Source organism: Lysobacter sp. A289, assembly GCF_054072675.1.
Genome location: NZ_JBSVRN010000001.1, coordinates 2449097 through 2506767, shown reverse-complemented (window position 1 = coordinate 2506767; position 57671 = coordinate 2449097). Strand labels below are relative to the sequence as shown.

Genomic DNA, 57671 nt, shown 5'->3' with positions numbered 1-57671 from the left:
TGGGTTGCATCTTCATGCCTCCGGCCGGTCGCTATCGTGCGATCGCGGAAGCGGGCAACACCGGTTTACCGGGTCGTCGCAGGCTCCACGCATCGCCGCGCGAGCGTGCGGGCCATGGTGTCGGGGAATGTTCTAGATCGACTCGGTGTGTCCACGGTGTGGTCATGGCCGGGGGAGTTGGGCCCTGGCAAGCTGCCGCAGTTTAGGCAGCCGCCCGCAAACCGGTCAACCGGGAGTTGACGCCGACACCAAGTCTCTCAGGCGACCTGGTGGCGTCGCGCGCCCACCAGGTGCACCAGCAGCAACGAGATCGCTGCCGGCGTCATGCCGGGGATGCGTTGGGCCTGACCGATGGTCTGCGGCCGCACCCGCTCGAGCTTGCCGCTGAGCTCCGCCGACAGTCCGCGAACCCGGGCAAAGTCGAAATCCGACGGAATCGCGGTGGTCTCATGGCGTTGCTGCCGGGCAATTTCCTCGTTCTGGCGGTTGAGGTAGCCCGAGTACTTCACCCCGATCTCGACCTGCTCGGCCACCGCCGGATCGGCCACCGCCGGCCCCAGCGAAGCCACTGTCACCAGCCGCGCATAGGTCACTTCCGGCCGCTTGAGCAGGTCGCGCGCGCTGCTCTCGCGGCTCAGCTCGATCCCCAGCGTGGCGTTGATCTCGCGGCCCAGCGGATTGTTGGGCGAGGCCCAGATCGCAGCCAGGCGCGCGTTCTCGGTCTCGATCGCCTCGCGCTTGGCGGCAAACGCGGCCCAGCGCGCTTCGCCGACCAGACCCAGGTTGCGGCCAGTTTCGGTCAGCCGCAGGTCGGCATTGTCCTCGCGCAGTTGCAGGCGGTACTCGGCGCGACTGGTGAACATCCGGTACGGCTCGACGGTGCCGTGGGTGATCAGGTCATCGACCAGCACGCCGATGTACGCCTCGTCGCGGCGCGGACACCAACCAGCCTCCCCACGCACCTGACGCGCCGCATTGACCCCGGCCAGCAGCCCCTGCGCGGCGGCCTCCTCGTAACCGGTGGTGCCGTTGATCTGGCCGGCGAAGAACAAGCCGTCCACCGCCTTGGTTTCCAGCGTGGCCTTGAGCCCGCGAGGATCGAAGTAGTCGTACTCGATCGCGTAACCGGCGCGGGTGATGTGGGCATTCTCGAAACCGCGGATCGAGCGCACCAACTCCAATTGCACATCGAACGGCAACGAGGTGGAGATGCCGTTGGGGTAGATCTCGGCCACGCCCAGACCCTCGGGCTCGACGAAGATCTGGTGGCTGGTCTTCTCGGCGAAACGCACCACCTTGTCCTCGATCGACGGGCAGTAGCGCGGGCCGATCCCCTCGATCTGGCCGGTGTACAGCGGCGAGCGGTCGAGCGCGCCGCGGATGATCTCGTGGGTGCGCTCGCAGGTCTCGGCGATCCAGCACGACAGCTGGCGCGGGTGGTCGTCGCGCGAGCCCATGAACGACATCACCGGGCGCGGATCGTCACCGGGCTGCTCGACCATCACCGAGTAGTCCAGGCTGCGTCCGTCGATACGCGGCGGGGTGCCGGTCTTCAGCCGGTCGACCACGAACGGGCCTTCCCGCAACCGCTGCGCCAGGGTGACTGATGGCGGATCGCCCGCGCGCCCGGCCGCGTAGGTGGTCAGGCCGACGTGCACCTTGCCGGCGAGGAAGGTGCCAGCGGTCAGGATCACCGCCGGCGCATGGAAGCGCAGGCCGGTCTGGGTGGTGACGCCGTTGACCTTGGCGTTGTCGAAATCGATGTCATCGACGCCGGCCTGGAACAGGGTCAGGTTGGGCTGGTTCTCCACCGCACGGCGGATAAAGGCGCGGTAGAGGCTGCGATCGGCCTGGCAACGCGTCGCCCGCACCGCCGGCCCCTTGCTGGCATTGAGCCGACGCCACTGGATCCCCGCCGCATCGGCGGCGTGCGCCATGATGCCGCCGAGCGCGTCGATTTCCCGCACCAGATGGCCCTTGCCGATCCCGCCGATCGCCGGGTTGCAGCTCATCGCGCCGACCGTCTCGACATTGTGGGTCAGCAGCAGGGTGCGCGCACCGGCGCGCGCCGACGCCAGCGCGGCCTCGGTGCCGGCGTGGCCGCCACCGACCACGATCACGTCGTATTGAAAGAAATCATTGCTCATCGCAAGACCCTGGCCAATGGGCCGTCGTTGGGCGACCCGTCGTGGCATCCCGAGCCGCCGCAGGGCGTGGATTCTACGCCGTTCGCCGGTGTGTCGCGTTCGCGCATTCCGGCCAGGCATACCGGACACGCCGGGAACTTGGCACGCTTCATGCTTTATCAATCATGCACCCAACAGGGCAGGCGCCTGGCGCCGGTCGGAATTGGAACAGGGCCGACCAAGTGCCTGTTGGGGAAGCACGGGGGCCGAATGTCGGGGGACATTCGGCCCTTTTTCTATGCACGGAATGAGACCGGTGTCGCACTTTGCGCGAATAAACGCCGATCCCCTGCCCCGGCGACACACCTCGATCCACGGATTCCTGCCGACCCCCGGAACATCCCAGACAAGCGAAAGCCCCGCCAGAGCGGGGCTTTCAGTGTAGGCGTCGACGTCAAACGAGGGCGGAACAGGGGGGATCCGAGATTCCTCGTGAGACGTCGACATTGAGACGATACCTGATTACGTCGCATTGCGACGCTCTCTGTCAATACCGGCGCATGGTAGTCATCCGGTGTTGAATTACCGGATCCGGCGTGAATGCGCTATTTCTGCCTGATGGGTTGGGAATTTTCCCGTCCGGCCTTGGACTTGCGGATCATCGTCTCCATCCGTGAACCACGATTGTTGCTGCTTCCCGATGATGGGCGCGTGGAGGTCGGGCGAACCGGCGCAGCGATGACACTACGCTGCACCGCCGCGGGCGAACCGGTTGGACGCTCGGAGCGCTGGATCCGTTCGCGCTGCAAGCGCTCGTAATCCCGCCACGGCGCACGATCGCGGTCGGTATCGGGTCGCGGCGTGTGGTTGCCGTTGTTGCCGTGATTGTTGTTGTGACCGGGCCGCACCACGATCACCGGTGGCCGGTAGTAGCCGTAGGGATAGCGGCGGTTATAGCTGTTGCCGTAATAGGCGTTGCCGTAGTAGCCCGGGTAACGATTACTGTAGTAGCCGTCGTTCCCGTACTGGTTGTAGTACCGGTAGTCGGTGCTCGGCTGACCGTAGTAGTAGTCACCGCGAGCCTGTTGATAGCCGTATCCGCCGGTCATGCAACCGCCCAGCAGCGCCATCGCGGAAAGTGGCAAGATCAGTTTTCTAAGCATTGCGGGATCCCCCGTTATGATGTAGCCATCCTCGGCTTCCGGCATTGAACTAGCGCTTAACTCGGCAATTCGATCATTCAGCTCCATGCTGGCATGGCCGCTGGCCTGGCGCCGTCCGGCCTGCTGCGCCCCCCATCCTGTCGCGCCGGACTCATCCAATGCAAATCACCCTCCCCGAGATTCCGTCCGGCCAGCCGACCTCCGCTGCGCTGGATTTTGATGCCATCCTCCACGCCGCCGCGCGCATTGCGCCGCACGTCCACGCGACCCCCGTGTTGCGGTCGCGCACCCTGGACACCTTGGCCGGCTGCGAGCTCCATTTCAAATGCGAGAACCTGCAGCGCACCGGAGCGTTCAAGTTCCGCGGTGCGTGCAATACGATTTTCTCGCTGACCGAGGCCGAACTCGCCCGCGGCATCGTCACCCAGAGCTCAGGCAACCACGGCGCGGCGGTAGCACTGGCGTGCCGGTTGCGCCACGCCGGGGCGACCGTGGTGGCGCCTCGCAACGCCTCCGCGGTCAAGCTCGCGGCCATGCGCAATTACGGCGCGCGGGTGATCCTCTGCGATCCGACGCAGGCATCGCGCGACCAGGTCACCGCCGAGGTGCTGCGCGACACCGGCGCGATATTGGTGCATCCATTCAACGACACCCGGGTGATCGCCGGCCAGGGCACCGCGACGCTGGAACTGCTGCACAGCGTCGCCAGCCTGGACACGGTGATCACACCCGTCAGTGGTGGTGGCCTGTTGTCCGGTGCGGCGTTGGCCGCGCACGGTATCGATCCGGCGATCGAGGTGTTGGGCGCCGAGCCCGAAGGCGCGCGCGACGCGCATGATTCGCTGCAGGCCGGGACGCGCATCTCCGGCCGCGCCGTCGACACCATCTGCGACGGCTTGCGCGCCGAACTGGGGACACTGACCTTCCCGATAGTGCAAGCCCACGTGCGCGCCATCCTGCTGGCCAGCGACCCACAGGTAGTGGCGGCGATGCGGCTGTTGTGGGAGCGCATGAAGCTGGTGGTGGAGCCGTCTGCCGCCGTGCCGCTGGCGGTGGTGCTGGCCCATCCCGGGCGTTTCGCCGGACGTCGCGTCGGCATCATCCTCTCCGGCGGCAACGTCGATCTGGACACGCTGCCGGCGTTGCTGGCCCTGGGAACCGCCTGAGGCTCCGTGCTATCGCAATGGCACAACGTCCGCGCCCGGCGCAGCGACACTGGTACCGATTGCCAACTGCTCCAGGCCTTCACCCAGCAACAGGCGTGCGACCGACGCACGCTCCGGCAGCGGCCGGTCGTGCAGCGCGTCCAGCAGCCAGCCAATCGACCGGCAGCGGGCGTCGGCGTCAGTGCCATTCAAACCAGCGACAAACCCGTCATTGACCAGCGCCGCGCGTACCCCGGCAGCTTTCAGTGACTGCCGTGCCACCGTCTCGTCGTAAGGCTGTACCGGCGCCTGCATGGCCGCGACAAACACATTGGCCACTGCGGTGGCGAAGCGATCCTGGTTGGCCGGCCCCAGCCGGTTAGCGATCGCGTTCAGCCCGGCCAGGCTGCGGTCCGTGCCGGGATCGAACAACTGGCACAACGCGGCGGCTTCCTCCGGGCTACGGGTGCTTGCGTGAGCCGCCTGCAACAGTCCGTCAATGGCCGGGTCCGGCGCGCGACGCAGCAACTCGCGGCCGTCGGCCACCAGCACACCCGGATCAAACCCCCACTGTTCAATGACGCTGGTGGGCGCGTCCTGCGCGCGCACCGGCAGCAGACTGCTGACCAGCAGGGTCAGGACGGAAGTCGCCAAGGCTATGGAGGTTGGGCTGAACATGCTCGACTCGTTGCGTGGCGTGACGTGTGAACGAATCTAGCGGCCCGCGGCTGAACGCAACGTGCGTTCCAAGCGCCGCGCGACGCGTTCTAGCCGCCGCGCTGCGCGCTTTAAGCGCCGCGCTCGCTTCGCAAGTCCTGGATGGCACGCCGGTCACCCGCGGCGTTGCGGGCCGCTACCCAACTGGAGCCGATAATGCCGACGATCACGATCCCCGCGCCCCACAACGCCAGCCCTTGCGGCCAAGCCTCGCCCAGCCAGAGCACCCCCATGATGGTGGCGAACAGGATCTCCGCCCCCTGCATCGCCTCGACCGCCGCCAGGCCCGTCGCGGTGTCGCGAACCATGCCGGTGGCCTGGAAAAACAGCACGGTGGCGATGATCCCGGCGCCCACTGCTACCCCGGCCGCCAACCACACCTGGTCGACGGGTGGCAGTCCGGCCTGGCTACCGGCATACAACGCCACCAGCAGCCACGCCGGCTGGCTGGCCAAGGTCAGTCCAAATACGCGCTGGGTGGCATTGAGCTCCGGGACACCGGGTTGGGCCACCCGCTCCAGGTGCAGCAACAAACCACGGTTGCCCAGCGGAAAGGCCACCGCGGCGATCACGACGCAGAACAAGGCGATCCAACCGTCGCGATCCAGACCCCCTCCGCTGACGCCAAACTGCATCAGCAATACGCCCGACACCACCACCAGTCCGGTGCCCAGTGCAGGCAGCGGAATGCGCGCACGTTCGTCGGAGTACAACAGCGGAGCGCACAACATCCCGGCAATCACGGTCAGCATGAAGGTGCCGGCCACCAGCCATGACGGTCCGCTGGCGGCGGCGTAGCTCAGGCCCATGTAGAACAACACGAACCCCACCGTGCTCCAGCCCAACCACGGCCACGGATGCGCCCGGATCGCCTGCCACACCGGCTTGATCCCGCCCTGCCAGTGCATCAACGGCAGCATCAGCGGCAAGGCGATCAGGTAACGCAGCGCGGCCGTCCACGCCCAGTGCCCACCGCTGGTTGCCGCCGCCCGGTTGAGCACATAGGTGGAGGTGAAAAACAGCCCCGACAGCAACGCTATCGCGACCGCAAGCAACGTCAATTTGCGCTGATTCAACGGCCAGGCCCGGAGCGCTTGCGAACCTGGATGGTCGACAGTGGCACCTGTACTTCGTCGACCCCATCGACCCGGATCGGCGCACCCGGCGGCGGGCCCCAGGCGTGGGCGTAGATCACCTCCCAGGTGGCCGGCAGCTGGCCATCGGCCCCGCGCAATGCCTCGTAGGCCCGGCAGGCCCGAGCAAACCTGGCACGGCCGGTAAGGCTGCGGCGACGCGTGGCCAGCGCGTTCGTGGCACCGAGCGCCTGCAGCTCGCGCATCAGACTGGCCAGGTCGGGGTGGCCGAGGCGGAACTCGTCCCGGTCCAGCACCGGGTCCTTGAAACCGGCCGCGATCAGCGCATCACCGAAGGGGCCGATCGCGGTGAACGGGCTCACGTGCGGCGCCTCATCCGCGTCGGCAAACGCCTGCCGCAACTCGATCAGGGTATCCATGCCGAACGTCGACACCAGCATCAGGCCACCGGGCTTGAGTACCCGCCGGATGCCGGCGAACACCGCCGGCAGGTCCTCGACCCATTGCAGGCACAGATTGGAAAACAGCACGTCGACGCTGCGGTCGGCCAGCGGCAGCGCGCGCGCGTCGGCGCAGACCGGAACCGGCTTGTTCGCAAACGGATTGAGGCGTGGCAGCCCGGCCGTGCGCCCGGCGGCACTTACCTGCGCCAGCATCCCCGGGGCCGCGTCGATCGCCAGCACCCGCGCCTTCGGCCAGCGCTTCTGCAACGTCGCCGACATATGCCCCGGCCCGCAGCCCAGGTCGACCACGACCTTTGGCGGCGCCAGTGCGAGCGCGGGGTCATCGAGATAGTCCAGCGACTCGGCCAGCCGTGACGCCACTTCGCGTTGCAACGCGGCGGCGGAATCGTAGTCACCTGCGGCGCGCGAGAACGCGCGGCGCACCTGGCGATGGTCAAACAAGCCGTTCATGCCGGCTGCTCCGTATGGATCGATTGCATGAACGCGTCGATCTCGGTTGCGACTTCATCGGCGGCGCCCAGGAACGGCGCGTGACCGGCATTGCCAATCACCACGCTGCGCGCATTGGGCGCCAACGCGGCGGCGGCCGGCATCGCGGTGGCGGGAACCAGGCGGTCCCGGCGGCCGGACAACCACAGGCTGGGCACCTGCAGGTCCGCCAGTTCGGCACGCATATCCACCGAGTCCAGCAGGCGCAAGCCCTCCAATAGCGCGCGCGGCGCCGGCTCTCCGCGCTCGAACGCCTGGGTCTTCAGCTCACGCAGTTCCTCTTGCGCGCTGCTGGAGCCCAGCGCCTCCAGCGCCAGGAAGCCCTCCAGGGTGCCGCGAAAATCACGCTTCAATGCTTGCCCGAAGTCCGCAAACAGCTCGCGCCCGACTCCGTGCGGCCAGCTGTCATCGTCACTACGCACGAAGCGCGGCGAGGAGGCGACCATCACCAGGCCGCGGACGTTGTCGGGGTGGTCCAGTGCGGCACGCATCGCCACCTGGCCACCCAGTGACCAGCCCAGCCAGACCGCATCCGGCACTCGCGCCACCAGCGCTTGCGCCAATGCCGCCGGCTCCAGGCTGCTGGCGTCGTCGCGGGAATGACCGTGACCGGGCAAGTCGACGCTATGGAGCGTATAGCGTCCGGCCAGCCGGTCGACCAAGGGGGCGAACAGGCCGCCGTGCATCGCCCAGCCGTGGATCAGGCCGAGTGCCGGGCCGTGCCCGCGGGTTTGAATGTGCATGGTGTTCTTGCGGCTACCGCGGCTGGAGTGAGGAGAGGGTCGAGTGCATTGCCGCTCGCGCTACGCCATCGCCCCGGCCTGGATCGCGGCAACCCGCGCTTCCGCCTCGGCGCGGTCCCGGGCCCGAAGCAACGCCTCGACCAGCCCGTCGATATCGCTGCTGGCATGCAGCGCCGACAAGGTTACCCGCAGCCGCGCGCGACCGTCGGGAACCGTGGGCGGCCGGATCGCGGCGACCCAGTAACCCTCGCGCTCCAGGGCGGCGGCCATCGACAGCGCACGCGCATCGTCACCGACCAGTACCGGCTGGATCGGCGTGTCCGACGGCAGCAGTGTCAGCCCGGCGCTGCGCGCACGAAAGCGGAAATGGGCCGCCAGCTCGACCAGCTTCTCGCGCCGCCAGTGCTCCTTGCGGGCCAGCCGCACCGCCGTCAGGCTGGCAGCGGCCTGGGCCGGCGGCAACGCGGTGGTATAGAGATAGGGCCGCGCGGTTTCCGCCAGGTGCTCGATCAAGGCATGGTCACCCACTACCGCTGCGCCGTAACTGCCCAGCGCCTTGCCCAGGGTCGCCAGTTGCAGCGGGACCTGTTTCACCGACAAACCCGCTTCGGCCACGCTGCCTTGCCCATCGGGCCCCAGCACGCCAATGCCGTGGGCATCGTCGACATACAGCAGCGCGTTCTGGACGCGCGCGACCAACGCCAGCTGGCGCAGCGGCGCGACATCGCCATCCATGCTGAACACGCCATCGGTGGCCAGCATCGCAACGCCGTTGGGCAGGTTGCGCAACTGGCGGATCGCGCCCTCCGCGTCGGCGTGTGGATAACGCCTCAGGTGGCAACCGGCCAGGCGCGCCGCATCGATCAGGCTGGCGTGGTTGAGGCGATCCTGGACGCAGATATCCTCGTCGCCGAGCAACGCCTGAACCACCGCCAGGTTGGCCAGAAACCCGCTGCCGAACAGCAGGGCCTGCGGCGCGCCGAGCCAATCGGCCAGCTCTTTCTCCAGCCGGTCGTGCAAGTCGTGGTGGCCGCAGACCAGGTGCGACCCCAGACCACCGGCGCCCTCGCGCGCCGCCGCATCCTGCAGCGCACCGACTACGGCGTAATGCTGGGACAGCCCAAGGTAATCGTTGCTGCAGAAATTCAGCAGTTGGCGGCCATCGACGATGCAACGTGCGCCATCGCGATGGCTGACCACGCGCCGGATCCGGCTACGCGACGCGGCGACCCGCGCCAGACGCGCAGCCTCGATGCGTTCACGCCAGGACGCACGCGCCATGTTCAGACTACGCCGGCGGTGCGGACGGTATCCATGCCGGGAAGTGTATCCCGGGTTTCAATCTCGATGTGGCCTGTCTCGACGCGGCTTGTCTCGACGCGGCCTGTTTCGACGATGTCCGCGTGCACGGTCACGCCCGGCGGCGGCGGCGGCTCGACGACCGGCATCGGCCGCAGACCCAGCCGCTCGAACAAGGCCAGGTCGCGGTTGGTCTCGGGGTTGTCGGTGGTCAGCAACTTCTCGCCGTAGAAGATCGAGTTGGCGCCGGCCACGAAGCACAGCGCCTGCAACTCGTCGGACATCTGCTGGCGCCCGGCGGACAGGCGCACCATCGACAACGGCATCAGCAAGCGCGCCACCGCAATCGTGCGGGCAAACTCGAATGGATCCAGCTCGGCCAGGTTCTTGTCGTCGGCCAGCGGCGTGCCCTCGACCTTGACCAACCGGTTGATCGGCACCGACTCGGGATGCGACGGCAGGTTGGCCAGCGTCTGCAGAAGGCCGGCGCGCTGGTCGCGCGATTCGCCCATGCCGACGATGCCGCCGCAGCAGGTCTTCAGGCCGACGTCACGGACGTGGGCCAGCGTATCCAGCCGGTCCTGGTAGTCACGGGTGTGGATGATTTCGTTGTAGAACTCCGGCGCGGTGTCCAGGTTGTGGTTGTAGTAGTCCAGCCCGGCCGCTTTCAACGATTGTGCCTGGCCGCCGCTGAGCATCCCCAGCGTCGCGCAGGTTTCCAGCCCGAGCGCCTTCACCTCGCGGATCATCGCGGCGACCTTCGGGATGTCGCGGTCGGCCGGCGAGCGCCACGCCGCGCCCATGCAGAACCGCGACGCGCCGGCCGCCTTGGCCGCGCGCGCCTTGTCCAGCACCGCGTCGGTCGACATCAGCTTCTGCGCGTCCACCCCGGTGTGATAACGCTGCGCCTGCGGGCAGTAGGAGCAATCCTCGGGGCAGCCGCCGGTCTTTACCGACAACAAGGTGCTGACCTGGACCTCGTTGGGGTCGAAGTTGGCGCGATGCACGCTGGCCGCACGGAACAGCAACTCGGGAAACGGCAAGTCGAACAGGGCGCGTACTTCCTTGCGGCTCCAGTCATGACGGATCTGAGGCGGCGCGACAGCTGGATCGCGGGCGGTGGCTTCACTGACAGCAGGCATGGCGGCTTTCCGGCAGATGACGACAAGGCTAACGTGGCAGTCTGGAAAGCATGGCCGGCGCTGTCAACCAACTATCTTCAAAAAAAGTTGACAACCACCCACAACGCAAGACCAGCCGGCAAGCACGCTGCAGGTGGTGCCAACGCGCCACCATGCATCGCCCAGCCGCCCGCGCGCTGGCGTGCGCTGTATCGATGACTGGCACCAGCGACCGTCGCACTCTGGCCCTATGATCGCCAGCGTGGCCCTCGCAATCTGGCCCCATAGCCCGAGGAGCCTGGACCGTGACCGACCACACCCAACTGCAACAGCGCCGCATCGCCGCAATTCCCCGCGGGGTGGCGACCGCGATGTCGAACTTCGCCGACCGCGCCGAGAACGCCGAGCTGTGGGATACCGACGGCAAGCGTTTCGTTGATTTCGCCGGCGGCATCGCCGTGCTCAACGTCGGCCATCGCCATCCAAAAGTGATGGCGGCGGTGCGCGACCAGTTGGACCGCTATACCCACACAGCCTTCCAGGTCATGGCGTACGAGCCGTACGTGGCGCTGGCCGAACGCCTGAACGCGCTGGCGCCGATCGACGGCCCGGCCAAGACCATCCTGTTCTCCACCGGCGCCGAGGCGGTGGAGAACGCGGTCAAGATCGCCCGCGCCGCGACCGGTCGCCGGGCGGTGATCGCCTTCTCCGGAGGCTTCCACGGCCGCAGCTTCATGGCGATGGCGATGACCGGCAAGACCGTGCCGTACAAGCGCGGTTTCGGCCCCCTGCCGGGCGACGTCCACCACCTGCCGTTCCCGGCCGCGCACACGGGCGGCACCGTGGAAGAGAGTCTGGCTGCGCTGCATGCCCTGTTCCGCACCGAGGTGTCGCCCGAGGACGTCGCGGCGATCGTGATCGAGCCGGTTCAGGGCGAAGGCGGCTTCCTGCCCGCGCCGGCCGAGCTGATGCTCGCGTTGCGACGGATCGCCGACGAGCACGGCATCGTGCTGGTCGCCGACGAGGTCCAGACCGGCTTCGGCCGCACCGGGCGCATGTTCGGCATCGAACACACCGGCGTCCGCCCCGACCTCATGGTCGTGGCCAAGTCGCTTGCCGGCGGCTTCCCGCTGTCCGGCGTGATCGGCCGCGCGGCGCTGATGGACGCGGCCGAACCCGGCGGCTTGGGCGGCACCTATGCCGGCTCGCCGATCGCCTGCGCGGCCGCGCTGGCGGTGCTGGACGTCATCGAGGAAGAGGCGCTGCTCGAGCGCGCGCAAGTCCTGGGCAAGCGGGTCGAGGAGCACCTGGCGGCATTCGCCCAACGCGACGACCTGCGGCCGACGGGCAACGTCCGCGGCCTGGGCTCGATGCTCGCCTTCGACCTGCTGGCCAAGCGCGGCGACGCCGAGCCCGATCCGGCCGCGACCCGCGCGGTACTGCAGCGTGCGCATGCGCTGGGCCTGGTGCTGCTGGGCTGCGGTGGCCAGGGTGAATCGATCCGGCTGCTGTACCCGCTGACGATCACCGACGCCGTCTTCGACGAGGGCATGGCGCTGCTGGAGAATTCCCTGAAGGCCGACTGACGATGCGATGAAGAACGAGCCCTGCACCGCCGACCTGCTGTCCATCACCCTGGATCCTGGCAGCCCGCTGAGCCTGCAGCAGCAGCTGCGGCAGCAGGTCACCGATGCGATCCTTCGCGGTGCCCTGAGACCCGGGCGGCGACTGCCGTCCTCGCGCCTGCTGGCCGAGCGGATCGGCGTGTCGCGCAACACCGTCAGCCTCGCTTATGACGCGCTGCTCGCCGAGGGCCACCTGAGCAGCCGCCCGCGCAGCGGCCTGTACGTGTCGGCGCGCGCACCCGGACCGGTGGTGGGCCGGGCGGCGCGCGGCATCGAACCGCCATCGCCACTGACCTCGCGCCTGCCTCCGGCACCGGAGGAGGATGGCTTCCGGTGTCCGCAACACTGGCACCGCTACCCGTTCCCGTTCATCGACGGACGCGTGGACCGGGAGTTGGCGCCGGTGGCCGAGTGGAGCGAGGCGATCCGCCTCGCGGGCTCGCGCCACGAGGTCGTGGAATGGCCGCTCGAAGCCGGCAGTCGCGACGATTCGATGCTGGTGGAGGAAATGCGCGGCAAGGTGCTACCCATGCGCGGCATCGAAGCCGGCGCCGACGAACTGCTGATGACGATCTCGGCCGCTCAGGCGCTGTATCTCGCCGCGGAGATCCTGATCCGCCGCGGTACCCGGGTGGCACTGGAGCGGCCGATCGATGCCGAGTTCGAACGCCGACTGCGCCGGCGCGACGTGGAAGTCACGATCCTCGACCCGGCCTCGCGCGAGCCGCTGCCGGCCGGCGTGGTGGTGGTCACCAGCGCGCGCCACGGCATCGCGGCCGAGTCGAGTTATCCGCGTGAGCTGCTCGAACGCGTCGCCGCAGCGGACGGGCTGCTGATCGAGCAGGATGTCCCGGCCGGCGTGCAGGACGGCGGCCGCGTCGCACCGGCACTGCGCGCGCTGGATCAGCAAGGCCGAGTGGTCTACGTCGGCAGCCTGGCGCCGTCGGCCTCCTGCGGCGAACCTCCAGGCGTGCTGGTGGCACCGGCAGCCTTAATCGAGCGCGCGCGCCGGCTCCGTCGCCACCAGGGCGCAGTGCCACCGCGCGTGTTGCAGCGCGCATGGGCCTACTTCATCGGCCTGGGGCACTACTCGGCGTCGCTGGTGCGCGCCGGCCGCATCCTGGCCGAACGTCGCACCGCGCTGCGCGACGCACTCAACCATTACCTGCACGAGATGGTCAGCATCGAGACCTCGCCCGGTGCCAGCGCGTACCGGGTGAGTTTCGGCACCGACATGGACGCGCGCGAACTGGCGCGCCAGGCGGCCCTGATCGGCGTGCTGGTCGAGCCGATGCGCTACGCCGACGGCCGCGAGGCACTGTGCATGGGCGTAACCGGCATCACCGCCTCCCGCATCCGCGAAGGCGTGCGCCACCTGGCGCACCTGGTCCGCGGCGACCTGGCACCAGCCTCGCGCCGCATCGGGGACGAGACCGCGGCGCCGGTGGCCGGCAGGGCGCTGCGCCGGGCCATGGCCGGCAGCACCCTGCTCTACAGCACCGTCTACGGCGAGCCCTGCACGCTGGAGATCCACACCACCGGCGGTCTGTCGGGTACCGCCGGCTACACCGACGAGGACTGCGACCAGGGCCACTGGTGGGTTGAGGGTGGCCGCTGGTACCGGCAGTGGCGGTCCTGGGCCTACGGCGAGGCGTCCGGCTTCACCGTGGTGCTGGACGGCGACCAGGTGCGCTTCTATGGCGACGACGGCCTGCTGGTCGACACCGCGGTGCTGACCCGGAAGACCCCGGCGCACCGGCGCAGGTGAGCCCACTGGCTCCACCGCTTGTCCCCAACTGGATCTAAGCGCAGCCGCAATGCCGGGCCTACCGTCGGGCATATCGACATCGAACAGGATCACGCCTTGGGGAACCGAAACTCTTCACCCTCCTTCGGAATTGCCGGACTCCAGCTCGACCTCGCGTCGGGCGACAACCTGGAGCGGATCGCGAAGGAGGTCTCCCAGGTCGCCAGGCGCTTCCCCTGGGTGAGGATGGTGCTGCTGGGCGAGCTGGGCTGCTTTGGTGCCAACACCAGCCACGCGCAGTGCCTGCCCGGTGACGCCGAAGAGATCCTGCGCGGCATCGCCCGCGACAACGGCCTGTGGCTGATCCCCGGCTCGCTGTACGAGCGCGACGGCGACAAGGTCTACAACACCACCCCGGTGATCGACCCCGAAGGGAACGTCATCGCGCGCTACCGCAAGATGTTCCCGTTCGCGCCCTACGAGCGCGATGTCGCGCCCGGCAGCGAGTTCGTGGTGTTCGACGTGCCCGGCGCCGGCCGCTTCGGCGTGTCGATCTGCTACGACATGTGGTTCCCGGAGACCACGCGATCGCTGGTCGCCATGGGCGCGGAGGTGATCCTGCACCCGACGCTGACCAACTCCATCGACCGCGAGGCGGAGCTTGCGATCGCCCGCGCCAGCGCGACCACCAACCAGTGCTATTTCGTCGACATCAACGTCACCGGCCAGCTCGGTGTCGGCCGCTCGGTGGTCTGCGGGCCCGGCGGCGAGGTCATCCACCAGGCCGGCAGCGGGCGCGAGGTGATCGCGTTCGAGGTCGATTTCGCCCATGTGCGCCGCTGCCGCGAACGCGGCTGGAACGGGCTCGGGCAGCCACTGAAGAGCTTCCGCGACAGCACTGCCGTGTTTCCCGCCTACGGCGCCGCGTCGGCGCCCTCGACCGCACTGGACGCGCTCGGGCCGCTGCAACTGCCCGGGGCCGAATGAGCCCGCAACCCATCCGCCACGTTTCCAAATTCTTGCCTGGGGAGGCCGAGAACATGAACGCAACGCACACACGCAAGACCCTGCCGCACCACTATCGCCCTCGCTGTTCTCCGCTCGCCGTCGCGATCATGGTCGGACTGCTGGCGCAGGCGCCCGCGTTCGCACAGCAGGCGCCACCGGCCGACGAACCGGCCAGCACGCCTACCGAGCTCGACACCATCGTGGTGACCGCACAGGGACGCGAGCAGGACATCCTGACGGTGCCCTACAACATCAGCGTGGTGTCCGGCGAGGCGATCGAGAACCGGCACATCCTCGACACCGCCGAGCTGATGCGCAGCGTCCCCGGCGTGGCCGTGGTCGACCGCGGCGCGCGCAACTCCAGCGTGGTCAGCGGCATCCGCATCCGCGGCCTCAACGTCGACAGCTCGGCGCTGGGCGACTACGCGGTCTCGGCGATGTCGCCGGTGGCCACGTACATCGACAAGACCCCGCTGTTTGCCAACTTCCTGCTCTCCGACATCGACCGCGTCGAGGTGCTGCGCGGACCGCAGGGCACGCTGTACGGCTCGGGCGCGCTGGGCGGCGCGGTGCGCTTCCTGCTGCGCCAGCCCGAGCTGGATACCTGGGAGGCGCGGGCGAGCGTCAGCGCGTCGAGCGTCGACAACTCCGGCGGCATCGGCTGGTCGGGATCGGGGACACTCAACGTCCCCGTGTCGGACACCGTGGCCATGCGCTTCAACGTCACCGGCAACGACTTCGCGGGCGCCACCGACTACCGCAACGTCTACCGCCTGGACGGCGACGGCGTTCCGACCGCCCCGGACGGCATCCTCGCCCCGACGGCCGAGTACGAGAACGCCCGCGACGCCGACACCGTGCGCCAGAACTATGGCCGCGCCTCGCTGCTGTGGAAACCCAACGACGCCTTCGACCTGACCCTGAGCTACATGGCCCAGGCCGACCGCTTCGGCGGCCGCCGCGCCACCAGCCTGGGCAGCGACGGCTGGGGCGAGCCCTACGGCGACCTCGAGGTCGGCTCGGTGCAGCGCGAACCGGCCGCGCGCCACGTCAACCTCACCAGCCTGGAGGCCAACGTCGACCTCGGCTTCGCCACGCTCACCTCCAGTACTTCGTCCTACAACCACGAGGGCGACATCACCAGCGAGAACACCGGTTTCTACGCCCAGAACGGCTGGCTCGGCTTCTACTACAACTACCCGCGGCCGCTGGCCACCGCGGACCGCAGCTACGGCGAAAAGGCGTTCACCCAAGAGCTGCGCCTGATCTCGAAGACCGATGGTGCGTTCGACTACGTCGTCGGCGCCTATTACCAGGATCAGGACCGCTTCGCGACCCAGATCAGCTACCTGCGCGGCTTCAAGAACTGGTGGGACGCCGCCTTCCCGGGCGCGGAGGGCGCGGTGATCAGCGACGTCGACTACGACTACCGCCAGGACGAGAACTTCAAGGAGACCGCGGTCTACGGCGAGCTGACCTGGCACGCCACCGACAGCCTGCAGTTCACCGGTGGCTTCCGCCACTTCCGCCACGAGGCGGAGACCGACGTCGCGCAGACCACAAGCAACTGGGCGTCGCTGGTCGACAGCTCGCAATCGCACGGCGAAGAGAGCGACACCCGCACCCTGTTCAAGGGCAACGCGTCGTGGTTCTTCAGCGCCGACAGCCAGCTTTACGCCACCATCTCGGAAGGCTACCGCCGCGGCGGCACCAACGGCACGCCGACCACCGGCAACTTCGCCGAGGACCCGGCCTGGACCACCTACAAGTCCGACACCGTGCGCAACCACGAGCTGGGCGTGAAGGGCCGCATCGGCCGCAACACCTACAACGCCAACGTGTTCTACGTCGACTGGGAGGACCCGCAGATCAACAGTTCGACCACGTGGTGGGGCTTCTTCGCGGTGCAGAACGCGGAGAAGGCCAGCACCCGTGGCGTCGAGCTGGAACTGTCCGGCGGCCTCGGCGAAGGCTTCAACTACAGCCTGGGCTATACGTATACCAAGGCGCAGCTGGAGGCCGATGCCATCGCCGCCGACGGTGCCTACCTCTACGGCTACAAGGGCGACTCGCTGCCCGGGGTGCCCGAGCACCGCTTCAACGCCGCCGGCAGCTATGGCATCCCGCTCGGCCGCGGCCTGCTGACGCTGCGCGGCGACGCCTACTACCAGTCGGAATCCGAGAATGCGCTCAGCCTCAACCCGAAGTTCCAGCGCACGCTCGACGGCTTCCCGATCTTCAACGCGTCCGCCACGTACAGCGTCGACAACTGGGACGTGACACTGTGGATGAAGAACCTCGCCAACGAGGAAGGCATCAGCGGCCTCTACACCGAGGAATACATGGGCACGGCACCCGCGGAGGGCTACTTCGGCAACGGCTCCAAGGCGCTGATTGCACTGCCGCGCACCGTGGGCGTGACGATCGGCTACCGTTTCTGACATGAGTGCAGGCCGGCCAGACCAAGCGGCGGACACCGCCGCGGCCGAAGCGCTGCAGCGGATCGACGACTTCCATCGCGCGGGCTATGCCGCCACGTGCATCGCGGCGATGGATGCGCTGGCGGCCGAGGCCGATGGCCAGCCGGATGTGCTGCAAGAGCTCGGCCTGCGCTACACCCTGCTCGGCCTGTTCCATGAGGCCGAACGCTGCTACGCACTCGCGGTCGCGCAGCGCCCCGACGATCCGTCCTGCCTCTACAACCACGCCACCACGCTGATCGCGCTGGGCCGGCTGGACGAGGCGGAGGCGGCGCTGGATCGGGTGATCAAACTGGCGCCCGGCGACGGCGACGCCTGGTACAACCGTTCGACGCTGCGCCGGCAGACGCCGCAGCGCAACCACGTGGCCGACATCGAGGCCCAGCTCGCGCAGATCCCCGACGCCGATCCTGCCGTCGTGCCGTTGTGCCACGCGCTGGCCAGGGAGCGCGAGGATCTGGGCGAGCACGCCGCTTCGTTCGCGGCGCTGAAGCGCGGTGCCGGCGCACGCAGGCGCCGGCTGCAGTACCGGGTCGAGGACGACCTCGACACCATGCGGCTGATCGCCGACACCTTCGACGCCGATTTCTTCGCGCGCCAGCACGCCGGGCACGACGACGCCAGGCCACTGTTCGTGGTCGGCCTGCCGCGCAGCGGCACCACCCTGGTCGACCGCACCCTCAGTTCGCACGGCGCGGTGACCAGCCGCGGCGAAAGCGCCGACCTGGCGCAGACGGTGGTGCGCCTGGCCGGCCCGGCCAGCGGCAAAGCCGAGCTGGTGCGACGCTCGGCGCAGATGGACTTCGCCGCACTTGGCCGCGCCTACTGCGGCACCCTGCTGGCCGGCGAACACGCCCGCGTGATCGACAAGACGCCGGGCAACGTCCTCTACCTCGGGTTGATCGCCGCGGCGCTGCCGCAAGCGCGCATCGTCCACCTGCGGCGCAACCCGATGGACGCCTGCTACGCCATGTACAAGACGCTGTTCCGCATGGCCTATCCGTTCTCCTACGACCTCGACGACCTCGGCCGCTACTGGCTCGGCCACAGCGCGCTGATGGCGCACTGGCGGCGGGTGCTGCCCGCGGAGCGCTTCCTGGAGGTCGACTATGAGGACCTGGTGGCCGACCACGAGGCCGTGAGCCGTTGCCTGGTCGCCCACGCCGGCCTGGGCTGGGACGATGCCTGCCTGGCCTTCGACCGCAACCCGCAGCCGACCCTGACCGCCAGCGCGGCGCAGGTGCGGCAGCCGGTCTACCGCTCCTCGGTCGGGCTGTGGCGGAACCACGAACGCGAACTCGCGCCGCTGCGGCGGCGTTTTGAAGATGCCGGCGTGCCGATCGGCGAACGCATGATCGACAACCGCAAGGATCCCGCCGCATGACCGCCACCGCGAACACGCCCAGCATCACCATCGACGCCCCCGTCGCACAGGCCCCGGATCGGCTCTGGCTGTACGCCCTGCTGGCGCTGGTGGCCACCGCCGGCTTCTTCTACGTCAACATCATGTCCGCGATCGTCGATGGCCTGATCACCGGACTGGGGTTCAGCAACGCACAGGCCGGCACCGTCGGCGCGGCCAACATCTACGGCGCCAGCGTCGGCAGCTTCATCGCGGTGCTGCTGGTACGGCGCGTGCGCTGGCGGCCGACGCTGTTCGCGCTGCTGTCGCTGCTGCTGCTGCTCGACCTGGGTTCGTTGGCAATCCACGGCGCCGGCCCGCTCACCGCGATGCGCGCGCTGCACGGGCTGGTCGGCGGCATGGCGGTCGGCGTCGCCTATTCGGTGATGGCCAGGACGCATTCGCCGGACCGCGCGTTCGGCATGCTGCTGCTGGTGCAGTTCGGCCTCGGCGGACTGGGGGTGATGTTCCTGCCCACGCTGGTGCCCGAGTTCGGCACGCGGATCCTGTTCCTGTCGCTGGCGGCACTGACCGCCTGCGCGCTGGTCGCGATCTTCGCGATTCCGCATCTGGCTGACTCGCGTCCGGCCGCCGACGGCGCCGTCGCGCAGCGCATGTCCAGCACCGCGCGCACCACCGCGCTGCTGGCATTGCTGGCGCTGTTTCTGTTCCAGGCCGGCAACATGGCGCTGTCGGCCTTCATCATCCGCCTGGGCGAGCATTTCGAGCTCGGCCGCGGCTTCATCGGCCAGGCCCTCGGCTGGGCTACGTGGGTCGGCGCCGCGGGCGCGGGTCTGGTGATCTTCATGGGCACCCGTTTCGGCCGCCTGCGCCCGATGCTGGTGGCGATGCTGCTCACCCTGGCCGGCACCGCCGGCTTCTTCTGGAGCGGCAGTCAGCCGGTGTTCTTCATCGCCAACGTCGGCACCGCGATCACCTGGTCGTTCGTGGTGCCGTACCTGTTCGGCATGCTGTCGCGGCTGGATCTGTCCGGCCGCTTGGCGACGCTGGGCGGCTTCATGTCCAAGCTCGGTCTGGCCTCCGGCCCGATGGTGGCCGGCCTGCTGCTGCACGACGACGACTTCCCCTTGCTGATCGCGTCGGCGATCGTGGCTCTGGCGCTGTCCGGCGTGGCGATGCTGGCCGCCGCACGACGCATTGACCGACTGGAACCCCAGACATGAGCACGCACATGAACGACACGACCTCCTCCTTCGCGCAGTCCCTGTCCGATCCCGACCTGTTGCGCGCGCGCGGCCTGATCGGCGGCGAATGGCGCGACGCCGACGGCGGCGGCACCTGCGAGGTGCGCAATCCCGCAACGGGCGCCGTGCTGGGCACGATCCCGGACATGGGCGCCGGCGAGACCCGCCGCGCGATCGACGCCGCGCACGCCGCGTTCTCGGCCTGGTCGCGCACCACCGCGAAGGAACGCGCCGACGTCCTCAAGCGCATGCACAAGCTGATGCTCGAGCACCAGGATGACCTGGCACGGCTGATGACCGCCGAGCAGGGCAAGCCGCTGGCCGAATCGAAGGGCGAGATCGCGTACGCGGCGGGCTACCTGGAGTGGTTCGCCGAAGAAGCCCGGCGCATGTACGGCGACACCATCCCCGGCCACGCCGCCGACAAACGCATCATGACCCTGCGCCAGCCGGTGGGCGTGGTCGCCGCGATCACGCCGTGGAACTTTCCCTCGGCGATGCTCGGCCGCAAGATCGCGCCGGCGCTGGCCGCCGGCTGCACCGTGGTCTGCAAGCCGGCAACGCAGACCCCGTACTCGGCGCTGGCGTTGGGGGTGCTGGCCGAGCGCGCGGGCCTGCCGCCCGGCGTGCTCAACATCGTCACCGGCCGTGACGCCGCGGCGATCGGCAGCGAGCTGACCGGCAACGCCAAGGTTCGCAAGCTCAGCTTCACCGGCTCCACCGGCGTCGGCAAGAAGCTGATGGCGCAATGTGCCGAAACCATGAAGCGCATCTCGATGGAGCTCGGCGGCAACGCGCCCTTCATCGTGTTCGAGGACGCCGACCTCGACGCCGCGGTGGACGGCGCGATGGCCAGTAAATTCCGCAACACCGGGCAGACCTGCGTCTGCGCCAACCGCCTGTTCGTACACGAGGCGGTGTACGAAGCCTTCGCCGGGAAGCTGGCCGAGGCGATCGCAAAGCTTCGCGTCGGCGACGGCCTGGCCGGCGCTACCGACCAGGGGCCGCTGATCGACGCCAAGGCGCTGGAGAAGGTCGAAGAGCACGTCGCCGACGCACTGGCCAAGGGCGCGCGCGTGGCCATGGGCGGCAAGCGCCACGACCTGGGCGGCACCTTCTACGAGCCGACGCTGCTGCTGGATGCGAAGCCCGACATGCTGCTCGCCCGCGAGGAGACCTTCGGCCCGGTGGCGCCGCTGTTCCGCTTCTCCAGCGAGGACGAAGTGCTCGCGCTGGCAAACGACACCGAGGTCGGCCTGGCCGGCTACTTCTACACCCGCGACCTGGCGCGCGCCTTCCGCGTGGCCGAAGCGCTGGAGTGCGGCATCGTCGGCGTCAACACCGGGCTGGTCTCCACCGAGGTTGCACCCTTCGGCGGCATCAAGGAATCCGGGGTCGGCCGTGAAGGTTCGAAGCACGGCCTCGCCGACTACACCGAGCTCAAGTACGTTTGCATCGGCGGGATCTGATGGCAGCGGCGCGCGCGCTCGCAGGCCTAGTCGCCGGGCTGTCGATGCTCGTCGCCACCAGCGCCGGCGCGCGCGAACTGCTGGACCGCGACACCCTGCTCTCGGGTACCTACCGCCACAGCGTCGACCTGTCCGCGTACGCGCCTGCCGCCGACGCGCTACCGCCGAGCCATCGCTTCGAAGGCCGCCTGCGCCTGTCCGGCCAACCGTCCACGCGCACCCTCGTGGCGCTGGACGGTTTCCTCGGCCACAACGACGTCGAAGCCGCACGCACGCTGCCGCAGGACATCGACATCACCTTCGTGCAGGACGGCAACGCCCTGCTTCCGACGCAACGCGGGCCGATCCCCGGCAGCCATCCCTGGTGGGAGGTGGTGTTCGAAGCCGGACGCGTCTGGGACGAGCCAGGCGACGGCAATTGGACCCGCGCCGCGATCCCCTTCGCGCTGGTGCAGAGGAACGCCAACTGCACCCACAACGGCGTGCTGATGCTGCTGTTCAAGGCCGACGGCGCCGTATCGCACGCCGCCATGCAGGTCAGCAGCGAAACCTGCCACTACCTGCAGCTGGACATGTGGGGCGCGCTGCAGGCGGAGTACACGCCCGAGCCGGTCGCCGGCCGCGATGCGCTGGTCGTGGCCTACCGCGCAGAAGTCGCCGCCCGCCTGCCGGTGCGGTCGCTGTCGGCACTGGCCATCGACCATCCGGGCGTGGATCCGGACGGGTTCGCCATCGGCGCGGCGCGCGGACGCACCACGTACGGCGTCGTGGTCGACGGCGTCCACTACCGCTCCGGATGCGACACCCGCCATGGCGCGTATCCCTACTGCGACGCGCTGGACATCCCATCGTATTCAGTCGCGAAGTCGGCGGTCGCGGGACTCGCACTGATGCGGATGGAACGGCTGCACCCGGGCGTAAAGGACATGCCGGTCGGCCCGTTCACGCACGCCAGCGGCTGTCTCGCCGACAAGTGGGCCGGCGTCAGCTTCCAGCACCTGCTCGACATGGCCACCGGGCAATACGACTCGCCCGCCTACATGGACGACGAGGACGACGCGCGCATGCGCGACTTCTTGGCACCCGACACGCACGCCCACCGGCTCGCCTTCGCCTGCGAGGCCTATCCGCGCCACGCCGCACCCGGCACGCGCTGGGTCTACCACACCTCCGACACCTACCTGCTGGGGACAGTGCTGCAGCAGGCGCTGCGCCGCCTCCCGGGCCGCGAAGGCAACGACATCTTCGACGACGTGCTCTGGGCCGACGTGTTCGCGCCGCTGGGCCTGAGCCCGACCGCGCGCGTCACCCGCCGCAGCTACGATGATGTGCGCCAGCCGCTGTTCGGCTTCGGCCTGACACTGCTCAGCGACGACATCGCCAAGCTCGCGCGCTTCCTCGGCGAACAGCGCGGCCGCATCGACGGCCGCCAGGTTCTCGACGAGGCCATGTTCGAGGCCGCCATGCAGCGCGACCCCGAGCGGCGCGGGCTGCAGGTGGCGACGCTCGAGCGCTACCGCTACCAGCACGGCTTCTGGGCGCGCGACCTGCAGGAAGAACTCGGCTGCGCGCAGCCGACATGGATACCCTTCATGTCCGGCTTCGGCGGCATCACCGTGGCGATGTTCCCCAACGGCGTCGCCTGGTACAACGTGGCCGACGACGGCCTGCTGGCCTCGATCGACTTCGCGGTCCCGGCAGCGGAGGCGTCGAAGCTGGGCCCGATCTGCAGCCAGGAGGGCTGACGGGGCGACCCACTGGCGGGCGAGCGCGACCCAGGCGGCCACCGACAGCCGGCATGGCGGTTTTCCGACAGTCACGACCCAGCCAGCATGGCAGTCTGGAAGTCATGGCCGGAACCATCAATCCAACCCGACCTCGGAAAGACAGCACCCGCAGACGGCTGGCGAACTGGTTGCGCGAAGATGCCCCGCAACTGCTGTGGCCGGGTCGCTGCCTGGTCTGTACCGCACGCGGCACGCGCGGTCTGGATCTGTGCGCCGCGTGCCAGGCCGAACTGCCGTGGCACCGCCATGCCTGTCTATGTTGCGCCTTACCGCTGCCGGCGACGGCGCCCGAGCCCGGCCCACCCGGCGTACTGCCCGCCCCGTCGATCTGCGGCCCCTGTCTAACTCAGCCATCACCGGTGACCCAAACCCATGGCGCCTGCACGTACCACGCGCCACTGGACCGGCTGCTGCCCCGCTTCAAGTTTCATCGCGACCTCGCCGCCGGTCGCCTGCTCGTACACCTGATGGCGCAGGCGTTTGCCCACCTGCCGCGCCCGGTCGCGCTGGTGCCGATACCGCTTCACCACGCCCGGCTGCGCCAACGCGGCTATGACCAGGCGCTGGAGCTGGCCCGGCCGCTGGGGCGGATGCTGGATATCCCGGTATGGGACGACGGTTTGATGCGGCAGCGCGCCACCGCACCGCAGTCCCGCCTGGACGCCGCCGGTCGCCAGCGCAACCTGCGCGATGCATTCACCGTGCGACCCGGCACCCGGCTGCCCGCCCATGTAGCACTGGTTGACGATGTGATGACCACCGGCGCGACGCTGCATGCGGCGGCAACCGCGCTGCGCCGCGCCGGCGTGACACGGGTCGATGCCTGGGTGGCGGCACGCGTGCCTTGATCCCACCTTGGCCATGCATGGCTGGCGTTGCCGGCAGCCGTTATCCGCGCAGTGCGAGGTCCGTCGCGATGCCGGCAAAAATCGCCAGGCCAACCCAATGGTTATGCAGGAAAGCCCGGAACAGGGGCCCGCGCTCGCGGTTGCGCGAAATCCGGAACTCCCATGCCACCAGCACCGCCGCGACCGCCAGCCCGGCCCAATAGGCACCCGCCAGCGACGCGCGCTGACCCACCAGCACCAGCGCCGCGAAGAACATGACGTACAGCACCGCCTGGGCGACCAGGTCGAGATCGCCAAACAGCACCGCGGTGGACTTCGCACCAACCTTGATGTCGTCGTCGCGGTCGACCATCGCGTACCAGGTGTCGTAGGCGGTCGACCACAGGATGTTGGCGATATACAGCAGCCACGCCAGTGCCGGCACCTCGCCGGTCACTGCGGCGAACGCCATCGGGATGCCCCAGCCAAAAGCCATGCCCAGGTAGACCTGTGGCAGGTAGGTGTAGCGCTTGAGGTAGGGGTAGGTTGCCGCCAGCAACAGGCCGATCAGGCTCATCCATACCGTGAGCCGGTTCATCGTCAGCACCAGCGCGAAGGCGGCCAGCATCAGTACCGCGAACAACGCCAGCGCCTCGCGTCCGCGTACTGCGCCGGTCGCCAAGGGCCGTTGCCGCGTGCGCTCCACATGCGGGTCGAGCCAGCGATCGGCATAGTCGTTGACCACGCAGCCGGCCGACCGGGTCAGCCAGACCCCGGCGGTGAACACGAACAACGTCCACAACGGCGGCACGCCCTCGGCGGCCAGCCACAGGCCCCACCAGGTCGGCCACAGCAGCAGCAACCAGCCGATGGGGCGGTCGTTGCGGGTCAGCTTCCAGTACAGCCGCACGCGGGCCTTCCAGGGCGCAACGTGCTCGGGTTCAAAACGCTCGTAGCTCATGGGGCAATTATGGACGATGCCGTCGCGTCGGCACCGCACGACCCGATTTACCGCTAGAATGCCTTCCCCGTACCGTCGGGTTGACCGTAACGCGGTCACAACATGCGCCTGTAGCTCAGCCGGATAGAGTAGTGGCTTCCGAAGCCATTGGTCGGGGGTTCGAATCCCTCCAGGCGCACCAATCTTTTCTGCGACGATTCCGCGCCGGATCTGCAACGAGCCGGCGGGCGTTCCGCTATCCGCTGATCCTTGGCCCACGCGCTGCGCTCCACGTGTGCCTGCACGTTTCACGTCCGGGCGGGATAATGGCCCCCAATGTCTCCCAGCAACACGGAACCGCCATGACCCCGGAACAACTGCTCGCCACCTACGGCCCCCGCGAATCGATGGAGTTCGACATCGTCGTGGTCGGCGCCGGCCCGGCCGGACTGGCCACCGCGATCCGCCTGCGGCAACTGGCCGCCAGCAAGGGCCACGAGGTATCGGTATGCGTGCTGGAGAAGGGCTCCGAGCCCGGCGCGCACATCCTGTCGGGCGCGATCATGGACACCCGCGCGCTGGATGAGTTGTTGCCGGACTGGAAGGAGCGCGGCGCACCCCTGCGGCAGCCGGTGACCCGCGACGAGTTCCTGTTCCTGAGCGAGACCGGATCACTCGCGACGCCGGGCTTCCTGCTGCCGGGCTGTTTCGACAACCACGGCCATTACATCGCCAGCCTGGGCGAGTTCACCCGCTGGCTGGCGACCCAGGCCGAGGGGCTCGGGGTGGAGATCTTCCCCGGCTTCGCCGCCGCCGAAGTGCTCTACGACGAGGCCGGCGCAGTGATGGGCGTGGCCACCGGCGACATGGGCGTGGGCAAGGATGGCGAGCCGACCGCGCAGTTCCAGCGCGGGATGGAGCTGCATGCCAAGTACACGGTGTTCGCCGAGGGCTCGCGCGGCAGCCTGGGCCGGGAGCTGATCGCCAAGTTCGAGCTGGACAAGGGCTGCGACCCGCAGAGTTTCGCGCTCGGCGTAAAGGAGCTGTGGCAGGTCGACCCGGCCAGGCACGAACCCGGTCTGGTGGTGCACACCTCCGGCTGGCCGCTGGACTCGGACACCTACGGCGGCTCGTTCGTCTACCACGCCGAGGACAACAAGGTCGCGATCGGCTTCGTGGTCGGACTGGACTACAGCAATCCGTGGCTGAGCCCGTTCGAGGAGTTTCAGCGCTTCAAGACCCACCCGGCCATCCGGAAATATCTGGAAGGCGGCAAGCGCATTTCCTATGGCGCGCGCACGATCACCGCCGGCGGTTTGCTGTCGCTGCCCAAGACCGTGTTTCCTGGTGGCGCACTGGTCGGCTGCGAGGCCGGCTACCTCAACGCCAGCCGGATCAAGGGCAGCCACGCCGCGCTCAAGACCGGCATGCTGGCGGCGGAAGCGGCGTTTGACGCGTTGTCCGAAGGCCGCTCGCGCGACGAGTTGCTGGCCTATCCGGCCGCGTTCGAGAGCAGCTGGCTGCACGAGGAGCTGAAGCTGTCGAAGAACTTCAAGCAGTGGTTCAAGAAGGGCCGTCTGCTGGCAACGCTGATGACCGGCATCGAGCAATGGCTGCTGCCGAAGCTGGGCATCCGCAACCCGCCGTGGACGATCCACCACGCCAAGGCCGACCACGAGTGCCTGACGCCGGCCGCGCAATCCGAAAAAATCGTCTACCCCAAACCCGACGGCGTGCTGACCTTCGACCGGCTCAGCTCGGTGTTCCTGAGCAGTACCCACCACGACGAGAACCAGCCCAGCCACCTGACCCTCAAGGACGCCAGTATTCCGGTGGAGGTGAACCTGGCCGAGTACGCCGGCCCCGAGGCACGCTACTGCCCGGCCGGTGTGTACGAGTTCGTCGGCGAGGAGGGCCACGAGCGGCTGCAGATCAACGCGGCCAACTGCGTGCACTGCAAGACCTGCGACATCAAGGACCCGACCCAGAACATTGTCTGGGTCACCCCGCAAGGCGGCGACGGTCCGAACTACGCCGCGTTGTGACGACCGGCCGGCACACGGCCCGCGCGCACCGCCTCCCCCTCCTCCGCATTTCGAGAGACCCATGACCGCAATGACCAGCCCCGGCGCCCGTTTCCGCCACGCCCTGACCGAAGAGAAGCCGCTGCAGATCGTCGGCACCATCAATGCCAACCACGCCCTGCTGGCCCAACGCGCCGGCTACCGCGCGATCTACCTGTCCGGTGGTGGTGTCGCGGCCGGCTCGTTGGGCCTGCCGGACCTGGGCATCAACACGCTGGAGGACGTACTGGTCGACGTGCGCCGCATCACCGATGTCTGCGAGCTTCCGTTGCTGGTCGACATCGACACCGGCTTTGGCGCCAGCGCGTTCAACATCGCCCGCACCATCAAGTCGCTGATCAAGGCAGGCGGCGCCGCCTGCCATATCGAAGACCAGGTCGGCGCCAAGCGCTGCGGTCACCGCCCGGGCAAGGAGATCGTGTCGCAGGGCGAGATGGTCGACCGGATCAAGGCCGCGGTGGATGCCAAGACCGACCCGGACTTCTTCCTGATCGCCCGCACCGATGCGATCCAGGTGGACGGCGTGGACGCGGCGATCGAGCGCGCGATCGCGTGTGTCGAAGCCGGCGCGGACGGCATCTTCGCCGAGGCTGCCTACGACCTGCCGACCTACCAGCGTTTCGTGGATGCGGTGAAGGCGCCGGTGTTGGCGAACATCACCGAGTTCGGCCAGACCCCGCTGTTCACCCGCGACGAACTGGCCTCGGTCGGCGTGGCAATGCAGCTGTACCCGCTGTCCGCATTCCGCGCGATGAACAAGACCGCCGAAGCGGTGTACACCGCGATCCGCCGCGACGGCCACCAGAAGAACGTGGTCGAGCTCATGCAGACCCGCGAGGAGTTGTACGAGCGCATCGGTTACCACGAGTTCGAGCGTCGCCTGGACAAGGTGTTCAGCGACGCGAAGTAAATCGCCGTCGGCCGGCTCTACTTTGGATCTAGGGCGCGACAGTATCCGCAGCAAGGCCTGACAAGACTTTGCGAAGATTCTTGACGGCCGGACACTGCGCGACGCCGTGGCGCTGGGCAAGAAACGCAGGATCGTTGTAGCCCAGCCATGTGTGAGCCGACGCGTCCTCCCAGACCAGGGCCTTCAGTGGAAGGTCTATGCCGATGGACTGGGCACATTCCATGAGTGGTGTGCCGCCTTTCGGGTTGCCAAAGATAAGCACTTCCGTGGGGCGTAGTGTCTTGCCTACCGTGGCCGCTCCGGCGGCATGATCAATGCGCGCGAACACTTTGAGGCCATGCTGTTTTGCCAGTTCTTCGAAGCGGTTCATTGTGTCGGCGGCGCTGTGTGGACTCTCGACCACCACGAGGCCGTCTGCAGCTGACGCAAGCGAGGCGAACGAAACAAGGAGAGCGGCGAGCAATGGGCGCAGCAGTTTCATGAGTAGCTCCTATGACATGGGCCAGCAAGCGATACGGCGCGCCCGGCTAAGCCGAGACGCGTCCGATGTGGCGCACGCGGAAGGCCTTACCGTGGCGCGGGCAGCGCAGCGGGAATGATGTAATCGGTGACAAGGTTTTGCAGTGGATACCAAGTGGAGAACTCGCCGTAGCTGCCAGCGGTGATGGCCACGGTCAGATCCAGCTCCGGCACCACGATCACAAACTGGCCGCCGTTGCCCTCTGCGGCGTAGGCGCGGTAATCGTGGCCCTGTACCCGAAAGTGATGCAGATGCCATGCATAGCCGTAGTCGTGATTGGGGCCTAACGTGGTGCGCCGGGTGACGGACGCGTCGATCCAGGCCGCATCGACCAAACGTTGTCCATGCCAGACCCCGCCATCCAGATACAACTGCCCCAGCTTGAGCATGTCGCGCGGACGCAAGCGAATACCGCCGGCCAGGTAGGCATCGTCGTCCGGCATCAGGTTGATGTGATAGCCGTGCATCTGCATCGGTCGCGCGATCCAGTCGCGGAACAAGTCGGTGAGTGGACGACCCGTCGCGTGGCGGACCGCGCCGCCGAGCAGGTTGATGCCAGCCGAGCAGTACACGGCCTTGTCGGCGCCGGGCTTTTGCGCCATCGGCAGGTTCAAGGTGTAGTGGTACCAATCCCGGTCGTCTTGCTGACCCTGCATCGTGTCTTCGCCGCCCGGCGATTCGCTATTGCCGTCGTCACAGGCGAGGCCGGAGTTCATGCTCATCAGGTTGCCTACGGTGATGGCGCGTTTGGCCCCATCCACGTTCGCCAGTTTGTCGTACTGGGGGAACAGCGAAAGCACGGGGGTCTTCGCCGACAGCTCGGCGCCGTGATCAATCGCCATGCCGACCAGCAGGGAAGCGAACGACTTTCCGGCGGAACGCGTGTCGTGCGCCTGTTCGCGCGAGTAGCCGTGGAAATAGGCCTCGAACGCCAGCTTGCCGTGGCGCGCCACCAACAGCCCGTGTACCTGCGGATTGCCCGGTTCGGGCGCGGCGAGCGTATCAACATGCTGCAGCAGCGCGGTCATCGGCGCCAACTGCATGCCCACATCGCCCAGTGTCGCCGTCGTCCAGCCGTCATCGACGGGGACCGGCACCTGGTACGCATTGTGCGCGCCAGCCGGAGTCGTCACGTAGTAGCCGAGCGCATGATCGCGGTCGCGCCGCGTGAACGGAAACACCGCAATGCCTTGCCAGTCCATGCGTAGTTGATCCGTTTCTTCGTCGAATCGGCCGTTCAAGGCCCAGCCCTCGCGTTTCGGGTCAGTCAACACGACCGAATCGCCGTCCACATCCACGTCATAAGCCCGACCGCGACCGAGGTTGTACTCGGGGTTGCTCAGGAAGGCCACAAACGAGTCGTCTGGCGTGCGCTGGATATTGAGGTACTGCGTCAGCCGGTCAACCAGGGGCCGCACCCGGCCAACCCAGACGTGGTCGTGGCCATGCGCCAGGACCACCGGGGTCGCGTAAGCGCTGGCCAGAGTCAGGCCGGGTGGCTGAGTCCAGAAGCCATCGATGTTGCCGTCGACAAGCTGTCCACGAAAGTGGCCCTGTCCGCCGGGCATGGCGAAGCTGACATGATCGCCGTCGCGCACGACCGGGACCGACATTCCACCCACGCTCGCCTGCCACGGTGTCTGTCGCCCATCCACGGTGAGGGTGCCCGCCAACAGCGGGCCGGAAACCGTCTCGTTACCCCACAGTCCGACGACGTCGGGTGGATCAGCCGCACGCGTGGTCGCGGAAATCACCAGCAACAGGCAAAGCAGGGCAACGCGCATCGGCAGCACCTCGGGATGGATGGCAAACCTTGACCGCCACGGCGATCCGGACGGCCATCATTGTGCGCACGAAAGCGGCAACGGTCTTGTACGGGTTGAACCTGGCGGCCGCTGCGCCGACCAGGCACGTTGACGGTAGCTACCCGGCGGCAGGCCGAAAGCTTCGCGGAAGGCGCGGGAAAAGTGCGCCTGGTCGAAGTAGCCGCAACGGATCGCAATTTCGCTCATGTCATGCGCATCGCTGGCCAACATCGCTGCGGCAAGATTCAGGCGCAGGCGACGCCGGTAGGTGCCGGGCGAGCAGCCAAAATGCTGGCGGAAGGCGCGCGCCAGATGCACTGGGTGCACATCGCAGCCAGCGGCGACGCCGGCCAGCCCAAGAGGACTGTCGAGATCCTCGTGCAGGCAGTCGCGCGCGCGCAGCAGCCAGCGGGGCGCCTGCTCAAGGACTTCCTGGTAGCGCGTCGCCGTGGCCGTCAGCAACTCCACGCAAAGCGACTCCAGCGCCAACGCGCCGTCATCCTGGGGGAGGGTCAATCGCAGCGCCGCCTGCAGCGCGCCCGGACCAGGTGTCACCGCATAGTCGGGCAGGACCAGCACCTCTTCCAGGCCACGCTGCGCCGCCAACGACATCGAGACAGTGACGAACCGGCCGGACTCGCTGCGAAAGCGATCGCGGTGCAGGGTTCCTGGCGGGTTGTACACAAGGATCGGCCCTGCCTTGCTGCTGGACACCTTGCCGGCGCCGGCCAGGCCGCGCGCGGAGGACACGTAGTCTCCCTCCAGCACCAGGACAAAATGGGCTTCTGCGTGCGCGTGCTCGACGACGCCGTCCTCCGGCACCGTGGGCACCAGTTGCGATACCGAAAACCCGGGTGCGCGCCAGGTCGTCTGACGCGCACCGAGAAACTGGTCATGCTCGAAAACGTTTCGGGTCATGGCGCCAAGATCACTCCCGCTGCGCATGGCTCAATCGACGGCTTCGACCTTGCCCAGGCCATTCGGGCTGCGTGGATCGCTGGCCGCGGTCTTGACGTTGCTGGCCTTGTCCCAGACCACTACGTTCATGTTGCCCCACGAGTCCCTGTCGTTGATTTCGTAGCCCATTTCTTTCAGCTTCGCCAGCACATCGGCGGAAATGTCGCTGCCCTTCTCGATGTCGACGCGGTCAGGCATGAATTGATGGTGGATGCGTTTTTGCGCGGTAATCTCGCCGGCATCCTTGCCGTCAATGAAGGCGAGGATGGCGCCAAAGACCTGGGTGATGATGGTCGAACCGCCGGGCGAGCCGATCACCGCCAGACGATCCTCGCCGATCACGAAGCTCGGCGTCATCGAGGACAGCATCCGCTTGCCGCCGACCGCCGCGTTGGCGGCGCCGCCGATCAGGCCGAACGCGTTGGGCTGGCCGGCAACCAGGGCGAAGTCGTCCATCTCGTTGTTCAGCAGCACGCCGCTGTTGCCGGCGACGAAGCCGGAGCCCAGCGTGGTGTTGACGGTCGCGGTCATCGAGACCATGTTGCCGTCCTTGTCGATGATCGAGTAATGCGTGGTGTGCATGCCGGGATCTTTCACGGCCACCGACGGCAGCCACTCGGACTTGGTGGCCCGATCGGGCAGGATGCTCTGGCGCAGGCCGTCGGCGTAGTAAGGGGACAGCAGCATGTCCAGCGGCATCTTCACGAAATCCGGATCGCCCAGGTATTCGTTGTGGTCGCGGAAGGCGCGGCGCATCGCCTCGACGAGGTAATGGATGCGGTGGGCTTCATCCATGCTCTTGAGGTCGATCGGCGCGAGGATGTTCAGCATTTCGGCGACCGCCACGCCACCGGAGGACGGCGGCGGCGCGGTGACGATCTTGTAGCCGGCGTAATCCAGCTCGATCGGCGCGCGCTCCTTCGCCTGGTAACTGGCCAGGTCGGCGAGCGTCCAGGTACCGCCGGCCGCCTTGACGGCCTTGACCATCTCCTTCGCCACCGGGCCCTTGTAAAAACCGTCGGCGCCACGTTCGGCCATGGCTTTCAGCGTCGCGCCCTGACCCGGGTCGCGGAAGATATCGGCTTCCTGCGGTGCGTTGCCGTTGGGGAAGAACTTGCTGGTCGAGGCCGGGTAGCGGCGCAGCACGTCGGCCTTGCGCGTGATCGAACGAACCAGCGCGCCGGTGGGGTGGAAGCCCTCGTCGGCCAGCCGGATCGCCGGACGCAGCGACACCGACAGTGGCAGTTCTCCGTACTTGTCGGCCATGTATGCCAGGCCTGCAGGCATGCCGGGAATGCCGGCGGCGAGCGGGCCGTTGAGCGAGGTGTCGCGGTTGGGGGTGCCATCGGCGTTGAGATAATCGGCCTCGCTCACCGCCTGTGGCGCCATCTCGCGCGCATCGATGAAGGTGTCCTTGCCGGTGGCGGCATCGTGGATCAGCGCGAGAAAACCGCCGCCCAGACCCGAGCCTTCCGGTTGCACCACCGACAGCGAAGTGGCCACGGCAATCGCGGCATCGACGGCGTTGCCGCCTTGGGCGAGGGTTTCGAAGCCGGCTTCGGTGGCCAGGGAATTCGCACTGGCGATCGCGGCAGTAGTCGTGGTGGTGCGCGCCGGCGTAGCGTCCCGCGCATACACCAGCACGCTGAACGTGGCGATCGCCACCACCAGCACGAGTCGGTACCAGCGCAAGTTGCGACGGTTCGGCATTGCACGGGATTGCAGCGTGTCTTGATCGAACATTCGGTCACCTTTCACGTATTGAGGTCGAACTCGATCGAGCATAGTCACAGGCAAGCGAAGCCTCCTATGAAAAAAGCGGCATCTGGCATAACCAAAGGTTGTGAATGCTTTCGCCCCGAAGCTTCGCTTGAAAATGGTACAAACACGTGTCCCGCTTGAATGAATAGCTAGGACTGTGGTGGCTGACTGCGTTCCCTGCCCCAGAACTCAACGATGATGGTCATTACAGTCCAAACCAGCAACGTGGGTCGAATCTTGTCGGGCACCAATCCTTCGGATTGAAGCGCAAATTCAACCAACTCGGGAAAGGCGAGGGACATTGCAAGTGCGCAGATCGAGTACACCACACGGTGCTTGCTCGATGATATGTAGAGTATGAAGACAACAGCGCCCGCTAGCAGCATCAGAATTTGGCCGAACTGCCAACTATCAAGATTTTCGGTTCCTGATAGAACAAAGCCGAGGACTGCTCCGAAGAACATATTCAGTCCATTCAAATTTGCCTTATATTCGCCAATTGACAATCGACCCAGGCCGACCTTGTTAAAAACAGCACTGATCTTCTTTAGCACGCGGTGTCCTCTCTGTGAACGGGCTTAATGCCTGAATTAAGCCGACCCGCGAAACAGGTTCGGCTTGAACAAATTATTATGTTGTAGCGATGCGCCTGCAAACTGAACGATAAGTCGCTTTATTGTATGGTTTTTCCCTTTGGAAGAGCGAGGCTCGCCATGGCGACGATTACCAGGATCCCCGCGATTGCAAGAAACGAATCACTGTAGGCCATGGCGGATGCGCTCCGATCGTTGCCCGGACTCACCAAGCACACAGAGTAAGCAGCGATGATGAGCGCAAAAATTGTTCCCGAAAAGTGAAGACGTCTGCAGATTTTGTTGGTGTGTTGGCTCAGATAGAACGGGTAGAACTCGACCATGCTGCGAAATTTTTTAGAAAATCCCGTCACAACATTTCTCCCGCAGTCTAAGCCTGAACTAAGCCGACCCACGAAGCGGATTCGGCTTGAATTAATTGTATGCGCCCCGAGGCCGCTTACGTGCCATCCTGATTGCGGGCTATCATTGCAGATGATGACCGACCTCACCACGACGCTTCGAGAGCGCCTAGGGCTTGCGGATCCTGCCCCGCTGGGGTTCCAACGAGGCGACGCCGAAAAGGCCGATGGATTCGACCGAGAACGGATCGAGTACCGGGGACTCGAGGGTGACCTCATTCCGGCTTTCCTGTTCACGCCGAGGGGTCGCGACACGCTCGGCGGAGTGGTTGTCTTTCACCAACACAATGGGGAGTTCCACTTCGGAAAGAGCGAGGTAGCCGGCGAGGTGGGCGACGCGTTTCAAGCATTCGGGCCCGCGCTTGCTCGTAGAGGTCTCGCAGTCTTGGCCCCGGACTCCATCACTTTCGAGGACCGACGAGGAGCGGTTCAGGGAGTGGAACCGGATTATTACGATTGGCTTCAGCACTACAACGCCATGAGCTACCGGTTGCTGGATGGCGACCTGCTGATGAGGAAGTGCCTGGATGACGCCCAACGGGCCCTGAGCGTTCTGTTCCAAGCCGCTGATATAGACGAGCGGCTCGTGGGCGTGGCAGGACACTCATACGGTGGTTACACAGCGCTTTACCACGCAGCAGTTGATGCACGATGCCGGTTCGCATGCATCAGCGGTGCCGTGTGTAGCTTCGAGACGCGCCGCCGGGAAGACACCGGGATCACCCTCTTCGAGGCCGTGCCCGGGCTCGCTCGCCAGATCGACACGCACGATGTCCTTTCGGCCATCGGACCTCGGCCGACAATGGTTGTGTCGGGTACCAAGGACAAGTATTCACGGGATGCAGACCAGGTCGTGGCCAAGGTCGCCGGCGACTTCATCACCGAGCTCCGCGTCGACCGCGGACACGCTCTCGATCTAGATAGATTCGATGCGATCGTCGAGTGGATCGTCGGCCGCGTATCCAATCAGTGAGAAGGGACGCCTAACGCTGGAGTTAAGCGGCGGCGCCTTCCGCCTTGAACGAAATGTTAGACAACGCTGCGTTTAGCTGGCTACGTTGTACCAAACCGAGATAAGCCAAAGCGCTGGCTGCATGCTGCCGCCGCAAGCCGACTGTTGGATGTGTTGGACCTCTACAGCGTGATTCTGAGAGAGCCACTCGTTGATGCGCGCCTCAAAGTCTTCCGCTTTCCCGGCATTGTGAGCACCAATGAATCCCTTGTCTTGCATGGGCGCTTGAACCCAGAACAACTTGACTTGCATGGAACCATCCTTGTGTTGTTAAGCCGATCCGCGAAACGGGTTCGGCTTGAATGAATTGTTAGCCCCCGCAGGAGCGATTCTCGCTGTTGTTGGCGTGATATGCCCTTTAATTATGCGTCGTCATTTCTACTCCTAGATAGATTTTCCGTGATTAGCGCCGCCACCATCCGTCCCATCCAAATGTTTCAGCAACCTGCTTTCCACACGCGCCTTTGCGCCATGAATGGCCCTTGCCGGGAAATATGCAGAAAACACGTTTAATTTTGTTATCCTGGATATTCCAGATCACCCTGAGTTTAGGCATGCCATCCAATGGCTTGCCTTCCACCTGTACGGTCAATTCAGTGGCATACAGCACATGGCCTTCCGTGTTCACTCGCATAGTATGCGCAGCTGCATCAATTTTGAGCGTGCTGGTTGGCTTGCCTGTTTGTCTGTGGTGCCATCGTTGCAGATAATTGTCCGCGACAGCTTGATTCATTCCGGCTATGACGGCCTCATCCACGCGCACTCCCGCCATATGGGGAGGAAGGTCTTCGACAACTTCGTTGACCGAGGCTCGATCTACTACGCTAGTTTGCGTTGTCGCTGACGAGGTGCTTTGTTCAGAATTTGGGCTTCTGGAAGCGCGTTGATTATCTTGATCATCTAGGTGCATCAAATAGGCGGTAAGTCCGACAATAACAACTAGAAGGGTCCAGCCAGCTTGTGGCTTCCGAATCATCAGTGCGATCCATGCAACTACAAGGGCTCCCACCGATGCGCCTAGCCAGAATGCAAACGACACAAATGCATGCAGTGCCGTTGGGTGTGTAGGAAACCCGTTGATAAATCCGAGTGCCAGCCCCATAGCTAGCGGGGCAGCAATTAGCATCAGTAACGCGTGTACCCACATCGATGTAGGAGCGCGATTTTCTGCCTGATCTCGTGTTGAATTGGGGGGTGACGAGGGCTCTCCACTTTTTTGGAACGATTTTCCGCATTCGCAGACTTCGACGTCGTCCGTAATCTGTCTCTGGCACTCAGGGCATGTCTTCATCACGTCCTCCAGTTTTCAGCCTAACTTAAGCCGACTTGCGTAGCGGATCCAACAGCATGGCAAGCTCATTCTCACATGTTATTGGGGTAGCGGAGCAGTTCGGCTTGAGCGAATTGTTAAGCGCCGCCATGAAATTTTGACTTTCAAGTACGCTATAAGCAATCTCTCGGATATGTCAAAATATCACCTATAACGCCATCATCCTTTCCGCTACAACTACGCCATTGTCAGGAAAGGTCCGCATGTCCTCAGTAGTACATACATAGTTTTCCATTTTGTCCTCCATGGCACTGTGCAGCTGCTGCGACGTTATATCCGAGGGCGCTTGCGCCGGGCCTCGGCGTCACCCTCCCAGCGCTCTTGCGCTACAACCGAGCGTTTGGCGGTCAAACGCGCCTCTAGGCGCTCCAGGCCGATCTCTTCCCCTGTATCACAACAATATCCGTAGTCGTGCTTATCAATTTCCTTGATTGCATTGTCAATCTCTCGGATGAGCCGGATGTATCGTCTCCGCGCTCGCAGCAACCGACTTCTCCTCCATTCTGCATCGGTCAGGGCGTCATCTTCATCGGCTGCGTCTTCCTGAGGCACTTGAGCAGAGCCCCTTAACTCTTCGCACAATTGCTCCCGCCACTGGAGCAGACGGTGACGGAAGTACTCGAGTTGCAGGGGATTCATGTACTCCTCCTCCGGAGAGGGCTTGTAGCCAGTCGGAACGATCGGGCGACCCGTAGACTCGTCGACTGCATGGGAAACGACTTTGTATGCAACGCTGGGTCGCGTCATAGGTTTGGCGAAGGACCGGAAGGCGTCGACAGGGCCGTATGAGCACGACGCGGATCTCAAAGCCATGCCCTCAGGTGCCATGTGCGTCACCGGTACTATCGTTGGTAACCCGTCGACCTTGTCGCCCTCCCTCCGCTCCCTGATCAGCACGGCCGAGGTATGGTTTGTCACTAGTCCATAGCGCAGAGCGAGCGACTCCTTCGTATCATCGCGTGCTTGTTGCCATGCCATATGTCCAGCAATCGCCCGAAGAGCCGGCGCTTCTTGCAGAGCTGGCGGATCAAATGTCGCTACATCCGGGCTGTCGCCAATACGTACCTGCGCATTGAAGCCGAGCGCGTTCGTCAGCATCGCTACTGCGGAGACGGCATCACCCGGATACGCAACATCCATCCGCAGCGGTTCTGCACCCTGGCAGCCCCATTCCACGTCGATCGAAAGCGGACCGATGTCGCGCGTACGCCGCAGCTGGCGCATGACGCACTCGTCAATTGGCTCGGCTGGTACTGCACGCTCCAGCACCGCGCGGGTCGCGCTGGCCAGTGGGGCGAGCACGTCTGCGCCAGCGCTGCTGCCGACGGCCACTACGAAGATCCGGAGCCCCGCCTGGGTAGCGCGAACTCGGATCGCTTCGACCTCCCCCGGCTGCACCGCACCGTCCGTAACCAGAATGATCGCTTGGGCGCGTCCCGACGGCGGCCCCATGCCAATCAGCGCGTCGATGGACTGGTCAAGTGCAGGCCCGATGTCGGTACCGCCGAGATCAGCATCAACCGTATCGGCAAGAGCCACCATCGCCTCGCGCACGCGTGCCGATGCGTTCAGGGGCCGGCGAAACAGCGGCACCGTGCTGCTGCCGAAGCGCAATATCTGGATACGGTCATCATCTCCCAGTTCACCGGCTACTGCCCGAAGGGCGTCACGCGACTGCTCTATCGCGTCGCCGGACATGGAACCCGATCCATCCAGTACCAGACAAATGTCGCACGGGCCCGAGCTTCGCAGGTCTCCTGGCGCGATGAGGCTGAGCATGCCGATTGCCGCCTCGCCATCGCGCACGAGCCGTGCCTGCCCTGCGAAGTCGACAGGCAGGTCGAAGACCAGCACCAGGTCCCGGTCGAGCATGGCTTGGTTCAGATGAAGCACCTGCGTATCGCCTTCGCGAGAGAACCGTGCGCCATGGGTTGCACAGTTGACCGGCGAATTGGCCAGGAGTCCCTCTACCCGGATGGTCGCTTCCAGCAGGTGCTCGGCCGCGAAATCGCTTTGGGGCTCCTCGAGTTCCCTCAGGCGGCTGCGCCCGTAACGGGGACGATGCACCATCGGCAGACTGAAACGCGCCGCGCCATCGGCGCTGCGTAGCGGCGCGGCAAAGCGCAGGACGACCTCGCCCTTCTCGTTCGGCTTGAGATTGCCGAGATTGACACACAGCATCCCCGGCTCCAACCGCTCGAGTAGGACGGCACTGTCACCATCGGAGATCGCTTCGTCGTAGCTGCGGCTTGCCTTCAACCGAGACACCACGTTGGCCGTGCGCTGTTCGCCGGCAAGCGTGGCCGTCATGCCCATGAACGCCGAATCCAGCGGCACCGGGAACGAGTAGACGGCCTCGATGGCATCGACCCCGTGGTTGTGGAAGACGTGACGCAGCTCGTACTCGGCGACCAGGTCGGTGATGACGACCATCAAGACGCTGTGGGCGAGCGGCGTGGTGGCGAAGTTGCTACTGCTGGAACGTCTCATGCGATGGGATCCCCTATGGATATTCAGCGCTGTTCGCGCGATTCATCGGCCACCCGCGACTCGCGCAGGTCCTGGTATGCATCCTGTACAGCTCGAAACAGTTGCCGCAGTTGCGCCTGGGTGAGACCTGCCCGGTCAGCAGCGACTACCACCTCCAGACCATCAGCCACGATCAGGTGCGACCGAACCTCGACTGCACCCGGGCGGGCCGGAGCGATGGGCGATTCGTGCTTCCCCTGCAACAGGCCTCCGATTGCGTCCAGCGACAGGCCGGCCTCCTGCCACTGCCGGATGCGAAGCAGTTCGGCGAGGTGAACCTCGGTGTAGTACGCACCGCGCTTCTCGCCTTCGGGGCCCGGCAGCAGACCTTTCTGGATGTAGAAGCGGACGGTGCGTCCCGGGACGTCGGTACGCTCGCTCAGTTGTTGAAGGCTAAGTTTCATATGAGTCACTTCTGGTGTCGCAAACACTGTCTTATAAGAGAATGCTCTTGTCAAGCGGTGGGCTCCTTCGTAGACGACGGAGGTCGGATCGCCACAGAGGAATTCGGCGGCTCGGACGTCTTCGTCGGAAACGCGGAACAAACCCATTGTCGACAGGACCGACGACGAGTTCGACGCTGTCTTTCTATGCGACGAATGCCTGGGCGGGCTTCGTGGCGCTGCGTGAGTCCGCAGACGGAGGTCGCGTGATCATGATCTCGGCAGGGTTGACGCGGATGCCGCGTGCTGGCGCGCGAGGTTGGCAGCCACGGAGTCACCGTGAACAGCGCAAAGCAGCCCATGGCGCAGCGGCCAAACAACACACGAGTCGCGGCGAACCGATCACCGAACAGATCCATCCGTTTCAACGCCAAAGTGACGCGATGGACAAAAGGTCAGACCAAGCTAGTGAGAATCTGACCGACAATACGGTCACTACCAACACGCGCCGGCTGATCCCCGGACGCGGCGAGACCGATGAACGAAAGAGGCCTCCGGGTACGGTTTTTACCCTGGTCCCGGCAGGCATCATCCGCCCAACAAGACCGATTACGGAAATGCAGGGGCGCTCACTAACCCCGGCGATGAGGTCGCGAACCTCGGTGTTGAGCCCTGGAACCTCGACGTCGAGCATCTGGACATCATTGACGACGTCGCGGACCTGTTGGATGGCCTCGCGGACCTCGTGGGAGGCGTGCCGGACCTCACTGATGAGGTTCCGAACCTCATTGACGAGGTTCGGGACCTCGTTTTCGACGGAGATAATTGCATGATCGGTGCATGATCGGCGTAACAGGTCCAACAGCTCTCATGGGCGTTGCACTAGTGAATGCAGGGTATCTACTCACACAGTCCAAAACGCGCCGCGTTTGATGAACATTCATATGATTCTCGAGTACAGCTGTGAAACATGCCGAGCACAATTATGATCGCTACCGAAGCAAGTGCAAAAATGGCAAGGAAATTTCTTAAATGCATATAAACAGCGGGGAAGTTCTTCTTGACTCTACGGGCTATGTTCGTTGTGAGAATCACTACGGCGCCAGCTGTGGCAATACCCCCCAGCATCCATAGGAACATCCATCCGCCGACATATATACAAAAACCAATACAAGCCGCAACAAAAATAGCGGTTCCGTAGTCTTTCATGAGGTTCTGACCATGATGAGTTCTCATACCTGTAGTGATGCGAAACAGGTGGAGGCTGTAGCCCTCTGTGGTGAAAGCCTAGCGGCCACCAACCCCAATTCGGGACATCGGGATAGTCCCCTCCATAGATAAGTCAGTCATGTGTCACCGAGGGCCACTGGCACTAGCTATCCATGACTCGGAGCACGCTGGCGATCGCCGGTTGCGCGTACTCTCGATCCATCGGACTGATTGTTTTTAGAATCTCGAATCGCTCGGAACAGGCTTCGTCGAACCGGGCGAGATCGCCGCCAGTCCACTTCTGTTCAAACGCCCGAACGGAATCCTCGACTTCGTCCCGACTCGAAAGCCACTCTTCCTCGAGCCGCTTTGCGTAACGCGACAAGGAGCTAGGCTAGTGCCGAAGCCTTGCGCAAAAGCGATCTATAATCCGTCATCCCCGGTAAGGATTGAATAAAGAATCCCATTGGCGTACGCACGGTACTGCTTCGATTGAGGCAGCCAAACGAGAGTTTTAATCATAAGTCAATCCCCCATTTATTCGTATAAACTAGTTAGTTGGTTAAACAACTGACTGGATTCCTTCGAATCGAACGTACATCCCGCCACCGCGAAACAACGGCACACTGGGCTCGCGCGGATCCATAAACTTCTGTTCTGTGCTAGCAAGAGAGACGGACGCGAAGTGTCCAATTCGACCTAGAGCTGCACATTGCTCTTTTATCTGCGGCAACGTCACCGGCTTTTCCGCCTGGGTTGCCGGGAATATAGCTGGGCGGACCACTACCCATTCGGGACCGCTTACACCCACAAACCAAATTGCTGGATCTACATCCGGATTGCTTTGCCAAGACATCAGCTTGAACCCGCGTTCCCGAAGATGGTCCCGGACTACTTGAACTGCCATATCATGCAACTCCCAGCCCGTCATCTCGACTTGGTCGGAAGTCACCATTGAAGGCGGTGAAATGGGGGCGCGCGTATTTGCATCCAGTAGACCCCAGCCTTCGTTCGTCGCTACCCATTCACTGCTTAGTAGCTTCCGCCTCATTGGTAAAATTCAGGGGTGTCCGCTGGTTCGGTTCGCGACAGCGAGCAAGCCACTGGTGCTTCCAGGCCCTTCAACCTTCTTAGCTGCGTCTTCGACGCGCACAAAGAAAAGTTGGTTCCCTAAACGAAACGACAAATGCTCTAGGAACGGCGGATATGGGTGCGCCCTGAGCCAGGCACCAATTCCTCCCGACACCTGTCCGTTGAGATGTCTCCCTGCAGCTTTCCAGCACTCGACAAACTCAGAGGACATTGGCTGTGTATTCAATTTCTGCACGGGCGAATCTCCCCTGATCTCCCAATCCGACAATGTGGCAAGCACTACCTGCCACGTTGTTGGTGTAGCGAAGCAAGTTCGGCCTGAAGAGCCCGCTACCCGCGAAAGAAACCCTCGTAGCGCTCTCCAAATTTGTTAATGGCCTCCGCCATATTTGGATCATTGAAAATAAAGTCTTTCGTACAGGAGTCAGCCTGCAAAATCAGTAGCTTGAGGTACCCGTAGAGCACGGATGTTTCCAACTTCTCGGTTTCAGTGACCTGCTTAATGATGCGGCGCAGGTAAGAGTGGTGAAGGTTTGTTGCTACGGCAAGTTCCCTAGAGCCGGGTTCGCTATCTGCGGCGAAACTGCTAAAAGCATTAAGCGCTTCTTCAAACAGTGATAGCTTAAGTGCGGACTCCGCCTCCAGTTCAGTTCTCTCAGGAAGGCTGCGAACCTCTTTTAAATCTTCGGATTCCACAGAACTCCCCCTTTTTCTGCCACGGCGGTGCTGTAACGAAGCAGGTTCGGCTTGAACGAATTGTTAGGCGCGTGCCTCGACGACGCGCGCCCCGTCTGATGTGAGTCTAGTTGCGAAAGCTACAATCTTGCCCCGTGCACTGGCCGGAACATAGTTGGCTTGTGGGCGCGAATGGCTAATATTTATGAACACCCCGATGGGATAGCGCAACTTGGCAAGGATTGACTCTAAGTCAGCGAAGTCCTCAGCAGCCTTCTTTGGCCCCGCCCGAAGTTTGAGCGCGATCACCGCAAAATTACCGTCTAGACGATTTGCGTGAACTGCCGGATCAAAGGGTTGATGAATGATGATGTCTGGGCGAAGTTTTATGCCATGTCGCTCCAGAGTCTTCTGGTACTCCTGTTCAATGACGGCGCGATCAGCTAGCAAGCAATCAGGAATGCGCTTGGATAGCTCAACTAGTAGCTGCCCTTGAAACCCGCGTTCGGTCTCATAGAACCTCGGCTCCGCGATTGCGAGAAGCGATTCACGGATTGCTTGGAGAAATAGTTCCGTATCCACGATTAGCGTCTAACGCCTGAGTTAAGCCGACTTGCGTAGCGGAGCCGACAACGTGGCAAGCTTTTTCTGCCACGTTGTTGGTGTAGCGAAGCAAGTTCGGCTTGAACGAATTGTTAGGCGGCAGCTCATATTGTGGAATGACGTGCTGGTGAAATGCGCTTGGCTTTGTCAATGTGCGATTTCAGCTGAGCTACCGCTAAGGTCACGGCCAAATTGAAAGCGGAGCGTGCGTCCCTGGGGTAGTCCGAGAAGAACTGCCGGTTGAGATCAAGTGATTTCGATTCCTCGATTGATACGAAATTGCCGCAACTATCCCGAATTGATGTTGTTTCGAAGCTCAATCCGTGAAGCTGATGCGCAAAAGCGTTCCTGATGTCACGCATGCGGTGCAGGTCCTTTGCCTCGCTGACGCTAATAATGCCTATGGCCTGTGCGAGTGTGATTCTGGCGCTAAACGTGCCAATGGGCATCATCTTTCCAGTGAGCTTCTTTGCGACTTCGGCTGAAGTGAAGGTGGCATCGAGCAAGTCCTTCAGAAGTTGATCCAGCATTGCAGGCCCGAGGACCGCCGCCGCACGATCTGTCTCCTGTTGGAACTCTGAGAGAAATGTGTTGACAGTTGGATCTTGCGAAACCAACCGGCCTTCTGGGTGACGACGCGCCATACTTTCTCCTGCCGCCTAACGCTGATTCAAGCCCCTAAACGGGGCGTAGCAAACAGTATGCCCGAAAGCTCCTCAGAGCCAATAGCTCACAACCGGCACCAAATCAACCGGTCACACATATCTAACCTTGGCCCGCTCGACCCCGAGTTGGTTCTATTAGGACTGCCGCAACGCGGTGTAATACTCGCAACGCCTCCAACGAAATATTCCGCCGTGGGCGCTGGACCGGGACCGTTGCAACCGGAGTAAGCCGTATGGGGTTGTCTCGCCACACTGCCTACTTCCTGATCACCTGCTCGTGGTCCTGCAATGCCTCGGCCAGGCCCGGCACGCCGTCGGCACCCGTCGGTACGCTGATGCTGGAGTCGGTGAAGTCGGCCCCGATCGGCTCGGCGCGGCCACCCAGGCACTCGCTCAGGAAGCCCTCGGCCACGGCATTGAACGCCTTGTTGTTCTCCGGTCGCGCGAAGCCGTGGCCTTCGTCGGGGAACAGTACGTAGGTCACCGGGATGTCGTTGGCGGTCATCGCCTTGACGATCTGGTCGGACTCGTCCTGCTTCACGCGCGGGTCGTTCGCACCCTGGCCGATCAGCAGCGGCTTGGTGATCTGGTCGGCGCGGGTCAGCGGCGAGCGCTCGAGCAGCCACTGCTTGCCCTCCTCGGTGCGCGGGTCGCCCATGCGCTTGGCCAGTTGCTCGTAGAAGCTGGCCCAGTACGGCGGCACGGTGCTGAGCAGGGTGTTGAGGTTGGACGGGCCGACGATGTCGACGCCGCAGGCGAAGGTGTCCGGGGTGAAGGTCAGCCCGGCCAGCGTGGCGTAGCCGCCGTAGCTGCCGCCCATGATTGCGACCTGGTCGGCGGTGGTGATGCCCTGGTCGACCGCCCACGCCACCGCGTCGAGCAGGTCGTCGTGCATCTTGCCGGCCCACTCGCCATTGCCGGCGTTGGTGAACTCCTTGCCGAAGCCGGTGGAGCCGCGGAAGTTTACCGCCAGCGTGGCGTAGCCGCGGTTCGCCAGCCACTGGTCATACGGGCTGTAACCGTAGCTGTCGCGCGCCCACGGGCCGCCGTGCACGAACAGCACCATCGGCACCGGGGTGTCGGCCTTGCCGTCGTTGTTGGCGTCGGCGCTCTTGGGCAGCGTGAGGTAGCTGACCAGCGTCTTGCCGTCGCGCGAGCTGATCTCCTGCGGCCACTGCGGAACCAGCGGCTTGCCATCGAGCTCCGGACGCGCCGAGAACAACTTGGTCAGCGTGCCGCCGGCGCCACGGTCGTAGCGGTAATAGACCACCGGGGCCTCGGCCGCCGAGTAGGTGACGATCCACACGCTGTCATCGTGCGTGCGCGCATTGACGCCGATCTCGCCGGGGCCGATTGCCTGCAGCTTCTCCAGGTCGGCACTGATGGTCGGATCGACCGGCTCCCATTCCTCGCGCAGGTAGTTGACCGCGACCGCCTGCACTTCGCCCGTCTGCGGGTGGGTCAGCGATTGGCCGACGTCGGCGCGCGCGTCCTCCAGCACCAGCGTGCGCTCGCCGCTGGCCACGTCGACCGCATACAGCGCCGCGGTATTGCGGCCGCGCGAGTCGACCAGGTAGAGGGTGTCGCCGTCGGTGGTCAGGCCGGCGGGGGCGGTGGTCATCGAGTCCTCGAACGGGATGTCCGAGTAGACCTTCCAGCCGCCCTGCCCGTCGGGCTGCAGGATGTCGCTGCCGCCGTCGGGCCGCGCGCGCGTCGCATAGCGCACCGTGAGGCTGTCGTCGGCCAGGTAGCCGCCGATCTGGTCGTCGTTCTTCTCCACCAGCGTGCGCTCGCCGGTGGCGAGGTCGACCTTGTACAGGTCGTGCCACGCCGGGTCGCGGTCGTTCATGCCGACCAGGATCGTGCCCGGCTGCGAGTGGCTGGCCGCCACGACCATCGCGGTGGTCTTGGGATACGGCGTGAGGTCGGCTTCCTCGCCGCTCGCGACGTTGACGCTATAGAGGTGGAAGTCCTCGTCGCCGCCGGTGTCGCGCAGATACAGCAGCGTATCGGGCAGGTAGGACCAGAAGTGGTTGCGGATGCCGCGCGCGGTGTCATCGGTGATCGCGCGCGCCTCCCCGGGATTGTCGGCCGGCGCCACCCAGACGTTCATCACGCCCTCGACCGGTGCGACCCAGCTCAGGGTCTTGCCGTCGGGGCTGATCATCACCATCGCGCGCTCGGGATTGCCGAACAACGCGTCGCGCGTGATCAGCTCGACATCGGCGATGCGCTCGGCAGCTGTCGGCGGCGTCTGGGCGAGTGCGGTGGAAATCGACATGGCGAGGACGAGACCTGCGACGCGGGGCAGCTGGGTGAGCATGTGGATCTCCAGGGATGCGGCGATTGGCCCCGAAATGAGACCTGCATCGCAGTAGAGCACCTATTCAACGTCCACTCCAGATGGGCTGAATTGACGCCATCGCCGGGCCCGTGCGAGCTCGACCCACAAGCTGTTGGCAGGCAGCCACGAACTACCCGTTTCCAGCGCAAGCCCGGGGTACGGCTACTTGTCGGGGTGAGTTGGCTTTATACTGCCCCGCGGCCGCCTGATTGCGGCCTTCCGTTGACTGGCGACGCGCACCCATCATGGGCGACGCACAACAGGTGGACCGTGCAGAACTACGACCTCGAATTCCTGAAGAAATTCTCCGTGATGATGGGCTTCCTGCTGGTGGTTGCCCTGGGCCTCATTGGACTCGCCTATTACGTCCACGAGTCGTTGCCGGAAGAAGTGCCCGCCAACGTGGCCGCTCGAACCCACGCGCGTATCGCACCGGTTGGCGGCGTCTACGCTGGCAGCACCGGCGCGGCGGCGCAGGCCGCGGCAACAGCAGCGGCGGCAGCAGCGGCGACCGCACAGGTTGCCTACGGCGGCACGCTGGACGGCTCGGTGATCTTCAACAACCTGTGCGCCGGTTGCCACACCACCGGCGCCGGCGGCTCACCGACCATGGACAAGTCGCATTGGGCCGCGCGGATTCCGCAGGGTATCGATACCCTGCACCGGCACGCGATCGAAGGCTTTACCGGCAGTACCGGCATGATGCCCGCCAAGGGCGGCAACCCGGCGCTGACCGACGAGCAGGTGATCGCCACCGTCGACTGGATGATGGACAACCTGAAGTAATCAGTACCCGGCATTTGCCGCGCACAACGCCGCCTCCGGGCGGCGTTGTCGTATCCGCGACCGGCATTTGCGCGGCCGCCGCCATCGTCGCCGGCACGGCCGCCAACAGGCGGCTTATCATGGCGGCATGGACAACCCCACATTTCCCGACGACGCCGACTTCCTTGGCGGCAGCGCCGCCAATCTCACCCTCGCCGGCCCGGCCGGAGATATCGAGACGATCGTCGAGGCACCCGAGCCCGACGTTCCTGCTCGACCGCTGGTCGTGGTGGTCTGCCACCCGCTGCCGACCGAAGGCGGCACCATGCACAACAAGGTGGTGACCATGACCGCGCGGGCGCTGCACCAGTCCGGCGCCAGCACCGTGCGGTTCAATTTTCGCGGCGTCGGCGCCTCCGAAGGCAGTTTCGACGAGGGCAATGGTGAGGTTGAGGACCTGGCCGTGGTCGTCGCCTGGGTCCGCGAACAGCGCCCGCAGGCACAGCTCTGGCTCGCCGGTTTCAGCTTCGGCTCCTACGTTGCCTACAAGGCCGCCGCCCGGCTGCAGCCGGACATGCTGATCATGATTGCCCCCCCTGCGGGCGGTCGTGGCTACGACTTTGCCGCCATCGCGCCCTTCGACGGCCCGTGGCTGGTGGTTCAAGGCGAGGCGGATGAGATCGTCGATCCCGCCGCGGTCTATGCCTGGGTCGATGGTTTGAAGCCGCCGCCCGAGCTGGTCCGCATTCCCGATACCAGCCATTTCTTCCATCGCAAGCTGATGGACCTGCGCGGCGCGATAAAAAACGGCGTACGCCCCTTCCTGCCCGCCGCAACCGGGACCCCAACCGCCGATGAGTGACCCGGACATGGTCGAGCGCGCGCCTCCCAGCGTGCGTTACCGGGCAGGCGTGGCCACCGGGAGCTGGAGTGACGATCCCGCCCAGCAAGCAGCGCTCGCCGAGCTGGATCGCCTGCATGCGGCGCTGCTGGACCCGCCGCGGCCTGGCCTTATGGACCGGCTGCTCAACAAGCCCGCGCCGGCGGCCACCGGGCTGTATCTGTGGGGCGGCGTGGGACGTGGCAAGACGTTCCTGATCGACCTGTTTTATGAAGGCTTGCCGACGACCCGCAAGCACCGCACCCACTTCCATCGCTTCATGCGGGAAGTGCATGCACAGCTGCGCGAGCATGCCGGCGAGCGCGATCCGCTGGTGACCATCGCCAGGCAGGCCGGCGCGAAGTTGGACGTGCTGGTGCTGGACGAGTTCTTCGTCACCGATATCGGCGACGCGATGTTGCTGGGTCGCCTGCTGGAGCATCTGTTCGCCCACGGCGTCGCCCTGGTGACCACGTCCAACATCGACCCGGACAACCTGTTCAAGGACGGCCTGCAACGCGAGCGCTTCCTGCCCGCGATCGCCCAGCTGAAAAAACATTGCACCGTGCTCCACCTGGACAGCGACCACGACTACCGTTTGCGTGCGTTGACCCGCTCACCGGTTTATCGCGCGCCGCTGGACGCCGATTCGGAAGACTGGTTGGCCGCTCGCTGGGAAGAGATTGTCGACGGCCGGCCGCGCGAGACCGGCCCACTGAAGATCGAAGGCCGCGAGATCGCGGTGCGCGGACTTGCCGAAGGCCATGCCTGGTTCGACTTCGCGGCGCTGTGTGAGGGCCCGCGCGCGACCGGTGACTACATCGAGATCGCCACCGAGTTCCACACCGTCGTGGTGGGCGGCATACCGCTGTTCGATGGCGACAACGACGACCCGGGGCGGCGTTTCGTGCACCTGATCGACGAGCTTTACGACCGCCAGGTCAACCTGGTCTGCACCGCCGCCGCGGCGCCGCTGGAGTTGTACCGCGGTCGTCGGCTGACCGGCGCGTTCGAGCGCACCGCCTCGCGTCTGATCGAGATGCGTTCGGCGGAATACCTGGCCCAGGCGCACCGCTGCTGATCTGGCCGGTTCTTGCCGGCGAGCCGACAACCACGCTTCGATAACAACCGTGATCCTATGCTCGATGCGCAGCCCGTCGCTGCCTTCGATGAGGGAACCAGCATGGACTCGATCGGCATGTTGCGCGTTGCGGTAGCCCTGTTTGCGATTGCGGCAGCAGGTGGGTTGGTAATGGCCGCGATCCGGCTGTTCGGAAAACGTAATCCGCCCAGTTGGCTGGCGATGGTGCACGGCCTGCTGGCCGCGGCCGGACTGACCTTGCTGGCATACGCCGCGATTGCCGGACAGGTACCCAACCTGGCATGGGTCGCGTTGGGCCTGTTGGTATTGGCGGCAGCGGGCGGCGCGTTGATGAATCTTGTCTATCAGTGGCAGCGACGGATATTGCCGCTGGGACTGCTGCTGGGCCACGTGATCCTGGCAGTCGTCGGCTTCGTGGCCCTGATTGCGGCCGCGTTTGGCTGAGTCACGAAACCTGTTTGACGGCGCCCGGCCTGGGATCGGCCCAGACGCTGTGCGGATCACCTTCACGCCCGCGCCGCGCACTGGCGCGGGCCAGCGCGGCGAAGCTCACCGCCAACACAATCGCCATCGCATCGACCGTGACCAGCACCCAGTGGCCAGCAGCGGCGGCCTTCCATAGCGGCCAGCCACTGGCGAAACCGTGCGCAATCGGGATGGCCAGCGTCACCAGTGCCGCCAGCCACAGCAGCTCGCGGACACCACGCGATGGCGGCCGCAACGCCGCCCACAGCGCGCATAGCGCCCAGGTGCCGAAACAGGCCCAGCGCTCGGCCACGGCGGTATCCAGCCCGAACATCGGCGCCAGCTGCGCGGCCACGAAGCTGGCCGAGATTGCCACGCACACGCCGATGCATATCCCGACCGTGGCGCGCGCCATGTTGACCTGCGCGCGCCCCTGCTCCAGCGCTCGCCGCTTGCGTCGCGACTCGATCCACAACAGGTTGCCCGAATAGAACAGGAACGCGCCGGCCAGCCCGAGCAGGAAGTACAGCCACTGCACCAGCCGGTTGCCGAACTCACCGAAGTGCAGCGCGTAGGTCGCTTGCAAGGTGGCGTGATTGGCGTCGCGCGCACCCTGCAATTGCACCGCCAGCACCTCACCGCTGCCGGCATCCAGCGCCACCGAGCCCATCGCTCCCAGCGCGCGCGACGTCTCGCCGGTGATCTCGACCACCGCGTTGGCGTCGCCGCCATGCTGCAGCTTCAGGTACGCCGGCTCGAAATCGTCGATGCCGTTCTCGCGCGCCGTCGCCACCGAGCGCGCATGCCACTGCGCCAGCGACTGCATCGCGGCGGGCTCGCCGGAGGCAGCGACCACCGGTGCGGTATCCATCGCCGCCGGCACCTCCGCCATCAGCTTGCCGTCGTAGACCAGCGGGTTGAGCAGCGGCATCAGCACGAACAGCAGGCACAACACCGCACCGGTGACCGCGAACATCACATGCGCCGGCAAGCTGAGCACGCCGATGACGTTGTGCGCGTCCTGCCAGAAGCGCTTGAGGTTTCGTCCCGGACGCAGCGCAAACAGGTCCTTCGTCAGCCGCGGCAGGTGGATCACCACGCCGCTGACCAGCGCCAGCCCGTACAGCAGGCTGACGATGCCCATCAGCCAGGTGCCGACCATCGGTATACCGAGCGAGAAGTGCAGCAGGTTGACCAGCTCGGCCAGGCTCGAGGTCGGCGGGGTCGGGCTGCCCTGCAGGGTGTCGAGGGTCGCGAACTGCCATATGCCCTCACCGTCCAGCCACCAGGCCGAAGCCTGCGCCGACTCGGCTCCGGGGAAGCCAAAGCCGAGGTGCACGCGCGCGCCGTCATGACTCGCCAGCACCTCGTCGAACAGGCGTTGGGCATCGGCGATCGAGTCGGGCTCGGCCTCCATCGCGCTCGCCTGCCAGACCGGCAGCTCGTGGTGGAACATGGTGATCGCGCCGGCATAGAAGGCGACGAACAGGGCGAAGCCGGCGACCAGCCCGACCCAGCTGTGGACCGCGGTGAACACCCGCAGGGTATTGGCGCGCAATTTCATCGAAGCGTCCTCATGCCGCCCACCCGCTCGCCTGCACGAGCCGCAGCAGGCCCAGTGCCAGCAATGCCATCCCGCCAATCCAGGCCCAGGCCCGCAGGCCGCTGGCGAAACGGAAGCTGGCCGCCGCGATACCGATCCACAGCGGGAACATCAGCACCAGCCCCGGCACCAGGGTTGACTGCCACGGGCCCGGCAGCAAGCGTCCGAGCAAGCTCACCAGGGCGGCGGCGAGGAGGAAGCCCGGCAGAGCGCCGGCGGTGGCGCGGCCCCACATCAGTCGGCCCCCAGCGCAGCGCGCGGCTTGCCCGGCGATGACGTTTCGCGCGCCGCTCGTGCGCCCTCGGGTCTTGCACCTGCCGGCCGTCGCGCGGTCGTCCACCACGCCAGATACGGCAACACGACCATGGCGAGCATCCACGTCGCCAGCATCGCGCACAGCCCGGCGCCGACGCCGAGCACGGCAATCCACGCAGCCAGCGAGGCCAGCGCCAACACCCCGCCGAGCATGCGCAAGCCGCCCCGACCGGCACCGGGTCGCCACGTGCGGTTGGGCGAGGCCAGGTACAAGGCCAGCGCCGACAACACCGCGGCGGCGGTCGCGAGAATGCCCCATGCCATTTCCATCATCCGGCTCCGCCCGCCATCACCAGCGGTAGCGCACGGTCGCAGTGACCGTGCGCGGGTGGCCGTAGTAGCACCACATCGCGCTGTTGCAGACCGCCACGTATTCCTTGTCCGTCACGTTGCTGGCGTTGAGCTGCAGGCGCCAGCGGTCGAAGTCGTAGTGCACCGCGGCGTCAAACAGTGTGTACGACGGCGTCTTCCACTCGTTGTAGATGTCGCCGTAGACGGAGCCGGTATGGCGCACGCCGCCGCCGAAGCCGAGCCCGGACAGCGCGCCGTAGGCGATCGTGTAGTCGAGGCCGAGCGAGGCCTGCTGCTCCGGCACCAGCGCGACGCGCTTGCCGAGCGCGGCGGCATCGGTGGTCTGGGTAACTTCGGTATCCATCCAGGTCGCGGCGCCGTACACGCCCAGCGTCGGGGTGAGGTTCCAGCGGCCTTCCAGCTCGACGCCGCGCACGCGGGTTTCGCCCTGCTGCACCGAGAACAGCACGTGGTCCGGGTCGACGCTCAGCGTGTTCTGTTGGCGGATGTCGTACACCGCCAGCGTCGCCAACCCGCGGCCGCTGGGCGGCAGGTATTTCACGCCGGCCTCGATCTGCTCGCCGGTGGTCGGCGCGAACGCATTGCCGTCGAAATCGACCCCGACCGTCGGCTGGAACGATTCCGACCACGCCACGTACGGCGCGAACCCGGAATCGAACACGTAGTTGACGCCCAGTCGCCCGGAGAACGCGTCGTCCTCCTGCCGGCTGCGCGTCACCGGGTCGGCGATCAGGTTGTCGGCGCGCGTGCGCACCTGGTCGTGGCGGCCGGCGACGGTGACCACCCAGCGGTCGAGCCGCAATTGGTCCTGCAGGTAGATGCCGGTCTGCTGCTGCACCTTGTCCTCGTGGAAGGTGTAGTCCGGTATCACCACGTCGGCGCCATAGACCGGGTTGAACACGTCGATCGGGGCAATGCCGAACGCGAACGCCGAGGCGTAATCGCTCTGCAGCCGGCGGTAGTCGACGCCCGCCAGCACGGTGTGCTGCCACGCGCCGGTGACGAAGTCGAAGCTCACGTTGTTGTCGACGCCGAACGACTTGGAATGCTCTTCCAGCGGGAACAGGTAGCGGTTGAGCGTGCGCCCGTCTTCCTGCAGCCCCAGCGTGCCGACGCCGGCGTCATGGTCGACGTCGGTCTCGCCGTAGCGCAGGTTCTGGCGGAACGTCAGGCCGTTGCCGAACACGTGCTCGAACTCGTAGCCGGCCGACTTGCTGGTGCGGATGTAGTCGTTCCAGCCCGGCTCGCCGGTGAACACGCTGGGCGAGATCTGGCCGTGCGGGCTCGGCAGCAGCGTGCCCTCGGCGGGCAGGAAGCCACTGCCGTTGGCGGTATCGGCCTTCTGCCAGCGCGCCAGCAGGGTCAGCGAGGTGGCGTCGCTGGGCTTCCACGCCAGTGCGGGGGCGAAGAAGTAGCGGTCGTCCTCGACATAATCAACCAGGTTGTCGCTGTTGCGGGCCAGGCCGGTGAGCCGGTACGACCACACGCCGGCCTCGTCCAGCGGCCCGCCGAAATCGAACGCGGCCTGGCGCAGGTCGAAGTTGCCCAGCTGCACCTCGACTTCGCGCAGCGGCACATCGGTCGGGCGCTTGCTGACCAGGTTGACCAGCCCGCCCGGCGGCATCGCGCCGTAGGACACCGATGACGGCCCCTTCAGCACGTCCATGCGCTCCAGCCCGTACGGCTCGACGCGGGTCGCGCCGGTCCAGACGCCGTCGGTCAGCGCCAGCCCGTCCAGGTAGCGCGCCGGGCTGAAACCGCGCACCAGCAGCCAGTCGCTGCGGGTGTCCTGGCCGTAGCCGCCGCCTTGGGTGCCGGCCAGGTACCACATCGCCTCGTCGATGCCGTGCAGGCCGCGGTCGGCGAACTGCTGCGCGCTCACCACCGACACCGACTGCGGCGCCTCGGTGATCAGGGTGTCGGTCTTGGTGACGGTCTGGCTGCGCTTGATGATCTGCGCGTGCACTTCGATCGTGTCGAGGTTGGTGGCATCGGGCGACGCAGCGACGTCGGCGTTGGCGGCCAGTGGCGTGACTTGTGCAACGGCCGGTAATGCGGCCAGCAGTGACAAGCTGAGCAAGGCCGCGCGCGGTGCGGGCGACAGGAAGGATCGAGCGTCCTTGGACATATAAAGCCTTGACGGAAAAGAATTAAGGAGACAGAACCGGATAGTCGGGGTCGTTGAAGGCCGGTGAAGGGCCGGCGCGCGTGACCGATGCGGCTCAGCGCATGTTGATAATGATTCGCATTCTATTCCAGGTTGCGGTCGGCGACAACGCACACCCCCGGAGTCCCAAGCCGCCACAACGTCGCCGCGACCCGCCCCAGCGATGGTGCAGCGGTCGCGTATCGGCCCGTGCGTCGATTGGCGTTAGCATCGGCTTTCCTCTGGGGAGACGACCATGCCGCTGCCAACCACCCGTTCGATTGCCTTGCCCGCCTTGCTTGCCTTGTTGGTGTCGCCCTGTGCGCTGGCCCAGACAGACCCGCAGCAGCGACCGGTCGTCACCGCCGCGGCCGAGCGCCTGGGCGATGACGTCGTCGAACTGCGGCGCTGGTTCCACGCCCATCCCGAGCTGTCCAATCGCGAAGAGCAGACCGCGGCCAAGGTCGTCGAGCACCTGCGCGCGCTCGGCCTGGAGCCGCGCACCGGGATCGCCCATCACGGCGTCACCGCGATCATCGACGGCGCCCTGCCGGGTCCGAAGATCGCCCTGCGCGCCGACATGGACGCCTTGCCGGTGACCGAGCAGACCGGGCTGCCCTTCGCCTCCACGGTCACCACCACCTTCAACGGGCAGGAAACCGGGGTGATGCACGCCTGCGGCCACGATGCCCACACCGCCATCCTGCTCGGCGTCGCCGACGCGCTGGTGGCGATGAAGGACGAGTTGCCCGGCCAGGTGATGCTGGTGTTCCAGCCGTCCGAGGAGGGCGCGCCGGCGGGCGAGGAAGGCGGCGCCTCGTTGATGCTGGAGGAAGGCCTGTTCGCCGACTTCAAGCCCGAGGCGATGTTCGGCCTGCACGTGTTCTCGTCGTTGCCGGCCGGCACCATCGGCGTCCGCGGTGGCCCGCTGATGGCCGCGTCGGACAAGTTCACCATCACCGTCAACGGTCGCCAGAGCCATGGTTCGGCGCCGTGGGGCGGGATCGACCCGATCGTCACTGCGGCCGACCTGATCGGTACCGCGCAGACCATCGTCAGCCGCAACACCAACATCGCCAAGCTGCCGGCGGTGGTGAGCTTCGGCGTGATCAACGGCGGCATCCGCTACAACATCATTCCCGACTCGGTGGAACTGGTCGGCACCATCCGCACCTTCGACGAGGACATGCGCTCGAAGATCCACGCCGAGCTGGAAGGCGTCGCCCAGCATGTCGCCGCCGCGCATGGCGCCACGGTCGAGACCGACATCCCGGTCGGCACCGGCAACCCGGTGACGGCCAACGATCCGGAACTGACCGCGAAGATGCTGCCGAGCCTGCGCGCCGCCGCCGGTGTCGAGCACGTGATCGAGCCACCGCTGCAGATGGGCGCGGAAGACTTCGCCTATTACGCGAAGGAAGTGCCGTCGATGTTCTTCTTTGTCGGCGCCACCTCGGCCGGGATCGACCCGGCCACCGCGCCGACCAACCACTCACCCCAGTTCAAGCTCGACGAGTCGTCGCTCGACCTGGGCCTGCGCGCGATGCTGCAGGTTTCGCTGGATTACCTGCACGGGGTCGAGGGCTGACCAGTAAACTGCCCTGCATGACTGCCATCGACCTGCCCCTGGGCCGCCACGTTGACTACCCGCGTGAGTACGACGCCGCGTTGCTGTTTCCCATCCCGCGCGCGCTGGGGCGGGGCGAGCTCGGCCTGGACGCTGCCCGGTTGGCGCAGGCCGGCCTGCCCTTCATCGGCCATGACCGCTGGCACGCCTATGAGCTGGCTTGGCTGGACGACCGGGGCAAGCCGAGGGTCGCCACCGCCACCCTGACGGTCCCGGCCGATTCGCCGAACCTGATCGAGTCCAAGTCACTCAAGCTGTACCTGAATTCCTTCAACGCGACCCGTTTCGACGACGACCAGTCCATGCTCGTGCGCATCGTCGCCGACCTGTCACGGGTCGCCGGCAGCCCGGTTGCGGTCAACTTCGGCTTGCCGCCCATCGACCAGGCCGATGGCGCACCCGATGATGACGACGCCGACGCGCTGGACGCGCTGGAGATCGACATCGACCACTACGGCCCGCCGCGCGCGGACTTCCTGCAGGTCACTCGCGACGAGGTGGTCGAGGAAAGCCTGTCCAGCGCGCTGCTGAAATCGAACTGCCCGGTGACCGGCCAGCCGGACTGGGCGCGGGTGCGGATCGACTATCGCGGCCCGCGGCTGGATCGCGCCGGCCTGCTGCGCTACCTGGTGTCGTTTCGCGACCACGCCGGCTTCCACGAGCAATGCGTGGAACAGATTTTCCTGGACCTGATGCGCCATGCGCAGCCGCAGCAGCTGTCGGTGCAGGCCCGCTACACGCGCCGCGGTGGCTTGGACATCAACCCGTGGCGGGCAACAAAAGGCTTTGCGGCCCCCATCGCAGGACGCGACCTGCGCCAATGAACGGCTGACCGGCAGGTTCACACCAGCACGATCCGTTCTTAACAACCTGCGTGGCAAAGTTATCCCGCCAACAAGGCAGGAGCCCACCCACGATGACCACCCCAGACAAAAAGGCCGACTTCTCCGGCGTCACCAGCAGCGTCGACACCACGGCCAGGAAGGTCGAGGAAAAAGCCGATTTCTCCGGCGTCAGCGCCAGCGTCGATACCACCGCCGAGAAGGTCGGCGAGTCCGTGCAGCAGACCTATACCGTGCAAAGCGGCGACACCCTGTCGGCCATCGCCAAGCAGTTCTATGGCAAAGCCGGTGCATGGAATGCGATCTACGACGCCAACCGCGACCAGCTGGACGATCCGGACCGCATCCAGCCCGGTCAGGTCCTCAACATTCCCGTCCAGGACGACAACCCGGCCGGTTGATTCCGGCGCCCGACCGACTTTCAGGAGAATCCCATGACTGCCAATAAACTCCCTTACGCCGTAGCCGCCGCCCTTGTTGCCTCGCTGGCACTGGCCGGCTGCAACAAGGACGAGCCGGCCACCGACACCAGCATGGCCCCGCCACCGATGGCGAGTGAACCCGCCCCGCTGCCGCCCGCCGAGCCGATGCCGACCGAGGCCGCACTGGACGTCACTTCAGTCACCTTGGGGTCTGAAGCCGGCGCCGACAAGTCGATCGCTTCACCAATGACCACCTTCGGAGCCTCTGATCCGATCATTGTCTCGATCGCCACCAATGGCGCGGCAAGCAATGCCGTCATCAATGCGAAGTTGGTCTACGAGGATGGCCAGACTGCCGGCGACGAGTCGCAGTCGGTCACCACCACGGGCATGGAAACCACCAACATCACCTTCAACAACGCCAACGGCTGGCCGGCCGGCACCTATACAGCAGAAGTCTGGGTGGACGGCGCCAAGTTGAACAGCACACCGTTCTCGGTCGAATAAGTTTCGGTCGAATAAGTCTCGATCAAAATAAGAAATACGCCGGAACAATGGCACTCTCTCCCTCCGGGCGCGACGAAAGTCGCGCCTTTTTTTATTGCTGTCGCGATGAACGGTCTTCACCATCCCTTGGGGCTACCATTCCCCCCATCCCCCAACCCGTGTCGAACCCACCATGACCAACCTGCCCACCTATCTCGACGACGAGCAGATCGAGCGCCTCGCAGACCTGCTTGAACGACGCGCGGTGCCGTTCCGGGGTTTCAACCTGGAAGCCCTGGATGGCTACCTGTCGGCGTTGGCGGTATCGCCCGGCGAGATCCCGATGAGCGAGTGGGAGCCACCGGTGTGGGGCAAGGTGCCGCGCTGGGACGACCCGGTCGAGCGCGCCGGGGTCGAGCAGCTGCTGCTGGGCCACCGCAACATGGCCAACTTCCGCGTACGCCACGGCGACAACGACTTGCCCGACCACCTCGCCCCGCTGCTGTGGCTGCCCGAAGACCTCGACAAACCCGAGGCCGAAGCCCTGCAGGAAGACGACCTGGATGTTGGCCGCGACTGGGCGCTGGGGTTCTTCACCGCGGTGGCGCTGCGCGAGGCGCAATGGGATCAGTGGCTGGACGACAACGAGTGGATGGAAGACATCTTCGACCTGTTCGACCGGCTCGCCAGCGGCGAGGTGATGGCCGAGGACCCGACCGCACCCGCCACCCCGATCAGCTACCGCGAGCGCCTGGAGATCGTCGCCGGCCTGCCCGGCATGCTCGCCGACCTGAACCACCACCGAGTCGACGCCCTCACCCCGCGCGAACCGATCCGCACCGAGCCCACCCCCGACCGCAACGCCCCGTGCCCGTGCGGCAGCGGCAAGAAATACAAGAAGTGCTGTGGCGCGACGTAGGTCGGGTTTCAACCCGACACCGCGAACCCCGCGTCACCGTCGATGTCGGGTTAAAACCCGACC

General features: G+C 65.6%; 51 protein-coding genes, 1 tRNA gene and 1 pseudogene (2 of these 53 running past the window's edge). 24 read left to right on the top strand and 29 right to left on the bottom strand.

Annotated features, from left to right (window positions below):
- The 3 genes from mgtE to ACW5DN_RS11590 all read right to left on the bottom strand — a co-directional run.
- On the bottom strand, positions 1-10 hold the start of the coding sequence (gene mgtE, locus ACW5DN_RS11600; protein WP_456962810.1) for a magnesium transporter. Its footprint begins 1430 nt before the window's first position; 10 of the gene's 1440 nt are visible here — the first part of the coding sequence; it begins with the start codon at positions 8-10; the stop codon falls past the left edge of the window.
- A 247-nt stretch (positions 11-257) separates the two neighbouring features.
- Positions 258-2147, bottom strand: coding sequence for a tRNA uridine-5-carboxymethylaminomethyl(34) synthesis enzyme MnmG (gene mnmG, locus ACW5DN_RS11595; RefSeq protein WP_456962809.1), 1890 nt, complete (start codon positions 2145-2147; stop codon positions 258-260).
- A 584-nt stretch (positions 2148-2731) separates the two neighbouring features.
- Positions 2732-3448, bottom strand: coding sequence for a hypothetical protein (locus ACW5DN_RS11590; RefSeq protein ID WP_456962808.1), 717 nt, complete (start codon positions 3446-3448; stop codon positions 2732-2734).
- On the opposite strand from ACW5DN_RS11590, the gene ACW5DN_RS11585 reads away from it, so the two are divergent.
- Positions 3448-4455: a pyridoxal-phosphate dependent enzyme gene (locus tag ACW5DN_RS11585; protein ID WP_456962807.1), complete on the top strand. Its 1008-nt coding sequence runs from the start codon at positions 3448-3450 to the stop codon at positions 4453-4455. The two genes, ACW5DN_RS11590 and ACW5DN_RS11585, sit on opposite strands and share 1 nt — an antisense overlap.
- 9 nt (positions 4456-4464) lie before the next feature.
- Here ACW5DN_RS11585 and ACW5DN_RS11580 read toward each other — a convergent pair whose 3' ends face one another.
- From ACW5DN_RS11580 to bioB, 6 genes and pseudogenes are all read right to left on the bottom strand, one after another.
- The gene (locus ACW5DN_RS11580; protein WP_456962806.1) at positions 4465-5112 is read right to left on the bottom strand and encodes a hypothetical protein; all 648 of its coding nucleotides are present in this window, start codon (positions 5110-5112) and stop codon (positions 4465-4467) included.
- Between the two features lie 110 nt (positions 5113-5222).
- Positions 5223-6227: a multidrug resistance efflux transporter family protein gene (locus ACW5DN_RS11575; protein WP_456962805.1), complete on the bottom strand. Its 1005-nt coding sequence runs from the start codon at positions 6225-6227 to the stop codon at positions 5223-5225.
- Positions 6224-7159, bottom strand: coding sequence for a malonyl-ACP O-methyltransferase BioC (gene bioC, locus ACW5DN_RS11570; RefSeq protein WP_456962804.1), 936 nt, complete (start codon positions 7157-7159; stop codon positions 6224-6226). The genes ACW5DN_RS11575 and bioC overlap by 4 nt, the downstream gene beginning before the upstream one ends.
- On the bottom strand, positions 7156-7941 hold the full coding sequence (bioH, locus tag ACW5DN_RS11565) for a pimeloyl-ACP methyl ester esterase BioH (protein WP_456962803.1): 786 nt from the start codon (positions 7939-7941) through the stop codon (positions 7156-7158). Before bioH ends, bioC begins: the two co-directional genes overlap by 4 nt.
- Positions 7942-8001: 60 nt before the next feature.
- A complete protein-coding gene (bioF, locus tag ACW5DN_RS11560) occupies positions 8002-9222 on the bottom strand; it encodes an 8-amino-7-oxononanoate synthase (protein ID WP_456962802.1) in 1221 nt (406 codons plus the stop codon).
- A gap of 92 nt (positions 9223-9314) precedes the next feature.
- Positions 9315-10382: pseudogene (gene bioB, locus ACW5DN_RS11555) on the bottom strand (biotin synthase BioB); the annotation flags it as partial.
- Positions 10383-10666: 284 nt separating this feature from the next.
- Here bioB and gabT point away from each other — a divergent pair.
- From gabT to ACW5DN_RS11510, 9 genes are all read left to right on the top strand, one after another.
- Positions 10667-11947, top strand: a complete 1281-nt coding sequence (gabT, locus tag ACW5DN_RS11550; protein WP_456962801.1) for a 4-aminobutyrate--2-oxoglutarate transaminase — start codon at positions 10667-10669, stop codon at positions 11945-11947.
- 7 nt (positions 11948-11954) lie between these two features.
- Complete coding sequence (locus ACW5DN_RS11545) at positions 11955-13754, top strand: aminotransferase-like domain-containing protein (RefSeq protein ID WP_456962800.1); 1800 nt, start codon at positions 11955-11957, stop codon at positions 13752-13754.
- A 96-nt stretch (positions 13755-13850) separates the two neighbouring features.
- A complete protein-coding gene (locus tag ACW5DN_RS11540) occupies positions 13851-14720 on the top strand; it encodes a carbon-nitrogen hydrolase family protein (RefSeq protein WP_456962799.1) in 870 nt (289 codons plus the stop codon).
- A gap of 53 nt (positions 14721-14773) precedes the next feature.
- Complete coding sequence (locus tag ACW5DN_RS11535) at positions 14774-17182, top strand: TonB-dependent receptor (RefSeq protein ID WP_456962798.1); 2409 nt, start codon at positions 14774-14776, stop codon at positions 17180-17182.
- Position 17183: 1 nt separating this feature from the next.
- Positions 17184-18605: a sulfotransferase gene (locus tag ACW5DN_RS11530; protein ID WP_456962797.1), complete on the top strand. Its 1422-nt coding sequence runs from the start codon at positions 17184-17186 to the stop codon at positions 18603-18605.
- Complete coding sequence (locus ACW5DN_RS11525) at positions 18602-19807, top strand: MFS transporter (RefSeq protein WP_456962796.1); 1206 nt, start codon at positions 18602-18604, stop codon at positions 19805-19807. The genes ACW5DN_RS11530 and ACW5DN_RS11525 overlap by 4 nt, the downstream gene beginning before the upstream one ends.
- Before the next feature lie 8 nt (positions 19808-19815).
- Positions 19816-21297: an NAD-dependent succinate-semialdehyde dehydrogenase gene (locus ACW5DN_RS11520; RefSeq protein WP_456962795.1), complete on the top strand. Its 1482-nt coding sequence runs from the start codon at positions 19816-19818 to the stop codon at positions 21295-21297.
- Entirely contained in the window at positions 21297-23042 is a 1746-nt protein-coding gene (locus tag ACW5DN_RS11515) for a serine hydrolase (RefSeq protein ID WP_456962794.1), read from the top strand. The genes ACW5DN_RS11520 and ACW5DN_RS11515 overlap by 1 nt, the downstream gene beginning before the upstream one ends.
- 104 nt (positions 23043-23146) lie before the next feature.
- Positions 23147-23932, top strand: coding sequence for a double zinc ribbon domain-containing protein (locus tag ACW5DN_RS11510; protein ID WP_456963060.1), 786 nt, complete (start codon positions 23147-23149; stop codon positions 23930-23932).
- A 40-nt stretch (positions 23933-23972) separates the two neighbouring features.
- Here the strand turns inward: ACW5DN_RS11510 and ubiA are convergent, their stop codons facing one another.
- On the bottom strand, positions 23973-24872 hold the full coding sequence (gene ubiA, locus ACW5DN_RS11505) for a 4-hydroxybenzoate octaprenyltransferase (RefSeq protein ID WP_456962793.1): 900 nt from the start codon (positions 24870-24872) through the stop codon (positions 23973-23975).
- 104 nt (positions 24873-24976) lie between these two features.
- Between ubiA and ACW5DN_RS11500 the strand changes: the two genes are divergently transcribed.
- The 3 genes from ACW5DN_RS11500 (at position 24977) to prpB (ending at position 27845) form a co-directional block, all read left to right on the top strand.
- A tRNA-Arg gene (locus tag ACW5DN_RS11500) sits at positions 24977-25053 on the top strand.
- A 160-nt stretch (positions 25054-25213) separates the two neighbouring features.
- On the top strand, positions 25214-26896 hold the full coding sequence (locus tag ACW5DN_RS11495) for a 4Fe-4S dicluster domain-containing protein (protein ID WP_456962792.1): 1683 nt from the start codon (positions 25214-25216) through the stop codon (positions 26894-26896).
- Positions 26897-26957: 61 nt separating this feature from the next.
- Positions 26958-27845: a methylisocitrate lyase gene (gene prpB / locus ACW5DN_RS11490; RefSeq protein ID WP_456962791.1), complete on the top strand. Its 888-nt coding sequence runs from the start codon at positions 26958-26960 to the stop codon at positions 27843-27845.
- A gap of 28 nt (positions 27846-27873) precedes the next feature.
- On the opposite strand, the gene ACW5DN_RS11485 is transcribed toward prpB, so the two are convergent.
- The 6 genes from ACW5DN_RS11485 to ACW5DN_RS11460 form a co-directional block, all read right to left on the bottom strand.
- Complete coding sequence (locus ACW5DN_RS11485) at positions 27874-28326, bottom strand: DUF302 domain-containing protein (RefSeq protein ID WP_456962790.1); 453 nt, start codon at positions 28324-28326, stop codon at positions 27874-27876.
- A gap of 86 nt (positions 28327-28412) precedes the next feature.
- Positions 28413-30149, bottom strand: a complete 1737-nt coding sequence (locus tag ACW5DN_RS11480) for a serine hydrolase domain-containing protein (RefSeq protein WP_456962789.1) — start codon at positions 30147-30149, stop codon at positions 28413-28415.
- 57 nt (positions 30150-30206) lie between these two features.
- Positions 30207-31088, bottom strand: a complete 882-nt coding sequence (locus tag ACW5DN_RS11475; RefSeq protein ID WP_456962788.1) for a helix-turn-helix transcriptional regulator — start codon at positions 31086-31088, stop codon at positions 30207-30209.
- Between the two features lie 30 nt (positions 31089-31118).
- Complete coding sequence (gene ggt / locus ACW5DN_RS11470) at positions 31119-32870, bottom strand: gamma-glutamyltransferase (protein WP_456962787.1); 1752 nt, start codon at positions 32868-32870, stop codon at positions 31119-31121.
- Positions 32871-33037: 167 nt separating this feature from the next.
- Positions 33038-33442, bottom strand: a complete 405-nt coding sequence (locus ACW5DN_RS11465; RefSeq protein WP_456962786.1) for a hypothetical protein — start codon at positions 33440-33442, stop codon at positions 33038-33040.
- Positions 33443-33561: 119 nt separating this feature from the next.
- A complete protein-coding gene (locus tag ACW5DN_RS11460; RefSeq protein WP_456963059.1) occupies positions 33562-33804 on the bottom strand; it encodes an Mpo1-like protein in 243 nt (80 codons plus the stop codon).
- 154 nt (positions 33805-33958) lie between these two features.
- On the opposite strand from ACW5DN_RS11460, the gene ACW5DN_RS11455 reads away from it, so the two are divergent.
- The gene (locus ACW5DN_RS11455; RefSeq protein WP_456962785.1) at positions 33959-34855 is read left to right on the top strand and encodes a dienelactone hydrolase family protein; all 897 of its coding nucleotides are present in this window, start codon (positions 33959-33961) and stop codon (positions 34853-34855) included.
- A 72-nt stretch (positions 34856-34927) separates the two neighbouring features.
- Here ACW5DN_RS11455 and ACW5DN_RS11450 read toward each other — a convergent pair whose 3' ends face one another.
- The 9 genes from ACW5DN_RS11450 to ACW5DN_RS11410 form a co-directional block, all read right to left on the bottom strand.
- Positions 34928-35146: a hypothetical protein gene (locus ACW5DN_RS11450; RefSeq protein ID WP_456962784.1), complete on the bottom strand. Its 219-nt coding sequence runs from the start codon at positions 35144-35146 to the stop codon at positions 34928-34930.
- A 151-nt stretch (positions 35147-35297) separates the two neighbouring features.
- Complete coding sequence (locus ACW5DN_RS11445) at positions 35298-36020, bottom strand: hypothetical protein (RefSeq protein WP_456962783.1); 723 nt, start codon at positions 36018-36020, stop codon at positions 35298-35300.
- A gap of 474 nt (positions 36021-36494) precedes the next feature.
- Entirely contained in the window at positions 36495-38714 is a 2220-nt protein-coding gene (locus ACW5DN_RS11440) for a VIT domain-containing protein (protein WP_456962782.1), read from the bottom strand.
- Between the two features lie 23 nt (positions 38715-38737).
- Entirely contained in the window at positions 38738-39157 is a 420-nt protein-coding gene (locus tag ACW5DN_RS11435) for a MerR family transcriptional regulator (RefSeq protein ID WP_456962781.1), read from the bottom strand.
- A gap of 403 nt (positions 39158-39560) precedes the next feature.
- Complete coding sequence (locus tag ACW5DN_RS11430) at positions 39561-39998, bottom strand: hypothetical protein (protein WP_456962780.1); 438 nt, start codon at positions 39996-39998, stop codon at positions 39561-39563.
- 1769 nt (positions 39999-41767) lie between these two features.
- The gene (locus ACW5DN_RS11425) at positions 41768-42133 is read right to left on the bottom strand and encodes a hypothetical protein (protein WP_456962779.1); all 366 of its coding nucleotides are present in this window, start codon (positions 42131-42133) and stop codon (positions 41768-41770) included.
- Positions 42134-42196: 63 nt separating this feature from the next.
- Positions 42197-42694: a hypothetical protein gene (locus tag ACW5DN_RS11420; RefSeq protein WP_456962778.1), complete on the bottom strand. Its 498-nt coding sequence runs from the start codon at positions 42692-42694 to the stop codon at positions 42197-42199.
- Between the two features lie 125 nt (positions 42695-42819).
- Positions 42820-43359, bottom strand: a complete 540-nt coding sequence (locus ACW5DN_RS11415) for a hypothetical protein (protein WP_456962777.1) — start codon at positions 43357-43359, stop codon at positions 42820-42822.
- Positions 43360-43636: 277 nt separating this feature from the next.
- Positions 43637-45661, bottom strand: a complete 2025-nt coding sequence (locus ACW5DN_RS11410) for a S9 family peptidase (RefSeq protein WP_456963058.1) — start codon at positions 45659-45661, stop codon at positions 43637-43639.
- Between the two features lie 333 nt (positions 45662-45994).
- On the opposite strand from ACW5DN_RS11410, the gene ACW5DN_RS11405 reads away from it, so the two are divergent.
- The 4 genes from ACW5DN_RS11405 to ACW5DN_RS11390 all read left to right on the top strand — a co-directional run bounded on the left by ACW5DN_RS11405 (position 45995) and on the right by ACW5DN_RS11390 (position 48915).
- Positions 45995-46510 carry a c-type cytochrome gene (locus tag ACW5DN_RS11405; RefSeq protein ID WP_456962776.1) on the top strand — a complete coding sequence of 172 codons (516 nt, stop codon included), beginning with the start codon at positions 45995-45997 and terminating at the stop codon, positions 46508-46510.
- 127 nt (positions 46511-46637) lie between these two features.
- A complete protein-coding gene (locus ACW5DN_RS11400) occupies positions 46638-47351 on the top strand; it encodes an alpha/beta hydrolase (RefSeq protein ID WP_456963057.1) in 714 nt (237 codons plus the stop codon).
- 7 nt (positions 47352-47358) lie between these two features.
- Positions 47359-48450 carry a cell division protein ZapE gene (gene zapE, locus ACW5DN_RS11395; RefSeq protein WP_456963056.1) on the top strand — a complete coding sequence of 364 codons (1092 nt, stop codon included), beginning with the start codon at positions 47359-47361 and terminating at the stop codon, positions 48448-48450.
- Positions 48451-48552: 102 nt separating this feature from the next.
- Positions 48553-48915: a hypothetical protein gene (locus tag ACW5DN_RS11390; protein WP_456962775.1), complete on the top strand. Its 363-nt coding sequence runs from the start codon at positions 48553-48555 to the stop codon at positions 48913-48915.
- Position 48916: 1 nt separating this feature from the next.
- Here the strand turns inward: ACW5DN_RS11390 and ACW5DN_RS11385 are convergent, their stop codons facing one another.
- From ACW5DN_RS11385 to ACW5DN_RS11370, 4 genes are read right to left on the bottom strand one after another with little or no spacing between them, the layout of a single operon-like run.
- Positions 48917-50500, bottom strand: coding sequence for a PepSY-associated TM helix domain-containing protein (locus tag ACW5DN_RS11385; RefSeq protein WP_456962774.1), 1584 nt, complete (start codon positions 50498-50500; stop codon positions 48917-48919).
- 10 nt (positions 50501-50510) lie between these two features.
- Positions 50511-50717, bottom strand: coding sequence for a hypothetical protein (locus ACW5DN_RS11380; RefSeq protein WP_456962773.1), 207 nt, complete (start codon positions 50715-50717; stop codon positions 50511-50513).
- A gap of 56 nt (positions 50718-50773) precedes the next feature.
- Complete coding sequence (locus ACW5DN_RS11375) at positions 50774-51124, bottom strand: hypothetical protein (RefSeq protein ID WP_456962772.1); 351 nt, start codon at positions 51122-51124, stop codon at positions 50774-50776.
- 19 nt (positions 51125-51143) lie between these two features.
- Positions 51144-53294, bottom strand: coding sequence for a TonB-dependent siderophore receptor (locus ACW5DN_RS11370; RefSeq protein WP_456962771.1), 2151 nt, complete (start codon positions 53292-53294; stop codon positions 51144-51146).
- Positions 53295-53568: 274 nt separating this feature from the next.
- Here ACW5DN_RS11370 and ACW5DN_RS11365 point away from each other — a divergent pair, with 274 nt between their 5' ends.
- The 6 genes from ACW5DN_RS11365 to ACW5DN_RS11340 all read left to right on the top strand — a co-directional run.
- Positions 53569-54900, top strand: a complete 1332-nt coding sequence (locus ACW5DN_RS11365; protein WP_456962770.1) for an amidohydrolase — start codon at positions 53569-53571, stop codon at positions 54898-54900.
- Positions 54901-54917: 17 nt separating this feature from the next.
- Entirely contained in the window at positions 54918-55763 is an 846-nt protein-coding gene (gene queF / locus ACW5DN_RS11360) for an NADPH-dependent 7-cyano-7-deazaguanine reductase QueF (protein WP_456962769.1), read from the top strand.
- 92 nt (positions 55764-55855) lie between these two features.
- Positions 55856-56182 (top strand): LysM peptidoglycan-binding domain-containing protein, encoded by a 327-nt coding sequence (locus ACW5DN_RS11355; protein WP_456962768.1) that lies wholly within the window; start codon positions 55856-55858, stop codon positions 56180-56182.
- Between the two features lie 33 nt (positions 56183-56215).
- Positions 56216-56710, top strand: a complete 495-nt coding sequence (locus ACW5DN_RS11350) for a hypothetical protein (protein WP_456962767.1) — start codon at positions 56216-56218, stop codon at positions 56708-56710.
- Positions 56711-56882: 172 nt separating this feature from the next.
- On the top strand, positions 56883-57608 hold the full coding sequence (locus tag ACW5DN_RS11345; RefSeq protein WP_456962766.1) for a UPF0149 family protein: 726 nt from the start codon (positions 56883-56885) through the stop codon (positions 57606-57608).
- Positions 57590-57671 carry the beginning of an REP-associated tyrosine transposase gene (locus tag ACW5DN_RS11340; protein ID WP_456962765.1) on the top strand. 494 nt of this gene lie beyond the right edge of the window, so the window shows 82 of its 576 coding nt (coding positions 1-82); the start codon lies at positions 57590-57592; its stop codon lies beyond the right edge, outside the window. Before ACW5DN_RS11345 ends, ACW5DN_RS11340 begins: the two co-directional genes overlap by 19 nt.

Excerpts from the sequence above, each read along its gene's own strand:
- ACW5DN_RS11580 (WP_456962806.1), bottom strand. The coding sequence starts at position 5,112 with ATGTTCAGCCCAACCTCCATAGCCTTGGCGACTTCCGTCCTGACCCTG.
- ACW5DN_RS11475 (WP_456962788.1), bottom strand. The coding sequence starts at position 31,088 with ATGACCCGAAACGTTTTCGAGCATGACCAGTTTCTCGGTGCGCGTCAG.
- ACW5DN_RS11345 (WP_456962766.1), top strand. The coding sequence starts at position 56,883 with ATGACCAACCTGCCCACCTATCTCGACGACGAGCAGATCGAGCGCCTC.
- prpB (WP_456962791.1), top strand. The coding sequence starts at position 26,958 with ATGACCGCAATGACCAGCCCCGGCGCCCGTTTCCGCCACGCCCTGACC.
- ACW5DN_RS11370 (WP_456962771.1), bottom strand. The coding sequence starts at position 53,294 with ATGTCCAAGGACGCTCGATCCTTCCTGTCGCCCGCACCGCGCGCGGCC.
- ACW5DN_RS11480 (WP_456962789.1), bottom strand. The coding sequence starts at position 30,149 with ATGCGCGTTGCCCTGCTTTGCCTGTTGCTGGTGATTTCCGCGACCACG.
- ACW5DN_RS11350 (WP_456962767.1), top strand. The coding sequence starts at position 56,216 with ATGACTGCCAATAAACTCCCTTACGCCGTAGCCGCCGCCCTTGTTGCC.
- ACW5DN_RS11545 (WP_456962800.1), top strand. The coding sequence starts at position 11,955 with ATGAAGAACGAGCCCTGCACCGCCGACCTGCTGTCCATCACCCTGGAT.
- ACW5DN_RS11520 (WP_456962795.1), top strand. The coding sequence starts at position 19,816 with ATGAACGACACGACCTCCTCCTTCGCGCAGTCCCTGTCCGATCCCGAC.
- bioF (WP_456962802.1), bottom strand. The coding sequence starts at position 9,222 with ATGGCGCGTGCGTCCTGGCGTGAACGCATCGAGGCTGCGCGTCTGGCG.
- ACW5DN_RS11485 (WP_456962790.1), bottom strand. The coding sequence starts at position 28,326 with ATGAAACTGCTGCGCCCATTGCTCGCCGCTCTCCTTGTTTCGTTCGCC.
- ACW5DN_RS11455 (WP_456962785.1), top strand. The coding sequence starts at position 33,959 with ATGACCGACCTCACCACGACGCTTCGAGAGCGCCTAGGGCTTGCGGAT.
- ACW5DN_RS11385 (WP_456962774.1), bottom strand. The coding sequence starts at position 50,500 with ATGAAATTGCGCGCCAATACCCTGCGGGTGTTCACCGCGGTCCACAGC.
- ACW5DN_RS11400 (WP_456963057.1), top strand. The coding sequence starts at position 46,638 with ATGGACAACCCCACATTTCCCGACGACGCCGACTTCCTTGGCGGCAGC.
- ACW5DN_RS11585 (WP_456962807.1), top strand. The coding sequence starts at position 3,448 with ATGCAAATCACCCTCCCCGAGATTCCGTCCGGCCAGCCGACCTCCGCT.
- ubiA (WP_456962793.1), bottom strand. The coding sequence starts at position 24,872 with ATGAGCTACGAGCGTTTTGAACCCGAGCACGTTGCGCCCTGGAAGGCC.
- ACW5DN_RS11375 (WP_456962772.1), bottom strand. The coding sequence starts at position 51,124 with ATGGAAATGGCATGGGGCATTCTCGCGACCGCCGCCGCGGTGTTGTCG.
- ACW5DN_RS11530 (WP_456962797.1), top strand. The coding sequence starts at position 17,184 with ATGAGTGCAGGCCGGCCAGACCAAGCGGCGGACACCGCCGCGGCCGAA.
- ACW5DN_RS11450 (WP_456962784.1), bottom strand. The coding sequence starts at position 35,146 with ATGCAAGTCAAGTTGTTCTGGGTTCAAGCGCCCATGCAAGACAAGGGA.
- ACW5DN_RS11435 (WP_456962781.1), bottom strand. The coding sequence starts at position 39,157 with ATGAAACTTAGCCTTCAACAACTGAGCGAGCGTACCGACGTCCCGGGA.
- queF (WP_456962769.1), top strand. The coding sequence starts at position 54,918 with ATGACTGCCATCGACCTGCCCCTGGGCCGCCACGTTGACTACCCGCGT.
- ACW5DN_RS11445 (WP_456962783.1), bottom strand. The coding sequence starts at position 36,020 with ATGCTAATTGCTGCCCCGCTAGCTATGGGGCTGGCACTCGGATTTATC.
- ACW5DN_RS11495 (WP_456962792.1), top strand. The coding sequence starts at position 25,214 with ATGACCCCGGAACAACTGCTCGCCACCTACGGCCCCCGCGAATCGATG.
- ACW5DN_RS11525 (WP_456962796.1), top strand. The coding sequence starts at position 18,602 with ATGACCGCCACCGCGAACACGCCCAGCATCACCATCGACGCCCCCGTC.
- ACW5DN_RS11440 (WP_456962782.1), bottom strand. The coding sequence starts at position 38,714 with ATGAGACGTTCCAGCAGTAGCAACTTCGCCACCACGCCGCTCGCCCAC.
- ACW5DN_RS11535 (WP_456962798.1), top strand. The coding sequence starts at position 14,774 with ATGAACGCAACGCACACACGCAAGACCCTGCCGCACCACTATCGCCCT.
- ACW5DN_RS11390 (WP_456962775.1), top strand. The coding sequence starts at position 48,553 with ATGGACTCGATCGGCATGTTGCGCGTTGCGGTAGCCCTGTTTGCGATT.
- ACW5DN_RS11515 (WP_456962794.1), top strand. The coding sequence starts at position 21,297 with ATGGCAGCGGCGCGCGCGCTCGCAGGCCTAGTCGCCGGGCTGTCGATG.
- ACW5DN_RS11365 (WP_456962770.1), top strand. The coding sequence starts at position 53,569 with ATGCCGCTGCCAACCACCCGTTCGATTGCCTTGCCCGCCTTGCTTGCC.
- mnmG (WP_456962809.1), bottom strand. The coding sequence starts at position 2,147 with ATGAGCAATGATTTCTTTCAATACGACGTGATCGTGGTCGGTGGCGGC.
- zapE (WP_456963056.1), top strand. The coding sequence starts at position 47,359 with ATGGTCGAGCGCGCGCCTCCCAGCGTGCGTTACCGGGCAGGCGTGGCC.
- ggt (WP_456962787.1), bottom strand. The coding sequence starts at position 32,870 with ATGTTCGATCAAGACACGCTGCAATCCCGTGCAATGCCGAACCGTCGC.
- bioC (WP_456962804.1), bottom strand. The coding sequence starts at position 7,159 with ATGAACGGCTTGTTTGACCATCGCCAGGTGCGCCGCGCGTTCTCGCGC.
- ACW5DN_RS11460 (WP_456963059.1), bottom strand. The coding sequence starts at position 33,804 with ATGGTCGAGTTCTACCCGTTCTATCTGAGCCAACACACCAACAAAATC.
- ACW5DN_RS11510 (WP_456963060.1), top strand. The coding sequence starts at position 23,147 with ATGGCCGGAACCATCAATCCAACCCGACCTCGGAAAGACAGCACCCGC.
- ACW5DN_RS11410 (WP_456963058.1), bottom strand. The coding sequence starts at position 45,661 with ATGTCGATTTCCACCGCACTCGCCCAGACGCCGCCGACAGCTGCCGAG.
- ACW5DN_RS11355 (WP_456962768.1), top strand. The coding sequence starts at position 55,856 with ATGACCACCCCAGACAAAAAGGCCGACTTCTCCGGCGTCACCAGCAGC.
- ACW5DN_RS11415 (WP_456962777.1), bottom strand. The coding sequence starts at position 43,359 with ATGGCGCGTCGTCACCCAGAAGGCCGGTTGGTTTCGCAAGATCCAACT.
- bioH (WP_456962803.1), bottom strand. The coding sequence starts at position 7,941 with ATGCACATTCAAACCCGCGGGCACGGCCCGGCACTCGGCCTGATCCAC.